General features: G+C 29.3%; 49 protein-coding genes, 4 pseudogenes and 2 riboswitches (1 of these 55 running past the window's edge). Of the genes and pseudogenes, 40 read left to right on the top strand and 13 right to left on the bottom strand.

Going from position 1 to position 57,671, the window contains the following annotated elements; genetic code table 11:
- The 7 genes from CLCHR_RS10075 to CLCHR_RS10050 form a co-directional block, all read left to right on the top strand.
- A protein-coding gene (locus CLCHR_RS10075; RefSeq protein WP_079439584.1) for an AraC family transcriptional regulator crosses the window boundary here: on the top strand, positions 1 to 508 show its 3' end. Its footprint begins 542 nt before the window's first position; the window shows 508 of its 1,050 coding nt (coding positions 543-1,050); the start codon falls outside the window, past its left edge; it ends in the stop codon at positions 506 to 508.
- Positions 509 to 605: 97 nt separating this feature from the next.
- A complete protein-coding gene (locus tag CLCHR_RS10070) occupies positions 606 to 815 on the top strand; it encodes a hypothetical protein (protein WP_079439583.1) in 210 nt (69 codons plus the stop codon).
- A gap of 37 nt (positions 816 to 852) precedes the next feature.
- Positions 853 to 3,156: a glycoside hydrolase family 2 protein gene (locus CLCHR_RS10065; RefSeq protein WP_079439582.1), complete on the top strand. Its 2,304-nt coding sequence runs from the start codon at positions 853 to 855 to the stop codon at positions 3,154 to 3,156.
- A 250-nt stretch (positions 3,157 to 3,406) separates the two neighbouring features.
- Entirely contained in the window at positions 3,407 to 4,669 is a 1,263-nt protein-coding gene (locus tag CLCHR_RS10060) for an NAD(P)-dependent oxidoreductase (protein ID WP_079439581.1), read from the top strand.
- Positions 4,670 to 4,685: 16 nt separating this feature from the next.
- Positions 4,686 to 4,856: an HIT family protein gene (locus CLCHR_RS24755; RefSeq protein WP_169896783.1), complete on the top strand. Its 171-nt coding sequence runs from the start codon at positions 4,686 to 4,688 to the stop codon at positions 4,854 to 4,856.
- Positions 4,857 to 4,875: 19 nt separating this feature from the next.
- Positions 4,876 to 5,328: a NanQ anomerase/TabA/YiaL family protein gene (locus tag CLCHR_RS10055; RefSeq protein ID WP_079439580.1), complete on the top strand. Its 453-nt coding sequence runs from the start codon at positions 4,876 to 4,878 to the stop codon at positions 5,326 to 5,328.
- A gap of 203 nt (positions 5,329 to 5,531) precedes the next feature.
- A complete protein-coding gene (locus tag CLCHR_RS10050) occupies positions 5,532 to 6,254 on the top strand; it encodes a phosphatase (protein ID WP_079439579.1) in 723 nt (240 codons plus the stop codon).
- Positions 6,255 to 6,565: 311 nt separating this feature from the next.
- Here the strand turns inward: CLCHR_RS10050 and CLCHR_RS10045 are convergent, their stop codons facing one another.
- From CLCHR_RS10045 to CLCHR_RS10030, 4 genes are all read right to left on the bottom strand, one after another.
- Entirely contained in the window at positions 6,566 to 7,423 is an 858-nt protein-coding gene (locus CLCHR_RS10045; RefSeq protein ID WP_079439578.1) for an SDR family oxidoreductase, read from the bottom strand.
- Between the two features lie 14 nt (positions 7,424 to 7,437).
- The gene (uxuA, locus tag CLCHR_RS10040) at positions 7,438 to 8,484 is read right to left on the bottom strand and encodes a mannonate dehydratase (protein ID WP_079439577.1); all 1,047 of its coding nucleotides are present in this window, start codon (positions 8,482 to 8,484) and stop codon (positions 7,438 to 7,440) included.
- 4 nt (positions 8,485 to 8,488) lie between these two features.
- Complete coding sequence (uxaC, locus tag CLCHR_RS10035) at positions 8,489 to 9,892, bottom strand: glucuronate isomerase (RefSeq protein ID WP_139376222.1); 1,404 nt, start codon at positions 9,890 to 9,892, stop codon at positions 8,489 to 8,491.
- Between the two features lie 438 nt (positions 9,893 to 10,330).
- On the bottom strand, positions 10,331 to 11,392 hold the full coding sequence (locus CLCHR_RS10030; protein WP_079439576.1) for a galactose ABC transporter substrate-binding protein: 1,062 nt from the start codon (positions 11,390 to 11,392) through the stop codon (positions 10,331 to 10,333).
- Between the two features lie 324 nt (positions 11,393 to 11,716).
- Between CLCHR_RS10030 and CLCHR_RS10025 the strand changes: the two genes are divergently transcribed.
- Positions 11,717 to 12,331: a substrate-binding domain-containing protein gene (locus CLCHR_RS10025; RefSeq protein WP_242966009.1), complete on the top strand. Its 615-nt coding sequence runs from the start codon at positions 11,717 to 11,719 to the stop codon at positions 12,329 to 12,331.
- 484 nt (positions 12,332 to 12,815) lie between these two features.
- Here the strand turns inward: CLCHR_RS10025 and CLCHR_RS10020 are convergent, their stop codons facing one another.
- Positions 12,816 to 13,349: a hypothetical protein gene (locus CLCHR_RS10020; RefSeq protein WP_079439574.1), complete on the bottom strand. Its 534-nt coding sequence runs from the start codon at positions 13,347 to 13,349 to the stop codon at positions 12,816 to 12,818.
- A 353-nt stretch (positions 13,350 to 13,702) separates the two neighbouring features.
- Between CLCHR_RS10020 and CLCHR_RS10015 the strand changes: the two genes are divergently transcribed.
- Complete coding sequence (locus CLCHR_RS10015; RefSeq protein ID WP_079439573.1) at positions 13,703 to 14,377, top strand: nitrite/sulfite reductase domain-containing protein; 675 nt, start codon at positions 13,703 to 13,705, stop codon at positions 14,375 to 14,377.
- A gap of 201 nt (positions 14,378 to 14,578) precedes the next feature.
- Here the strand turns inward: CLCHR_RS10015 and CLCHR_RS10010 are convergent, their stop codons facing one another.
- A complete protein-coding gene (locus tag CLCHR_RS10010) occupies positions 14,579 to 14,995 on the bottom strand; it encodes a DUF3842 family protein (RefSeq protein WP_079439572.1) in 417 nt (138 codons plus the stop codon).
- A 393-nt stretch (positions 14,996 to 15,388) separates the two neighbouring features.
- Here CLCHR_RS10010 and CLCHR_RS10005 point away from each other — a divergent pair, with 393 nt between their 5' ends.
- Together CLCHR_RS10005 and CLCHR_RS10000 are read left to right on the top strand one after the other, a co-directional pair.
- The gene (locus CLCHR_RS10005; protein WP_079439571.1) at positions 15,389 to 16,306 is read left to right on the top strand and encodes a LysR family transcriptional regulator; all 918 of its coding nucleotides are present in this window, start codon (positions 15,389 to 15,391) and stop codon (positions 16,304 to 16,306) included.
- Between the two features lie 383 nt (positions 16,307 to 16,689).
- The gene (locus CLCHR_RS10000; RefSeq protein ID WP_079439570.1) at positions 16,690 to 17,826 is read left to right on the top strand and encodes a 5-methyltetrahydropteroyltriglutamate--homocysteine S-methyltransferase; all 1,137 of its coding nucleotides are present in this window, start codon (positions 16,690 to 16,692) and stop codon (positions 17,824 to 17,826) included.
- Between the two features lie 223 nt (positions 17,827 to 18,049).
- Here the strand turns inward: CLCHR_RS10000 and CLCHR_RS09995 are convergent, their stop codons facing one another.
- The gene (locus CLCHR_RS09995) at positions 18,050 to 19,492 is read right to left on the bottom strand and encodes a serine hydrolase (protein WP_079439569.1); all 1,443 of its coding nucleotides are present in this window, start codon (positions 19,490 to 19,492) and stop codon (positions 18,050 to 18,052) included.
- A 36-nt stretch (positions 19,493 to 19,528) separates the two neighbouring features.
- Complete coding sequence (locus CLCHR_RS09990) at positions 19,529 to 20,077, bottom strand: MarR family winged helix-turn-helix transcriptional regulator (protein ID WP_079439568.1); 549 nt, start codon at positions 20,075 to 20,077, stop codon at positions 19,529 to 19,531.
- A gap of 446 nt (positions 20,078 to 20,523) precedes the next feature.
- Here CLCHR_RS09990 and cbiM point away from each other — a divergent pair, with 446 nt between their 5' ends.
- The 9 genes from cbiM (at position 20,524) to CLCHR_RS09945 (ending at position 31,189) form a co-directional block, all read left to right on the top strand.
- On the top strand, positions 20,524 to 21,513 hold the full coding sequence (gene cbiM, locus CLCHR_RS09985; protein WP_079439567.1) for a cobalt transporter CbiM: 990 nt from the start codon (positions 20,524 to 20,526) through the stop codon (positions 21,511 to 21,513).
- Between the two features lie 89 nt (positions 21,514 to 21,602).
- Positions 21,603 to 22,397, top strand: a complete 795-nt coding sequence (locus tag CLCHR_RS09980; RefSeq protein ID WP_079439566.1) for an energy-coupling factor transporter transmembrane component T family protein — start codon at positions 21,603 to 21,605, stop codon at positions 22,395 to 22,397.
- 4 nt (positions 22,398 to 22,401) lie between these two features.
- The gene (locus tag CLCHR_RS09975) at positions 22,402 to 23,130 is read left to right on the top strand and encodes an energy-coupling factor ABC transporter ATP-binding protein (protein ID WP_079439565.1); all 729 of its coding nucleotides are present in this window, start codon (positions 22,402 to 22,404) and stop codon (positions 23,128 to 23,130) included.
- A gap of 524 nt (positions 23,131 to 23,654) precedes the next feature.
- Positions 23,655 to 24,245, top strand: a complete 591-nt coding sequence (locus CLCHR_RS09970; RefSeq protein ID WP_079439564.1) for a TetR/AcrR family transcriptional regulator — start codon at positions 23,655 to 23,657, stop codon at positions 24,243 to 24,245.
- 64 nt (positions 24,246 to 24,309) lie between these two features.
- The gene (locus tag CLCHR_RS09965; protein ID WP_079439563.1) at positions 24,310 to 27,048 is read left to right on the top strand and encodes a PAS domain-containing hybrid sensor histidine kinase/response regulator; all 2,739 of its coding nucleotides are present in this window, start codon (positions 24,310 to 24,312) and stop codon (positions 27,046 to 27,048) included.
- The gene (locus tag CLCHR_RS09960) at positions 27,029 to 27,421 is read left to right on the top strand and encodes a response regulator (protein ID WP_079439562.1); all 393 of its coding nucleotides are present in this window, start codon (positions 27,029 to 27,031) and stop codon (positions 27,419 to 27,421) included. The genes CLCHR_RS09965 and CLCHR_RS09960 overlap by 20 nt, the downstream gene beginning before the upstream one ends.
- Positions 27,422 to 27,455: 34 nt before the next feature.
- Positions 27,456 to 28,427 carry an HD-GYP domain-containing protein gene (locus CLCHR_RS09955; RefSeq protein ID WP_079439561.1) on the top strand — a complete coding sequence of 324 codons (972 nt, stop codon included), beginning with the start codon at positions 27,456 to 27,458 and terminating at the stop codon, positions 28,425 to 28,427.
- A 139-nt stretch (positions 28,428 to 28,566) separates the two neighbouring features.
- Positions 28,567 to 30,561, top strand: coding sequence for a methyl-accepting chemotaxis protein (locus CLCHR_RS09950; protein WP_079439560.1), 1,995 nt, complete (start codon positions 28,567 to 28,569; stop codon positions 30,559 to 30,561).
- A gap of 169 nt (positions 30,562 to 30,730) precedes the next feature.
- Positions 30,731 to 31,189 (top strand): DUF134 domain-containing protein, encoded by a 459-nt coding sequence (locus CLCHR_RS09945; RefSeq protein WP_079439559.1) that lies wholly within the window; start codon positions 30,731 to 30,733, stop codon positions 31,187 to 31,189.
- Positions 31,190 to 31,291: 102 nt separating this feature from the next.
- Here CLCHR_RS09945 and CLCHR_RS09940 read toward each other — a convergent pair whose 3' ends face one another.
- Positions 31,292 to 32,092, bottom strand: a complete 801-nt coding sequence (locus CLCHR_RS09940) for a TIGR03943 family putative permease subunit (protein WP_079439558.1) — start codon at positions 32,090 to 32,092, stop codon at positions 31,292 to 31,294.
- A gap of 106 nt (positions 32,093 to 32,198) precedes the next feature.
- The gene (locus CLCHR_RS09935; protein WP_079439557.1) at positions 32,199 to 33,815 is read right to left on the bottom strand and encodes a permease; all 1,617 of its coding nucleotides are present in this window, start codon (positions 33,813 to 33,815) and stop codon (positions 32,199 to 32,201) included.
- A 267-nt stretch (positions 33,816 to 34,082) separates the two neighbouring features.
- Between CLCHR_RS09935 and CLCHR_RS09930 the strand changes: the two genes are divergently transcribed.
- Both CLCHR_RS09930 and CLCHR_RS09925 read left to right on the top strand, forming a co-directional pair.
- On the top strand, positions 34,083 to 34,979 hold the full coding sequence (locus CLCHR_RS09930; protein ID WP_079439556.1) for a metal ABC transporter solute-binding protein, Zn/Mn family: 897 nt from the start codon (positions 34,083 to 34,085) through the stop codon (positions 34,977 to 34,979).
- A gap of 159 nt (positions 34,980 to 35,138) precedes the next feature.
- On the top strand, positions 35,139 to 36,014 hold the full coding sequence (locus tag CLCHR_RS09925; protein WP_079439555.1) for a LysR family transcriptional regulator: 876 nt from the start codon (positions 35,139 to 35,141) through the stop codon (positions 36,012 to 36,014).
- 150 nt (positions 36,015 to 36,164) lie between these two features.
- Here the strand turns inward: CLCHR_RS09925 and CLCHR_RS09920 are convergent, their stop codons facing one another.
- Positions 36,165 to 36,521, bottom strand: a complete 357-nt coding sequence (locus CLCHR_RS09920; RefSeq protein WP_079439554.1) for a NifB/NifX family molybdenum-iron cluster-binding protein — start codon at positions 36,519 to 36,521, stop codon at positions 36,165 to 36,167.
- A 314-nt stretch (positions 36,522 to 36,835) separates the two neighbouring features.
- Here CLCHR_RS09920 and CLCHR_RS09915 point away from each other — a divergent pair, with 314 nt between their 5' ends.
- The gene (locus CLCHR_RS09915) at positions 36,836 to 37,690 is read left to right on the top strand and encodes a 4Fe-4S binding protein (protein WP_079439553.1); all 855 of its coding nucleotides are present in this window, start codon (positions 36,836 to 36,838) and stop codon (positions 37,688 to 37,690) included.
- A 91-nt stretch (positions 37,691 to 37,781) separates the two neighbouring features.
- Positions 37,782 to 38,099, top strand: coding sequence for a thioredoxin (gene trxA / locus CLCHR_RS09910; protein ID WP_079439552.1), 318 nt, complete (start codon positions 37,782 to 37,784; stop codon positions 38,097 to 38,099).
- Between the two features lie 135 nt (positions 38,100 to 38,234).
- On the opposite strand, the gene modD is transcribed toward trxA, so the two are convergent.
- Complete coding sequence (modD, locus tag CLCHR_RS09905) at positions 38,235 to 39,086, bottom strand: ModD protein (RefSeq protein WP_079439551.1); 852 nt, start codon at positions 39,084 to 39,086, stop codon at positions 38,235 to 38,237.
- A gap of 294 nt (positions 39,087 to 39,380) precedes the next feature.
- On the opposite strand from modD, the pseudogene CLCHR_RS09900 reads away from it, so the two are divergent.
- The 6 genes and pseudogenes from CLCHR_RS09900 to crcB form a co-directional block, all read left to right on the top strand.
- A pseudogene (locus tag CLCHR_RS09900) lies at positions 39,381 to 39,518 on the top strand (P-loop NTPase); the annotation flags it as partial.
- Between the two features lie 115 nt (positions 39,519 to 39,633).
- Positions 39,634 to 39,777 (top strand): annotated as a pseudogene (locus tag CLCHR_RS09895) (iron-sulfur cluster assembly scaffold protein); the annotation flags it as partial.
- Between the two features lie 610 nt (positions 39,778 to 40,387).
- Positions 40,388 to 42,061 (top strand): ribonuclease J, encoded by a 1,674-nt coding sequence (locus CLCHR_RS09890; RefSeq protein ID WP_079439550.1) that lies wholly within the window; start codon positions 40,388 to 40,390, stop codon positions 42,059 to 42,061.
- A 43-nt stretch (positions 42,062 to 42,104) separates the two neighbouring features.
- The gene (locus tag CLCHR_RS09885; RefSeq protein ID WP_079439549.1) at positions 42,105 to 42,380 is read left to right on the top strand and encodes a metal-sensing transcriptional repressor; all 276 of its coding nucleotides are present in this window, start codon (positions 42,105 to 42,107) and stop codon (positions 42,378 to 42,380) included.
- 165 nt (positions 42,381 to 42,545) lie between these two features.
- Positions 42,546 to 44,408, top strand: a complete 1,863-nt coding sequence (locus CLCHR_RS09880) for a heavy metal translocating P-type ATPase (protein ID WP_079439548.1) — start codon at positions 42,546 to 42,548, stop codon at positions 44,406 to 44,408.
- Positions 44,409 to 44,559: 151 nt separating this feature from the next.
- Positions 44,560 to 44,624, top strand: a riboswitch (Fluoride riboswitch).
- Between the two features lie 237 nt (positions 44,625 to 44,861).
- On the top strand, positions 44,862 to 45,254 hold the full coding sequence (crcB, locus tag CLCHR_RS09875; RefSeq protein ID WP_341456891.1) for a fluoride efflux transporter CrcB: 393 nt from the start codon (positions 44,862 to 44,864) through the stop codon (positions 45,252 to 45,254).
- 936 nt (positions 45,255 to 46,190) lie between these two features.
- Here crcB and CLCHR_RS25575 read toward each other — a convergent pair.
- Positions 46,191 to 47,501, bottom strand: a pseudogene (locus CLCHR_RS25575) (voltage-gated chloride channel family protein); the annotation flags it as partial.
- A gap of 106 nt (positions 47,502 to 47,607) precedes the next feature.
- Positions 47,608 to 47,667, bottom strand: a riboswitch (Fluoride riboswitch).
- Positions 47,668 to 47,904: 237 nt separating this feature from the next.
- On the opposite strand from CLCHR_RS25575, the gene CLCHR_RS09865 reads away from it, so the two are divergent.
- The 10 genes and pseudogenes from CLCHR_RS09865 (at position 47,905) to CLCHR_RS09820 (ending at position 57,499) form a co-directional block, all read left to right on the top strand.
- Positions 47,905 to 49,353, top strand: a complete 1,449-nt coding sequence (locus tag CLCHR_RS09865) for an FAD-dependent oxidoreductase (protein WP_079439545.1) — start codon at positions 47,905 to 47,907, stop codon at positions 49,351 to 49,353.
- A gap of 248 nt (positions 49,354 to 49,601) precedes the next feature.
- Positions 49,602 to 50,048, top strand: a complete 447-nt coding sequence (locus tag CLCHR_RS09860) for a MarR family winged helix-turn-helix transcriptional regulator (protein ID WP_079439544.1) — start codon at positions 49,602 to 49,604, stop codon at positions 50,046 to 50,048.
- A gap of 286 nt (positions 50,049 to 50,334) precedes the next feature.
- Positions 50,335 to 50,733 carry a hypothetical protein gene (locus tag CLCHR_RS09855; RefSeq protein ID WP_079439595.1) on the top strand — a complete coding sequence of 133 codons (399 nt, stop codon included), beginning with the start codon at positions 50,335 to 50,337 and terminating at the stop codon, positions 50,731 to 50,733.
- Between the two features lie 105 nt (positions 50,734 to 50,838).
- Positions 50,839 to 51,252 carry a (2Fe-2S)-binding protein gene (locus CLCHR_RS09850; protein WP_079439543.1) on the top strand — a complete coding sequence of 138 codons (414 nt, stop codon included), beginning with the start codon at positions 50,839 to 50,841 and terminating at the stop codon, positions 51,250 to 51,252.
- A 439-nt stretch (positions 51,253 to 51,691) separates the two neighbouring features.
- Entirely contained in the window at positions 51,692 to 51,871 is a 180-nt protein-coding gene (locus CLCHR_RS09845) for a (2Fe-2S)-binding protein (RefSeq protein WP_079439542.1), read from the top strand.
- Positions 51,872 to 52,206: 335 nt separating this feature from the next.
- Positions 52,207 to 53,268 (top strand): FAD:protein FMN transferase, encoded by a 1,062-nt coding sequence (locus CLCHR_RS09840; RefSeq protein ID WP_079439541.1) that lies wholly within the window; start codon positions 52,207 to 52,209, stop codon positions 53,266 to 53,268.
- A gap of 48 nt (positions 53,269 to 53,316) precedes the next feature.
- Positions 53,317 to 54,783, top strand: a complete 1,467-nt coding sequence (locus CLCHR_RS09835; RefSeq protein ID WP_079439540.1) for an FMN-binding protein — start codon at positions 53,317 to 53,319, stop codon at positions 54,781 to 54,783.
- Positions 54,784 to 55,027: 244 nt separating this feature from the next.
- Positions 55,028 to 55,393, top strand: a pseudogene (locus CLCHR_RS09830) (NAD(P)H-dependent oxidoreductase); the annotation flags it as partial.
- 14 nt (positions 55,394 to 55,407) lie between these two features.
- Positions 55,408 to 56,124 carry a response regulator transcription factor gene (locus tag CLCHR_RS09825; protein WP_079439539.1) on the top strand — a complete coding sequence of 239 codons (717 nt, stop codon included), beginning with the start codon at positions 55,408 to 55,410 and terminating at the stop codon, positions 56,122 to 56,124.
- Positions 56,108 to 57,499, top strand: a complete 1,392-nt coding sequence (locus tag CLCHR_RS09820) for a sensor histidine kinase (RefSeq protein ID WP_079439538.1) — start codon at positions 56,108 to 56,110, stop codon at positions 57,497 to 57,499. The genes CLCHR_RS09825 and CLCHR_RS09820 overlap by 17 nt, the downstream gene beginning before the upstream one ends.
- Positions 57,500 to 57,671: the final 172 nt, after the last annotated feature.

The following is a 57,671-nucleotide window of genomic DNA, read 5'->3' as shown; positions in this document are numbered from 1 at the left end:
AACTTTACATATAATTCTGCAGAATTTGTTAATAGAATATTTTTCAGAAAGCACAAGATCCAAAGCTGCAATAAATGGATATTTGTTAATACTTTTTGTGGAGCTTTCAAGAGCCATAACTAAAAGTAATGAAGAATTTATTAATAAGTCCCATAAAGCAATAAAAGAAGAAGTTTTTAATTATTTGAGGGAAAATTTTACGGATACCAATCTAAAAAGAATGGCTGAACATTTTCATTTTCACCCTAGTTATTTAAGTAATCTTATTAAAAAGGAATTTGGAAAGAATTTAAAAGACTTGCTCATGGAAATTAGAATGTCGGAAGTCTGTAATTTGCTTGAATATACTAATATGACTATAGAGACAATAATAAATAAAATAGGCTATACCAATAACAGTTATTTTTATAAAGTATTTAGGAAGCAATATGGTTGTACTCCTATAGATTATAGAAACAAAATAATTATAAATCATGTTAATAACACAATAACAAAATCTATATTTTAAGAAGAACTTGAGATTTAGATATATTTATATTAATAAAAGACATATTGATATTAATCTTAAACGGTGTGCAAACAATATCTTTATTATAAAATTGAAAATGGCTTACTTTACAGATGATGAACCAACTAATACTCTATTTTGGACAACATTGTTATTATATTTAGCAGCGCCTTTATTTAGTGACTTAGTAAGTGTAATTTCTATGGAATTTTATAGAATAGATCACGGTGCATACAAGGAAATATGTGATAATAAAACTGATGAGTCAGTTGAAAATGGGAAAGAGCTTAAAAGTGAGAACGTATAAAAATTAATAAAATATTATATTAGAATAGGTGAATAGTATGAAAATAATTGATTTAAATGAAAAGTGGAAATTTACAAAAATAAATGATGTAAAAAATTCTAATGAAGAAATTGCGGAGTTTGATGACATAATATTGCCTCATTGCTGGAATGCAGAAGATGGACAGTCTGGAGAAGGCGGTTTTTACAGAGGTCAATGCTGGTATCAAAGAAAAATTAATATTAGCGAGGACGAGATTAAGAAAAACCTATTTTTAGAAATAGGAGCAGCTGGTAATGTTTCAGAAGTATATATAAATGGACAACTAGCAGGAGGCAGCAAATGCGGATTTTCAATGTATAGAGTTGCGTTAAATTCCTTTATAAAGTGTGGAGATAATCTTATAGCTATAATGGTGGATAATAGCAGACATGAAGATGTATATCCATTAATGGCTGACTTTACGTTTTATGGTGGTTTATATCGTGATGTGAAACTTATAATAACTGAAGCAGTACATTTTGACTTGTTGGATGGTAGCAGGGATGGAATATATTTAACACAAAACAGTATTAATGAAAATACCTTTGAATTTAAAGTAAGTGGTAGAGTTGTAAATGAATTGGCTAAATTAGAAAATGTACAAATAAAGTTTAATCTCTGTGATAAGGAACAAAAAATAGTATTAAATAAAACTATTGATATTGAAGTAGAAAAGGATTCTGACTTTGAACTATCAGAACAAATTTCAGATATAATTTGCTGGCAAGGAGTAGAAAATCCTTATCTTTATACCTTAAAAGCTGAACTAATCTGTGATAAAGAAGTTTATGATGTACGAGATATAGAAATAGGATTTAGAAAAATTGAAGTTACACCAGATAAAGGAGTAGTTCTAAATGGTAAGCCTGTAAAATTAAATGGAGTTAGCCGTCATCAAGATTTTGGTGGGGTTGGAAATGCTATAACAAAAGAACATATGGATTTAGATATGTCTCTAATTAAAGAAATAGGAGCTAACAGCATTAGGCTTTCCCATTATCAACATGATGATTATTTTTATACACTTTGCGACCGCGAGGGTATGCTTGTGTGGGCAGAAATTCCGTTTATAAGTGTACCTACAACTACAGATGAAGAAAACAAAAATGCTAAAGAACAGTTAGATAAACTTATTAAACAAGCATATAATCATAGTTCAATATACTGCTGGGGAGTACAAAATGAAATTACAATAGCAGTTGAAAATGAAAAAATTTATGAAAAGGTTAGAGAACTTGAAGCTATAGCTAAGGAATTAGATTCAAGCAGAGTTACTGCTTCAGCTAATATTTATTCAGTTGAAGATGAAAGTCCATTAAATGAGATAACTGATGTACTTGGCTATAATTTATATTATGGTTGGTATTATGGAAAAATGGAGGATTTAGGAGAAAGACTTGAAAAATTCCATGAGGCAAGACCAAATATTCCAGTTTTAGTTTCGGAATATGGAGTAGATACTAATCCTAAGTTCCATTCTTATAATCCAACAGTTAAGGATTATACAGAAGAATATCAAATGTTATTTCATGATAATGCACTTAAGACAATTAATGAAAAACCTTTCGTTTTAGGTGGATATGTTTGGAATATGTTCGATTTTGGAAGTTCTAATAGAAATGAAGGCGGAGAAAAGGGTAAAAATCAAAAAGGTTTTGTTACTATAGATAGAAAGATTAAAAAAGATGCTTTTTATTTATATAAGGCTAATTGGTCAAATGTTCCTTTTGTTCATTTAGCAGGAAAGAGATTTGTTAATAGGCATGAAGCTTTAAATGACATAACTGTAATATCAAATTTAGATACTATAAAACTTTTTGTCAATGAAGAATTTATAGGGGAAATAAATTCAAATGAAGCAATTAAGACATTAAAGGATGTTAAATTAGCTTTAGGAGAAAATATCATAAGAGCTGAAGGTTATGACAAAGCAGAAATTATTTATGAAGATCACATGATAATTAATCATGTTTCTGAAGTGGATAAAAGCTATGTATATGTTAAAGTTGAAGATAAAGGTCTTGTAACGAATTGGTTTGAAAAATTTGATTTAACTAATGTTCAAGAAGTTAACCTTAAAGAAGGATATTACTCAACTTTTGATACAATAAAAGAATTGTATGAAAATGAAGCAGCAAAGGCAATATTTTTAAAGTATTTTAGTCATATGGCAGATAGCCCAAGAATGCAGGAAATGATGGGAGTAACGTCTATAGATAGGATGTCTAAAATCTCACAACTTAATATACCAAAAGAGATTTTGCCTGTTATTAATAGGGAATTAAATGAAATACCTAAAAACAATATTACGATAAATTAAGAAAAATTCAAAGCAAATAGAAGATCATCCTTATTAAGGATGTTTTTCTATTATCTAAATCAAATTTAAATAAGCAGAAATATGAACAATGTTTGAAAGCTATGCAGTAATAATAACATTTTTTTGAATTTATATTATATGGATAATAAAAAGTAAAGTGTATATATTTCTTTAAATGATTAGTGAGAACTATTATAAACAAATTTAATGTTGAAATTGTATATTTATATGTAATCGGGGGAGTTAGATTATGGCAGATATTATTATTGAAGAAGCTAAAAGGTGCTTGAAATGTAAAAAACCATTATGCAAAGTCGGATGTCCTGTTAATACATCTTTTAATGAGGTTGTGAAGTTATTTTTAGAAGGAAGTATTATAAAAGCTGGAGAAATGCTTTTTAATAACAATCCACTTTCAGTAGTGTGCTCGCTAGTATGTCCACATTCAAATCAGTGTGAAGGTAGTTGTGTATTGGGAAAGAAGGGAAACTCGATTAAAGTAAGTATGGTAGAACATTATATATCAGATTACTATTTAAACTTTATTTCTTCAGAGGTGAAAAATAATAATAATAATAATAAAGTTGCAATTGTTGGATCAGGACCTGCAGGAATTACTATTGCTATTATTCTAGCTTCTAAAGGTTATGATATTACTATTTTTGAAGCGCATGATAAAATAGGAGGAGTTTTAAGATATGGAATTCCAGAATTCAGATTACCCAAAACTATTTTAGATAAACTTAGAGACAAATTAATCAGCATGGGAGTTAAAATAAGACCTAATACTTTAATTGGTACAGCTATAAAAGTGGATGATTTATTTAGAGACGGTTATAAAGCTATATTTATTGGCACTGGAGTTTGGAATCCCAAGGGATTAGGAATAAAGGGAGAAACTTTAGGGAATGTTCATTATGCAATTGATTATTTAAAGAGTCCAGAAGTATACGATTTGGGAAAAAGAGTATGTGTAATAGGGGCAGGGAATGTAGCAATGGATGTTGCAAGGACTGCCTTAAGAAGTGGTTCAAAGGAAGTCTATATAATGTATAGAAAAGGCGCCGGCAGTATGCAAGCCGATGAAGTCGAAATTGAGTACGCAAAGCTTGAAGGTGTTAGATTTAATTTTTATCAATCACCATTAGAGGTTGTTGATAATGGTGTGAAATATATTAAGACTGAAGTAGCCGGCATAGACGATGAGGAAAAAGAAGTGATACAGGAAATAGAAGGAACAGAGTCAATTTTTGAATGTCATTCTGTGATTTTAGCAATAGGACAGAAGCCTAGAACAAACATAGTTTCAAGTTCAAAAGGCATAGAAGTGAATCGTGGCGGTTTAGTAATTACTGACGAGTGCGGAAGAACCACGAGGGAAGGTGTGTTTGCTTCTGGCGATGTTGTAACTGGAGCTAAAACAGTTGTAGAGGCAGTTAGAGTATCAAAAATAGTTGCTGATGCTATTGATGAATATATTTGTAAAAGAGATATTAAAAAAATTATAATGTAAGTTTAGAGAAGATATTATGAATTATGAAGCATATTCTGATAAATTGCCTCATCTTCATTTTCATATAGTACCTAAGTATGAAAATGGTCTTAACTGGGGAAGCACATTTGAAATGAATCCTGGAAAAGTATATTTGAATGATGAAGAATACAGTGAAATAATGAATACTATAAAACAAAATTTATAAAATTTAGAGGTGAAATTCTATGGTTATTGATAAGTTAGAAAATGGAAAATGCTATTATGGGCTTGGAGTAAAGATACAAAGAGCTCTTGAATACTTAAGTAATATTAATTTAACAGAATTAGAAGCAGGAAACTATCAAATTGAAAATAACGACGTTTATGCTATGGTTTCGGAATATGAAACTAAATCAATGGAAGGTGTGTTATGGGAAGCGCATAAGAGATACATAGATGTTCAATATATGATTAAGGGTTCAGAAAAAATGGGATATACCAATGTAGATAACATAAAAGTTACTATTGATTATGATTCGAAAAAAGATATTTTATTTGGTACAGCAAATGGAGACTTTGTTACTGTTCAAGAGGGAATGTTTATTATATTTACTCCAGAAGATGGTCATATGCCATCCATAAATGTAGAAAAGTCTAAAAAAGTGAAAAAAGTGGTAGTTAAAGTTCTTGCCGATTAAGATAATGAATAATCTAATAAGAATGCATTAATAAAACGTAAGAGCAACATTTCTATAAAAAAATCAAAATAGTTGAAGATATATTTTAGTAAAAGTTATAAACTATACTACAGAGTATAAAGTTTATAACTTTTACTAAGTTTTAGCCAAACAGAAATTGGAGTTTTTATAATCAGAGTAAACAATGTTAAAGGAGAGGCTTTATGAATTTAGTTTTTGATTTACATACACACACTATAAATAGTGGGCATGCTCATTGTACTACAATGGAAAATGCAAAATATGCTAGTGAAATAGGATTAGAGCTGTTAGGAATAACTGATCATGGACCTAAAATGCCTGGTGGACCTCATGAATGGTATTTTAATACTTTTGATGCTATGCCAAGGGAGTTATATGGCGTTACGATGCTCTATGGGTGTGAAGCAAATATTCTTGATAGTGATGGAAATATTGATTTATCAATAGATAAGCAAGAAAAGCTTGATATTATTATAGCAAGTCTCCATGATCCAGTTGTAGAAACTGGGAAGAGTCGGGAAGTTTATACCACAATGTTTTTAAATACAATGGATAATCCTAACCTACATATTTTAGGTCATATAGGAAATCCAAAGTTCCCTATATATGAAGAAGAAATAGTAAAAAAAGCAAAAGAAAAAAATATACTTATAGAAATAAATAATAAATCATTCTCTGTTAAGAGAAAAGGAAGTGATGTAATTTGCAAAAAGATTGCATTACTTTGCAAAGAATATGGTGTAAAAATTGTAGTAGGCAGTGATGCTCATTCATGTTTTGCAATTGGGGGCTTTAATGAAGCCGAGAAGTTACTCAAAGAGATAAATATGCCTGAAGCCCTTATTATGAATACAAGTAAGGATAAAATATTGAACTTTCTTAGAGAAAGAGGAAAAAACATATAAAATTATCAATTTAATGTTTAAGAATTGGAAGAGAATGCATTTGAAGAGATACACCAATATACACTTAAGTTGGTATATTTAAGTATAATTAATTAGGTATAAAGATCATGAGAAATTAACAAAAGACCCCTTTGGAATATAAAACAAAGGAGTCTTTTTCATGATCTTGTGAATATTAGAGTAAGATTTGTATATGTGAAAGGTAACAGAACTAAAATATTATCTAATGAATTTTTTCATTTACGGAGGTATGACATTTAATATATTAGTAATATTAGTCTGCTACTTTTTACAATCATTTCATTTTTTTATTAAACTCCCGAGTAAGCTGAGAAACCACCATCAATAGGTATAACTATACCATTTACAAAACTTGAAGCTTCTTCATTTACTAAGAATAAAAGTGCACCTATAAGTTCTTCAGCTTCACCAAATCTACTCATTGGAGTAGCATTTAATATTTTATGAGAACGCTCAGTATAGCTTCCATCTGCATTTTTAAGAAGTGCCTCATTTTGTTTTGTTACAAAGAAGCCAGGAGCTATAGCATTAACTCTTATGCCAACTTTTGACATATGAACTGCGAGCCACTTAGTAAAGTTTGATACTGCAGATTTTGCACCTGAGTATGCTGGTATCTTTGTAAGTGGAGTGAAAGCATTCATTGATGAAACATTGATAATGCTGCATCCTTTTTTACCAATCATATCTCTTGAAAACTCTTGTGATGGAAGTAGAGTTCCAAGGAAGTTTAAATCAAATACAAATCTAATACCATCTTCATCAAGATCAAAGAAAGTTACAAGATCTTTATTTTCTTCATATAAATCTTCTTCATATAAATATTCTTTGGTAGTTGTACCTTTTGGATTATTACCACCAGCACCGTTTATTAAAATGTCACAAGGACCAAACTTTTCTAAAATTATTTCATGAGCTTTCTTAAGGCTTGTCTTATCAAGAACATTAGCTTGAACACCTAAAGCAATTTTTCCATTAGCAACAACCTCAGCTGCTTTTCTTTCTGCATTTTCTATACTTCTATCAAGTATAGCTACTTTTGCACCACATTCAGCTAGAGCGTCAACCCAAGAGCTCCCTAGTACTCCAGCACCACCAGTTACTACTACAACTTTATTATTTAAATCTATATTAAAAGGTAATTTCATTTTATTTATCTCCTTTATTTATTAGTTTTTTCTAGAGCTTCCCATATTCCTGTAATGTACATAGCACCTAAAGCACGGTCGTATAAACCATATCCAGGTCTTCCAGTTTCACCCCAAATCATTCTTCCATGATCAGGACGAAGATATCCATCAAAGTTGTTTTTATGAAGTGCTTTCATAATTTCAACGATATCTAAAGAGCCGCAAGGTGAGTAGTGAGCACTTTCTTCAAAGCTTCCATCTTCAAGAAGTTTAACATTTCTAACATGCATGAAATGTATACGTCCTTGGGCAGAATACTTATCTACCATTTTTACGATGTCATTAAAGCTAGCTGACCCAAGAGAACCTGTACAGAAAGTAAGACCATTGTATTTACTGTCTACTAATTTTAAGAATCTGTCTAAATTCTTTTCGTTTGTAATTATTCTTGAAAGTCCAAAAATATTATATGGTGGATCATCAGGATGAATTGCCATCTTAATATCATTTTGCTCCGCAACTGGAATAATTTGTTTTAAGAAGTATTCAAGGTTACTCCATAAAACTTCTTCATCTACTTTTGAGTATTGCTCAAATAAATCCGCAAGTTGGTTTTTTGTATAGCTTGAATCCCAACCTGGAAGTGATAACTCACCAGTAAGAGGATCCATTTTTTCTAATTGGTCTTTGTAATAAACAAGAGCAGTTGAACCATCCTCTAAAACTTTATCAAGCTGAGTTCTAGTCCAATCAAATACAGGCATGAAGTTATAACAAATTACTTTAACCCCAGCTTTTGCAAGGCGTTTTATGTTTTCTTTATAATTTTCAATGTATTTATCTCTTGTAGGTAACCCAAGTTTAATGTCTTCGTGTACAGGAACACTTTCAATAACATCAAAGTTTAATCCTACACTTTCAACTTCAGCTTTTAATTTAAGTATGCTCTCATTACTCCAAACTTCTCCGACAGGAACGTCGTAAATTGCAGTTACGATACTGTCCATACTTGGAATTTGTCTAATGTATTGAAGCTTAACTGCATCGTCAGCTCCATACCATCTAAATGATAATTTCATATTATTAATCCTCCAACTCTAAATAATTTTTAATATTTTTATAGCAGATGCCTTCAGTGATTTCTTTAAGAAGTTCATAGTCGTTTTCAAATTCTCCATTGTCAACGAGTGTACCTATAAAGTTACATAATATTCTTCTAAAATACTCATGTCTTGCGTAAGATAAAAAGCTTCTTGAGTCTGTAAGCATACCAATAAAGTAAGCTAACATTCCTTGGCTTGCTATAGATTTTAAATGTTCATAAATACCTTCTTTATGGTCAATAAACCACCAGGCAGCACCAAATTGAACTTTTCCCTTAATTCCATCCTCTCCAAAGCAGTGGGGTAGTGAAGAAAGAACAATATTATCTTTTGGATTTAAAGTATAAATTGCTGTTTTGGGAAGTCTAGAATTTTCATTGATCTCATTAAGAAGTTTTGATAAGGAAGTTGCTACATTAAAATCATTCATAATATCAAAACCTGAATCTGGTCCAAGTTTTTTAAACATTGTTTCATTGTTATTTCGCATGGCTCCTATATGAAGCTGCATAACCCATCCTTTTTCATGATACTCTTTAGCGAGAATTTTAAGAGTATAGCACTTAAATTTTTCGGCATCTTCAGGAGATACCTTATCCAAATATAATCTTCTTTTAAATATCTCTGACACTTCTTCTTCTGTAGTAGAGAAATAAGATAAACTCTCAAGAGAGTGATCAGAAAGTTTGCAACCTGCTTCATGAAAATAATTTATACGCTCTTTTAATGCTTCAATTAATGTTGTATAAGAACTAGTAACTTTAATTGAAGAAATATTTGATAAGATATTTAAATAATCTATAAATCCTTCATTTAAAATATTAAGAGCTTTATCTGGTCTGAAAGTTGGAAGTACCCTAAATCCTAAATCTTTCTTTTCTGCGAGTTTCTTATGATATTCTAAATTATCAGAAGGATCATCAGTTGTACAAATTAGTTTTACATTAGAGTTTTTTATGAACTTTATTGGAGATAAATCCTCCAACTGTATTTTTTTATTGCAATGATCATATATTTTTTCAGCATTACTTTCTTTTAAAATTTCATTAACACCAAAAAAGTTTTTTAATTCTAGGTTAGTCCAGTGGTATAGTGGACTTCCTATTAACCTCTCACAGGTTCTTGCCCACATCCTAAATTTATCAAAGTTGTCTGATGCATCGCCAGTAATATACTTTTCAGGTATACCAGCATATCTCATGGCTCTCCATTTATAATGGTCAAATTCAAGAAAAATCTCAGAAATATTACTAAATACTTTATCCTCATATATTTCTTTAGAGGATAGATGACAATGAAAGTCGTAAATAGGGGCATTTTTTGCAATATCATTATAAAGAATTCTTGATGTTTCTCCATTTAGCATAAAATCTTTTCCAAACAAAATATCACCTCGTTTTAATATGTTGAAAACATAATATTTATGGTTAGTTGTACTTTAAGATAAGCACAACTAAATTAATTAGTTTATAATGGCTTACTTAAAGCGTTATTGAGTTAAACTTTTTTGTGAAACCATTTTCAACTTTGTAAGTATATTTTATATTCATAACGAAAATATAACATTAACGATTTTGATATATTGTATAAAATTATTGCTTTGAAATAAATTTCTGTTATTTAGAAAAGTAATGTTTAAAAGTAAATTTAAAGCCAGAAGATTGAATTAGGAAAACATGATGACTTTAAAGAATTAAATAGAAGAGAGGAATATGACATAGTTATCAGTAATAATTCTAAGTCCATCCTAAATAGCCGTTAAGATAATGACATTAGGGGATGGAGATCGGTAGGCAAAATAATTGTCTACCTCTTAATTGATTTATTTTTTTATATATTCCTGATAGAGTTGCGGAGTTATAATTTCTCCCTCAAGAAGTTTAAAGTTTGTATTTTCTATAGGACTTAATTTATTAATTAAGTTCATTCCTATAGTATAAAGTGCATTAGCTAAGAAGTTTACATCTTGAATAACAGTGCCTGTCATAAGCCCTTTATTAATTAAATCTTTTGCTTCAGGAAGTCCATCAATTCCAACAACTGCTATATTTTTTGTTTTATCACCTTTGTTATATCCATATTTTTGCAATGCCTCAATAGCTCCTATAGCCATAGCATCATTGTTTGAAATTATTGCTTCAATTCTAGTACCATATCTAAGAAATAAGTTTTCAATAGAAGTTTTAGCAATATCTTGAGACCAATCGGCATTTACCAGAGCAAGCTGCTCTGTTTTTATTCCTGAGTTATTAATCGTGGTAATAACATTGTTAGTTCTTTCGATTGCTACGGGATTATTAGATTTACCTTGTAATAGAACATATTGCATAATATTATCATTATTTTTATCCAAAATACTTCGGTTGGTATTCCATAAGTTTATAAGTATTTCGCCTTGAATACTGCTGATTTCACCTGTATTTTCTGAGAAAAAGGCAACCTTGTTGTAATCCTTATATACGCTTGATACTATCTGAGGAGATATTCCTATTAGAATTAGTGGAATATTTTTTTGTTTAATTCCAATAATTATGTCTTTTACTAAGTCCTCACTTGGATTAGCTGGAATAATTATAAATAAGTCAATATTATGATTAACGAGAGAACTTAGCGTTTCAGTTTGTAGAGCTGAATTATTTTTTCCATCATAGAAAGTAAATGTCATTTTATCTTTATTTTTCAGTTGAATATCTTCTAAATTTTCCTTAAGTTGTATCTCAAATGGATCATCAAAACTACGCAATAATATTGCGATATTAGCTATTTTTCTATAATCATTATTTAAAATAGAAGTAGCATATACATTGTTTATAAAATTTGTTGTTAATATGGTAGTAACTATTGTAAACAAAAGAAATGAGATTAATTTCTTAAATGTCTTCATTTTTATTCCTCCAGGTACCCTGTTTTAAATAGTGTTAGTGTTTGATTTTTATATAAAACTTATTCAATATTTTATTAGATTACAAACATGATAACTATTTTATGAAGTAAGATATTAAAGTCATGAAGTAGAAGAAGGATATGCATATGAACAATTAATCATTTAAAGATATCAATAATAAATATTTCATTAATTTTACAAGAAGAAAGTTATATTAGAGTAGGACTTTTATGTAAATATGTTTTTGTTTAATATGATTGGAGATTTACTTTAAGGTTAAATATAAGAGTTAATTATGAAGAGGGTGATACTACCTATGATGACTTGGTCAAAGTTTTTAGCCATTTAGGATGTGAGTATGAAAAGTTTGGCTATGAAATGATTAGATATTTATGGAAGAATAAAAGTATTATAGATAAAAATGGTGATGGTATTTTACAATATGTTCTTGTGAGTGGTCCAATGAGAGACTTAATATCAAATCAAAGAACACAAGGCGCTATTTCAGCAATTGAGAACTCTGGAATAAAAACAGAAAAATTTATATCATTAAACACTGATTGGAGTAAAGAAGTAGCTAAAAGTGATATTGAAAATATATACCTAACATATGGTAGAAAAGTTGAGGCGATAATTGCTAATTCTGATGACTTGGCAATAGGTGATGCTGAAGCACTTCAAAAATATGGATATAATACAGGCGAAAACTCGAACTTTATACCGGTTTTTGGAATTGGTGGGATTCCTGAAGCTAAAGAATTAATTGATAAGGGAATTATGTCTGGTACAGTTATTTTAGACTTGAAAGAGTTAGCTAATGACTTTTATGCTGTTGGAATGAACCTAGTTAATAATGTAAGTCCTATAGAAAACACAAGTTTAAAAATTGATAATAGAGGTATAATTACAATTTTACAAAATCCAAAGAAATATATATAAGGTTGTATAGTATTCTGAATTTATGAACAATGTCTGGAAAAACAATAATGAATAGAGTGAAATAATATGAAAGGTGTTTTTTATTGGGGGCTGACACTACACAGTCCCCAATTTAGATACACAATTTTCCCTAGATGTGTTTGGGATTTTAGCCAAATTATTTTTTCACAAATTTCGTTTACTCAACAACTTATAATAAAAAAATAAGTAATGATAGCTAAATTAAAAAAGATTTTTATTGAAATTATATATAAACTCAATTAATAAATTATATAGAATACTAACAGGTATTCTTAGATAAGTAATCTCAATACCTATCCAAAGATAGTGTGGGAATATAATAAAAACATCAACGTTTCATACATTCCAAACATTGATGTTTTCACTACTTGGTGCCCCATAGAAGAATCGAACTACTGAAAGAAATTATTACTCAAACTCATATAATCTTTGATCAGAATCCTAAATTTATATTTAGAATTAATTATGAAACCACAGTATATGTTTGAGTATAAGCTATCTGTTCATCACCTAATGTAAGGTAGTAATATATTGGTATCATATAAGTTGAATAAAATAGGGTTGAGGCTTCTGACACATTGTTTTCTAGTCCCCTTATTAATAATTGTTGATGTTTTAAGCTCACAATATAGCAATTAGCTATAATTACAATTTGTTCTGCAAAGAATACATCAGAAATTGAATTTGCATATTTATCGGCATGATTTACTAAATTGGTTCGAATAGTTCGAAGTTGATTAATATCACGCTGTAAAGTTGAATCTAAGGTTCTTAGCTCTTCAGGTGGAGTGTTTGCTTTTAAATTAAGCACGACTAAATTTGCTCGTATGACTTTGATTTGTTCTAAACTATTTAAAATATCTTCTTTATTCTGTAAATCTGATATCCTTGGACCATAAGGTATAGATTTAGATGGTACTTGTGCATATGCTAAATTACTCATTGATATTGTTATAAGTATTATGAGTATTACTAAACGAATTAATTTCTTATGCATGATATTCCTCCTATTATTCTACTAAATTTGTAAATGTAACAAAGTTTGCTTATTAATTTATTCTTAGTTATTTTTAATATTTTATTCCCAATATAAATTGGTCAAATTTCAAATTTTGATAACTAATAGGTAATATCCCTTGTAAAATCAGATACCTCAAATAAGTGGTTAATAATATGTGCAATTTTATATGCTGAAAGCTTTTAATTAATAAAAGTTTTTGTAAATTTAGAATATTTTGAAAATAATGCTTTGACTAGAGTTTAGAATGTGAATATGATACAATAACTAATAGATATTATTAAATAACATAAATAATCTATATTAAATATTATAATTAGGAGAGATACGCGATGAAAACTGATTTACTAGAAAAAGGTGCAATATTACAAAGGGATAAAGAAACATATGCAATTGCACCACATTTAACTGCTGGAATTGTAACTCCAGATATTTTAAGAAATCTTGCAGATGTAGCTGAAAAATATAATGCAGCTGCTATTAAAGTTACAGGAGCTCAAAGAATTGCATTAGTTGGATTAAAAGAAGAAGATTTAGATGATGCTTGGCAGGATCTAGGTATGGATCCAGGTGCCGCAGTAGGTTTATGTGTAAGAAGCATAAAAGTGTGTCCAGGAACCACTTTTTGTAAAAGAGGCCTTCAAGATTCAGTAGCGGTTGGATCAAAATTAGATAGCATATATCATGGAATGGAATTACCTAATAAATTAAAAATGGGTGTGAGTGGGTGCCCTCATAGTTGTGCAGATAGTGCATTTAAGGATATAGGATTAATAGGAAGTGGAAAAGGATGGATGTTCTATGTTGGCGGAAAAGGTGGAGCTAGACCAAGAATAGCTGATAGAATAGCACTTAGTATATCAGAAGAAAAGGTATATGATTTAATAGAAAAAGTTATTGAAATATATAGAGAAAATGCTTCTAGCAAAGAAAGATTAGGGGATTATATAGATAGAGTAGGATTAGATGAGTTCAAAGAACAAATAGATCTTAATAGTTACCTATAAATAAACATACTATAGCTTAGACTTATGCATATAACCAACCGAAAGAGAAGGTACTCTGTTTCTCAATGCAACACTACAAAAAAGAGTACCTTCTCTTTCAGCTTATTTTCATAGTCCTATGGAATAAACATGTATTCAATTTCAGTGAGTATACACATAAGTTCGATTATCATTGCACAACCCTATATATTCATAATGAAATCACAATATATTTTGCTTTATATCAAATATAATCTCTTCGATTATATCTTTAATTTGAAGATTTCTTGTTCCAGGAATATAGATACCATGTTTTTGTAATGGAAGTATATATTTAGTACAGTTCATATTAAATATTACATTAGAAATCATAGGAGTAATCTCCCCATTTATACCTCCACTGCAAATTATTCCGATTGGTCCTATTATGCTATCTATTTTTGTTGATTTGCAAAATGAACTAATTGCTCTTTCTCCACTTATACCAACATCTGCACCTGCCTGTACCATTTTTGAGGTAGCAAAGGAGTTTGTACCAAGTGCAACAATATAAACATGATTGTCTATTTCTCTACGAATCCTTTTTATGATGTTTTGACCAAGACCTGCACCCTGTGCGTCTATTACAGCAATTTTCATATTAATGATCATTCCTTTCGCTATGATTAAGGCACAGAATTTAATGAAAGTAATCAATCTATAGATAAAGTGTTGCTAAACTATAAACAATATTTTTTGTCTTCTTGTGCATGATATTATTCTATACCCTTAGGCTAACTCAAAGTCAAGTGTTTTTTATAGATGCGAAAATAAAAATTGTAAAACTAATGCTAAAATTAAATAAAAATTGCAGCAGTAATTTTGTGGTTTTATTTTTTATTAAAATTTGAAGGGGAATTAAAATGCACATTGCAGATAACTATTTAAGTCCAGCTTCCTGTGCGGCAATGCTTCCAGTTTGGAAAAGGCTATTATTATATACAAGTATGGCAGAGGATGTTTAACATTAATTTAGATTGAAGGTGAAAATTTATGACATTACAGCAATTAAAATATGCAGTTGAAATATCTAGATGTGGATCTATTACAAAAGCAGCAGGACAGCTATTTATTAGTCAGCCAAGTCTTTCTAATGCAATTATGGAACTGGAAAATGAAATTGGAATTACTATTTTTAATAGAACCAATAGAGGCATCAAAGTTTCTACTCATGGTGCTGAATTTTTAGGTTATGCAAAGCAAGTAATCGAACAAGCTGAATTACTTGAAAGTCGCTATTCTAATAAAAAACAGTTAAAACAAAGCTTTTCTGTTTCTACGCAGCATTATGCTTTTGCAGTTAGTGCTTTTGTAAATCTTATAAAAGAATATAATTTGGATGAATATGAATTTTCTTTACGTGAAACTAAGACTTATGAAATTATAGAAGATGTGAAAAATCTTCGAAGTGAAATAGGGATTCTTTATTTAAATGAATTTAATTTTAAAGTTCTTAATAAGTTTTTAAGAGAGAATAATTTGATTTTTAATGAGTTATTTAAGGCAAATCCTCATATTTTCATTAGTTCTGAAAATCCGCTTGCAAATAAAAAATACGTTACATTAAGAGATTTAGAGCCATACCCATATCTTTCTTTTGAACAAGGTGAATTTAATTCTTTTTATTTTTCAGAAGAAATTCAAAGTACTCTTACTCATAAAAAAAGCATCATAGTAAGCGATAGAGCAACATTATTTAATTTGCTTATAGGATTAAATGGCTATACTATTTCAACTGGAGTTATCAGTAATGATTTAAATGGAAATAATATAATTTCTGTTCCGTTGCAACTGGAAGAGGAAATTACTATTGGATACATTATTCATGAAAATATATCTTTAAGTAAAATAGCTATAGATTATGTTGAATTATTAAAAGAAATGTTAATAGAAGAATTCAATCAGGTATAGCTTAAAACTATGTTTAGCCATATAATTTAGGAATTATTTTATACATAAAGAAATGTATTATACTTGTATTACTAAGACGCATTCAAAAAAATACAAGTCTTCTTGCCTGGTGAAAAATATCCACACATTAGAAAAAAGTGCGAAGCACAATAAAGAACATCCACACATTAGAAAAAAGTGCGAAGCACAATAAAGAACATCCACACATTAGAAAAAAGTGCGAAGCACAATAAGGAACATTTCACCTTAGAAAAGAGCAGCTATGCACTTATAAAAAGGAGTAGCTATGCTACAATGCGGAACTTTTCTGCATCTCGAAACTTATATTGGTAAATTGGTACTTGTTATTTTTGGATAAATTGAAAATAAAAGGAGAGATAAGCATGATGCAATTTGAAAATGCAAAGAAAAGAGAAGTAACACCATTTAGGTATGATATTGTTGGAAGTTTTTTAAGACCAAAAGTTCTAAAAGAAGAAAGAGCAAAATTTGCAAAAGGAATAATTTCTAGAGAGGAATTAAAAAACATTGAAGATATTGAAATTACAAAACTAATTGAAAAGCAAAAAACAGTTGGATTAAAAGTAATAACAGATGGAGAATTCCGTCGTTCTTGGTGGCATCTTGATTTTATGTGGGGATTAACTGGTGTTGAAAAAGTGGAAATAGATAATGGATATAAATTTAATGGCTTAGAAACAAGACCAGAAACTGCAAGACTGTCAGGTAAAATCACTGGTGAAAATCACCCTTTTGTTGAACATTTCAAATTTATTAACCAATTTGCACAGGAGGGAATTGTAGCAAGACAAACAATTCCTGCGCCAGCTCAATTTTTAGCAGAATTACAACGTGCAGAAAATAAAGAAGATACTAATAAATTTTATAATAACATTGATGATTTAATAAATGACATTGCAAAAGCTTACCAAACAGTAATAAAAGAGTTATATGATGCTGGCTGCAGAAGCTTACAACTTGATGATTGTACATGGGGAATGTTCTGTGATAAAAAATACTGGGAAGCTAGGCAAGATGCTGGGGTTAATTTAAAAGAAATTGCTGAACTTTATGTGAAAGTTAATAATCTTTCAATTTTAAATCACCCAGATGATATGATTGTTACAACTCATGTCTGCAGAGGAAATTATCATTCAACCTTTGCAGCTTCTGGTGGATATGAGCCAATTGCAGAAATTCTATTTGGAAGAGAAAATGTGGAGGGATTTTATCTTGAATTTGATACAGATAGGGCAGGTGATTTTTCACCACTTCGTTTCTTAGGGGATGGAAAACAGGTTGTCTTAGGGCTTGTCTCTTCAAAAATCGGAGAATTAGAAGATAAGGCTACTATAATTAGTAGAATTAAAGAAGCTACTCAATATGTTGATATTAATAATATATGCATTAGTCCACAATGTGGATTTGCTTCTACCGAAGAAGGAAATATTATTACAGAGGATGAACAGTGGAATAAAATTATTTTCATTAAAGAAATTGCAGATGAAATCTGGAAATAAAATTTTAAAACTAAATCTTTGGGATTGAAGAGAAGTAGGAACAAAAGGATGATGAGGGGAGCTGACCAATATAATTAGTCAGCTCTTTTTTCAAATCATAAAAAGAGAGGAAGTGATAATAGTTAATCCATTCCCTTGTTATTTAAATACAGAGTATAGTTAAAGTATTTAACATAAAAAGATTATACTGTTCATAGTGATTTTTATCAATTGAATTTAAATGTTACTGTTTTATAAACAAAATGTCTTTTACAGTTTGTTCAAAAGGTATTGAAACACTTTTAATATTTCCATTACTATCATAATTAAATGTGAGAGTAATCAAGTAATATTTCATCATTGTCATGGTAAAAACGTCATAGCATTTATGAGTAAGTGTATATTCTATATTACTATGAGTTAATTTCAAGCTATTATCTTTTATTTCGATTTTTACAGATCCGTACCCTGGATTTTCATATATACCTGTATATTCTTCAAGGGAATGGGAAGGAGTAAGGTTTTCTTCTTTAGAGTTTCTTGTAGATTTATTATCAGCTTCCATTGCTTTAAATATTTTTTCTGCTTCATTTTTAAGTTTTTTGTTAAAAGCAGTATAGTCATAGCCTAAAAGCTTGTCGTATATATAGTAAGCTATAGGCATTGCACAGGCAGGATTATTTAAATTAGTAAGAATAACTATACCTATATTCTCATCTGGAAGAAAGCTTGTATAGGAACAAAATCCATCTATATTTCCACCATGATTAACATGTTTTCGTCCTCTATAGGATTCAATAAACCAGCCTAAACCATAAGATGAAAATTGTAATTCATCAAGCTTCAAAGGGAATAGCTCACAAGGGATTTGAGGTGAATGTAACTCACTTATAGTTTTTTCTGATATAATCTGTTTTCCATTTACATTACCTTTATTTAAATGAAGGCTAAGCCATTTTAGCATATCAGACAAATTTGAATTTATTGATCCAGCAGGACCAATAGAATCCATTTTTCTAAAGTTTATTTGCTGAATTTCTTCTCCTTTTTCTGCATATGGCTCACTGTAATCGGCAGATTTTTTTGAAACATCTACTGAGAAATTTGTGCTGCTCATACCAAGAGGTTCAAGAATTTTTGCTTTCACAAATTCTTCCCAGGTCATTCCTGTAACTAGTTCAATACTGTAGCCTGCTGTGGCATACATTAAATTATTATATTGCCATGTTTCTCTGAAATCTTTACTAAATTCCAAGTATTTAATTCTATCTACCAGTTCTTTTCTGCTTAAAGAAAAGTTGTTATACCATAATAAATCATGTCTAGGTAATCCAGAACGATGACAAAGCATGTCCCTTAATGTAAGATGTTCTTCAGCATATTTATTATGCATTTTAAAATTAGGCATGTATTTTTTTATTGGAGTATCCAAATCCAGCTTGCCTTCATCCACCAATATACCTATTGATAGGGAAGTGAAAGCTTTACTGGAAGAGCCTATAGCAAATAAACTGTCTTTTGTTACCTTTAAATTTTGATTAACATCACGCACACCTAATTCACCAGAGTATATTATTTCACCATTTTTAATAATACCTACGGCCATTCCAGGAATTTTCCATTCCTTCATCTGTTCATATAAAAGGTCATTAAGACCTTCAAGGTTATTAGATATAGTATTATTCATAATATTGCACCACCTTTATTTACTAAAATAATTTTTTTATTTTTCTTCATTTCTTATTCGTTCAAATTTCTTTAATGCTCTCTCTTGTATTTCCTGAGTATCTTCACCCATATCAAAATCAGCTTCTTCTTCAAACCCATCCTGCTCTTCGCCATCAAATTTATATAATTTCTTTAATAACGTCCATAAGATTTCCATTTCTTCAATAGAAAAGCCTTTAGAAAGCATCCCAAAGAACTCCATTGATTTTTCGGCACCTATCATCATGGCATCTGTTCCAGCTTTAGTAATCTGTACATTAACTGCACGTTTATCATATTGGCTTGGTATAGTAATGACATATCCTTTGTTTTGCAGAATAGTGATCAATTGCTTTACACTCTGTTTTGTTGTACCTAGCTTTTTAGCAATATTGTTTATAGTTGTTTCATTTTCCGGTAAATGAATAATAGCTACCATTGCCATAAGCTGTCTGCTGGTTAAAGGGTCACAATATTCATCACCTTTAATTTGAATTTTGTTAGTAAGAGAGAATAGAGTTGCATATATTTGCTGTATTAAAAAAAGCGCTTTGTGATTATCCATAAAATATCTCCTCCTCGGTTAGACAATATACTGTCTAAAATTACGATAGCATATTATTCCAATATAGTCAATATACTGTCTAAATCTTTTTGTTAATCCGTTAGAATTATTATCATATAAAGTTATTGCTGGTAGTGCTTAATAAGTAACTTCAAGACAGATTATCAAGAGTATAAGAAGAATACTAAAAGGATTATTCCATTTATTTGGTGAAAAATGTAGTTGAATGATATAAAAGCAAAAACAAGAATTGAAAAATAATTTAATATTTACAACTTTGGAATTTCATAGTATTATAAGTTTGTATGCTACGAGGGCATGCGATTTTTATAATATATAAATAAATATATTAATTTTGATTATTAATAACCACGAAGGTTGATTGCTTAATTTGTAATCAGTTTTTGTGGTTTTATTTTTTATTAATATTTGAAGGAGGAATTAAAATGCATATTCCAGATAACTATCTAAGTCCAGCTACCTGTGCAGCTATGGGTGCGGTGATGGTTCCAGTTTGGACGAGAGCTGTAAAAAAAGTTAAAAAAGAGGTGACTAAAAAGAAAATGCCACTTATGGGGATAGGTGCATCACTATCATTTCTAACAATGATGTTCAATGTTCCATTACCAGGAGGAACAACTGGACATGCCGTAGGAGGAACGTTACTGGCTATTCTTTTAGGACCTGAAGCAGCATGTATTTCTGTAACCATAGCACTTTTACTCCAAGCATTATTATTTGGAGATGGCGGTATTTTAGCATTTGGAGCCAATTGTTTCAATATGGCATTTGTTATTCCATTTGCAGGATATTATATTTACAAATTTTTAAGAGAGATATTAAAAAGTGATAAAGGAGAATATATTTCAATTTTTATTGCTTCATATATTGGATTAAATATTGGAGCTTTATGTGCAGCGATAGAATTTGGTATACAACCATTGCTTTTTGTAGATTCAGCAGGTATGCCATTATACTGTCCGTATCCTTTGTCAATTTCTGTACCTGCAATGCTTATTCCACATCTTGCAGTTGCAGGAGTGATAGAGGGAATTATAACTGTTGGAGTAGTAAGTTTTATAAAAAAGGTTTCCCCTGGAGTTATTTATGAAGGATCTGTGTCAAAGGTAAAACCTATATATGCTCTAATAATAGGTTTAATATGTTTATCCCCTATAGGGCTATTGGCTGAAGGAACAGCTTGGGGAGAATGGGGAACTGATGAAATAGGTTCTGTAGTAACAGGCGGTAATGCGTTAGGATTTATACCTAAAGGTATGGAAAGTGGATTTAATTTTAGTGCATTAATGCCGGACTATTCTGTTTCAGGCCTTCCAGAAAGCTTTGGATATATTTTATCGGCAGTTGCAGGAGTTGCAATATTGTTATTAGTATTTAGAATAATTGCAAGTATGAAAAAGGCAACAAAAGCATAAATGGTTAAGGCACATGAAAATAGGAAGGCAAATAGACTTGTTATTTTTTTGAATGTGCCTAATATACGTTATAAGAGAGGAAGTTATTAATGCCAGAATGGCTTTTGAAAAAAGATAATTATACACCACTAAAAGACAAGAATGCTTTTATAGATAAGAGCATTCTGTCTATATTTAATGTACTTGCTAGGTTTAGGATGCAAACAAAACTAAGGACATCTAAATTTGGAATTAACCCCTTAACTAAATTAATATCAACACTTATACTAATTATTTTTGTTTCTTTAAGCAGAAATTTTTACTTTATTTTAATTACAAATGTACTTATACTTGTGCTAATGAATCTTTTAAGTACAAAAGAAATAAAATATGTTGTCAAAGCAAGTCTGGCTGCAACAATTTTTACATTTATTATTTTATTACCATCTATTTTCTTAGGATATGGTAATAATTCGTTAATGATTACATTAAAAGTACTGGTTTCAGTTGCTTCTGTTAGTATATTAACCTGTACTACTCAATGGAATGAATTAATAATTGCTTTAAAAATATTTAAAATACCAGATATATTCATTTTGGTACTCGATATTACCATGAAATATATAGTGATTTTAGGCGAGTTTTCTTTGAATATGGTTTATGCGCTTAAATTAAGGTCCGTAGGTAGAAACAATAATAAAAGCACTGCACTTTCTGGTGTTGTAGGAACTATGTTTATAAAGTCTAAAGAAATGGCAGAAGAGATGTATGGAGCAATGGAATCCAGAGGATTTACAGGAACATATAAAGTATATATGAAATTTAATTTTAAGTTAGTTGATTATATTTGCATTATACTTAACTTAAATTTTATATGTGCATATTTTTATTTTGATAGGTTGTGATTAAATGATTGATATAGAGAATGCTTCTTATTCATATGATGCTGAAGTTACTGCACTAAGAAATATAGATTTACATATTGATGAAGGAGAAGCTATCGCTTTAATAGGCGTAAATGGAAGTGGAAAGTCTACATTAATGAAATTGATTAATGGATTAATAGTAGCTGATAGTGGAAGTTATTTCTTTGAAGGTGAAGAAATTAATAATAAAAAAATGCAAAATGAGGAGTTCTCGAAGGCTTTTCATAAAAAAATAGGTTTTGTTTTTCAAAATTCAGATGTACAGCTATTTTGTTCAAATGTATATGATGAAATTGCATTTGGACCAAGGCAGATGGGAATGGATGAAGAAGAAGTTAAAAAAAGAGTAGAAGATACTTTAAAATTATTAAAAATTGAAGAATTAAGAAATAGACAGCCATATCATTTAAGTGGTGGAGAAAAGAAAAAGGTATCTATAGCTTCTGTAGTGGTTTTAAATCCAGATGTTTATATATTTGATGAACCAATGAATGGACTTGATCCTAAAACTAAGAGATTCCTAAGGGAATTTATGATAGCAATAAATAATGCAGGAAAAACTATTCTATGCTCTACCCATGACTTTGAATATGTAAAAGGAGTATTTAAAAGAGCTGTTGTTTTTTCAAGCAATCATACGATTGTAAGAGATGGTGTTTATGATGAGATAATGAACGATAGTAAATTTCTATATGATAATAATATTATATAATGTTAAAGCTATACTAAAAGCAACAAAAAGCAACAAAATATATTCGCATGCCATTTTTTTATTTCTAAAGAGAGTAGTGGAATTAACCACTACTCTTTATTTTTGTGCGCCTAGCATGGGCGTTGAGTCTGCTGAATAATGGTACTGATCGTATTTTATTATAAAAATGTATTGTTAATAAGATAAAAGTTAGTCAAAGTATCATCAAGATACAATTAAAAAGATTACAAATAAATAAATAAATAAATAAATAAATAAATAAATAAATAAATAAATATAAGCTTAAATAAAACAAAAGTTGACAATTAATGCAAAAATACTTGACAAATACTGACAAGATAATATAATAAATACGACGAGTATTTACTCGGAATATTGAAAAATTAAAGCATTTTATTTGTATATATGTTGTAATTAGTTTCGACATTCTATTTCTAAACATTTACCTAGTTTATAAACTTCCTAAATGTTATTTATTATTACAACATATATAATGCTTTAATGAGATTTGTTGAAGGTGATTTATGGGAAAAACACTGTTACATCGAAAAGATAGTATAGTTATAACAAGTATAGAAATTATCAGTGAACTTGGTGTACAAGGATTAACAAGTAAAGAAATTGCTAAGCGCGAAAAAATATCAGAAGGAACCTTGTTCAGCCATTTTAAAAATATGAACGAAATTATTTCGGATGTTTTAAAATATCATTCAGAACTTGATGCAAGTATTGTTGAAACTGTGGAAGCTAAAAATTTATCTCCAACAGAAGCTATAACACTATTTGCATCTATTTATGCTGAAAACTATGAAAACTATCCAGAAAGTAGCTGCCTTATAGATATTTCAGGAATGTTATTACAGTATGAAGAATTAACTAAACAGGCAGAGGAAACTATAAATAATAGAATAGCGTATTTTAAATCACTTATTGAAAAGGCCCAAAAGTGTGGGGAGATAAATTCTTTGATAGATAGTCAAATTTTAATAGATATAGTGGTTGGCTCATTCTTAATGATTGTACATAGATGGAGAAAAAGTAAATATACCTTTAAATTTAAACAACAGATAATTATAACTCTCAAAGTTTTTTTGGATTCATTTAAAGGGTGTTGATAATAAACGCAGTTTATGACTATTTTACGTGATAAATTTACAGGAAAGGAGGATAGATATAGTAATGAAGATAAAACGTGAACATGAAGATTGTTTAAAAAAAGAACGTATGGCTACGATTTTAGAGTGTGTAGGTGACGGGGTAGTTTCTACTGATGTTAATGGAGTTATTGAATTTATAAATAATGCTGGTGAACTTATTACAGGATGGAAATCAGAGGAAGCAATAGGTAAACATTTTGATGAAATCATCAATTTAATTGATATCGCGACTAATGAACCAATGGAAAGTGTTAGAGAATTAACATTACGGTCTGGTGATGCAGTAGGTCTAAAAAAACGTTCAGTTATTATGTCTAAGGACGGAAAAAAAATATACTTATCCGCTAGCTGTTCTCCAATAAAGGATGGGAATGGTATTATTTCAGGCGTTGTAATGGTGTTTCGTGACATTACTAAAATCATCAAAATGGAAGAAGAATTAAGAAACGAGAGAGATAATTTAAGAAAAAAACAAGAAGACTTAGAAAAGTATCAACTGCTTTCTAAATTTACACTAGATATTATTTTATTTATAGATCTTAGTAGTAGAAGAATTATCGATGCAAATCAGGCAGCAATAAAAGTATACGGTTATACTAGGGAAGAACTTTTATCATTAAGCATATATGATATACGTAAATATGCTGATAGAACCAACGAACCAATGCAGGGAATTCAAAATAATCTATCCTTTGAAGCAGTGCATTATAGAAAAGATAAAACTTTCTTTCCAGTAGAAGTAAATTGTCAAATAATAAAAACGGGAAATAAATGTGTTTTGATAAGTATTATAAGAGATGTTTCTGAAAGGAAACAAGTAATTGAGTCATTATATAAGAGTGAAGTGAAGTTTAAGAAACTTTTTATGAATTTTAAAAGCGGATTAGGTTACGGCAAAATCTTATTAGATGAAAATGGAGTTCCTGTTGATTTTGAATATATTGAGGTAAATGAAGCTTTCGCGGAAATGGGTGGTTACGAAAGAAAAAAGATTATTGGAAAAAGATTTTCGGAAGTTTTCAATGGATCTGCAGATACGGCTCAATTGATACTTAATACTGTGGCGAAGGTGGCCTTAGAAGGAGTATATATACCAGAGGGTGATTACTACTCACATGATGACAGTAAATGGTATTCTAGGTTGATATACAGTCCAGAAAAATATTATTTTATTATTATATTAACTGACTTAACTGAAAGAAAAAAGGCAGAATATGAATTGCAAAAAGCTAAAGAAGATGCAGAATTGGCTAATAAAGCAAAAAGTGAATTTTTAGCGAATATGAGTCATGAGATTCGAACTCCGCTTAATGGAATTACAGGAATGATAGATTTGACACTTTCTACTAATATTGATGATGAACAAAGAGGATATCTTAATACAGCACAGAAATGTACTAAAAATCTTATTAAAACCATTAATGATGTACTAGATTTCTCAAAAATAGAAGTGGGTAAATTGATAATAGAGAACATTCATTTTAATATCATAGAGCTTGTAGGAGAAATAATCAAACTTCATTCACCTTTCGCGGCTCAAAAGGGTCTGGAATTAAATGTGAAACATTCTTGTACAATAGAGAAATACGTAATGGGTGATCCTAATAGACTTCAGCAAGTTTTGAATAATTTGATTCATAATGCTATTAAGTTTACTGAAAATGGAGAAGTATGTTTGCAGCTCACAAAACTCTCAAGTGATAAAGATAATATAGAAGTGCAATTTGCTGTTATAGATACAGGTATTGGTATTTCTGAAGATGGGAATGAGAAATTATTTAAGAGCTTTACTCAGGTAGATGGGTCGTTTTCGAGAAAATATGGAGGTACTGGCTTAGGTCTTGCTATCTCTAAACAGTTGGTTGAGATGATGGATGGGCGCATATGGTTTGAAAGTCAAGAAGGAAAAGGATGTACATTTTATTTTGTAATTAAGTTTAAAATTTCAAAACAACAGGAAGAAATTTCAGTAGCAAAGATTAACGTGGAGAAACCACCAATTCCATTACATATTTTGATAGTTGAAGATGATGAAGTCAATAGAGAAGTAACGTCATTAATGCTTAAAAAAAGGGGATATTTAGTGGACAGCACAGATAATGGAGAGTCTGCTTTAAAACTTTTAGAATCTAATAAATATGACATCATTTTTATGGATATCCAGATGTCAGAAATGGATGGAATGTCCGTAACTAAGGAAATACGAAAAAGGGAGAGTTTAATAGGTGAACGTACCTTAATAATTGCTATGACTGCTTATGCACTTCAAGGTGATAGAGATAGATTCATTTCAATGGGAATGGATGAATATATTTCGAAGCCTTTTCAAATGGAGGAGTTATTTAATGTTATTGATAAAATTACTTGTGAAGATCATATTGAGGCAATTCCGTATAAAAATTTTACAGTGAGTCATAATGGGGATTTTATAGTGGCGCCGCTTTTAAATATTGAGGCAAAAGACGAAGACTTGCGTAGTATGGAGAAATTGAACCTTTCTATAAGTACAATAAACAATTTATTGAATATAGGTGATCTGCATTTAATTGAGAAGGAAGCTCATGAAATCAAAATTCTATCAAACAAGGTTGGAGCAGAATCATTAAAAATTATAGCTTTTAAAATAGAACTTGCAGCAAGAAAGTATGAATTGGAAAAGATTAGAAAATTAGTAACAAAAATAAATGATGAATATCATAGATTTTATAAACTTATGATTAAAAGTACAGGAGATATAAATAATGAAGATTTTAATAGTTGAAGATGACGAAGTGAGTAGATTATTTCTACAAAAAAGTTTATCACAATACGGGGAATGCGACATAACAATAGATGGGATGGAGGCTTTGGATGCATATTTGATAGGTTTGCAGGAAGGTATGCCTTATGATTTAATTTGCCTGGATATAATGATTCCCAAGGTGAATGGAGTTAAGGTCTTAAAATCTATTAGAGAGCTTGAAAGAAAAAAAAGAATGAAAAAAAATCAATATGTAAAGGTGATTGTAATAACGGCATTAGCTGAGACACAATTTGTAAATGAATCACTAACTGAAGGTTATGATGTATATATCGAAAAACCTATAAATAGTAAGGTATTGGACCAAGCACTAAATAAGCTTGGGTTAATTTAAATAGAATATTTTAAAGCAGTATTGAGGTGTGAGAGTGGATGAAATAAAAATAAATTTAATAGATAGTATGCTTGGGAATGTATTATCTAGGGACGTAATAAGTCGGAAAGGTTTAAAAATAGCAGAGAAAGATACTATTATTAATAACTTCGTAAAATATGAATTGATAAAAGTGGATATACAAAGTATTTGGATATATGATGTATCTGAGTTTGAACAAAGCTATGTAGAAGAGGGCGATTACAATAAAATAAAGGTCTGCTATGAAGAATGCATAATTTCATTGAAAGAAATATTTCAAGATTTAGCTCAAGAAAAAACTTTAAAAATCAGTATACTAAATCATGTTGCAAAATTGGTGTATGAAAATAATAACAACATAGATTGCATAATTAAATATATCCGCGAGATAAGAAAATATGAATATTATGAGATTTATCACAGTCTAAATGTAAGTTTCTATGCGATGTTTATTGGAAAATGGTCAGGTATGCATAGTTCTGAAATATTAGACTTAATAATAGCTGGACTTTTGCATGATATAGGCAAATTAAGGATTCCTGGACACATATTAAATAAAAAAGGAAAGTTAACTGCTGAAGAATTTAAGATAATTAAAAGACATACAACATTGGGTTATAGTATGTTAAAAAATGAGATTAATCTTAACTATGATATCAAAAAAAGCATTTTAATGCACCATGAAAGATTAGATGGATCAGGTTATCCTAATGGAGTAACAGGGGACTACATAGGAGAATACGCAAAAATAATATCCATCGCAGATATATATGATGCAATGACTACAAATAGAGTTTACAAAAACAAGATTGATCCTTTTGAAGCTTTCCAGATATTTTTGGAAACTGGTATGAATATGCTGGAGTCATCAAAGGTTAATGTTTTTATATTAAATTTGTCCTCTCATCTTCTAGGTGTGAAATTAAAATTAATCGATGGGGAAAAATTCACCAAGGATTTGATGGTTTATATGACAAGACGATAAAATCAACTATTACTAATAAGCCATTGTTTGAGGATTACTTAATAGAAAATAGTTATATATTTAATGTTCAATAATTAAAACTATTGACGGAAATTTGAGAATCGGGAATTTTAATGAAAATAATCTAGGGGGAATAATAATGAAAAGTATAAAAACGAAAATGATGATTAGTTTAGGGATGCTAATATTGATAATGTGTATAGGTTTTGGTCTGGATTCATATATTACATCAAAGAAAGCTCTTGTATCTAATGTTAACAGTACTCTTCCTCAAATAGCTATTCAAACAGCCAGTAGTGTAGAGCAAAAATTTATGGGAGATTTAATGACATTAGAATCACTTGCATCTAGAGAGGACATAGCCGATCCCAATAATCCATACGAAAATAAGATTAAGATACTTAAGAGTGAAGCTAAAAGATTAGGTTATATAAAAATGGGAATAGCTGACCTTAAGGGAGATGTGCTATATTCAGATGAGAAAACTAGTAATGTTAACGATAGGGAATATTTTCAAAAAGCAAAATCTGGTTCAAAAAATATATCAGATCCAATAATAAGTAAAACTGATGGTTCTGTTGTTATTGCTTACGCTATACCTGTAAAATTTAATGATTCTATAGTAGGAGTTCTGGTTTCTACTGTAAGCAGTGATGCATTAAGTAAGTTCACTAATAATGTTAAGTTTGGAGAAACAGGGAATGCCTTTATGGTAAATAAAAGTGGAGTTGTTGTGGCTCATACTAATGTGGATCTTGTAAAAAAAATGTACAACCCAATTGAAGAAGCAAAAAAGGATAGTAAATTAAATGGTTTAGCAGGTGTAATTACTACAATGACACAAGGTAACGCTGGAACTGGATATTATTACTATAATGGAGTAAATAAGTATGTTGGATATGCTCCTGTTAATAATACGAATTGGTCAATAGCAGTTGTTATAAACGAAAATGAAATCTTATCCCAATTAACAGCCATGCGAATGTCAATAGCTGCAACTTCTTTTATATTTTTAGTTATTGGCATTATATTCATTTACTTAATTTCTAATAAAATTGCAGATGCTATAAAACGTACTTCAAAGCACTTAGATAGATTAGCAAAAGGAGATTTAAGTTTTGAAGTAAGCTCTAAATATATTAATTCAAAAGATGAAATTGGACAAATGGCTAAATCAATTATAGAAATGAAAACATCTCTTAGTGGAATGATACTTAGCATAAGAGAAAGTTCTGATAAAATCCATGATCAGGCACAAAATCTTTCTTCAGTATCACAAGAAATGTCATCTTCTTCTGAAAATATTGCTTTAGCGATAAATAATGTAGCTTTAGGTAATAGCTCTCAAGCAGAAGAATTAATAAGTTCTACTCAATTGTTAGATAGCTTTAGTGAAGGTTTAACTAATATGGTTGGAGAGATAAATGTAATAGATAGAAATTCTCAGGATATTAACTTAAAGGCTAAAGAGAATAGCGACAATATGGAAAATATGAAAAGCTCTATAAAAAATATAGATATCTCGTTCAATAGCTTTAGTGAAAAAATATTACAATTAACTCAAAGCATTAAACAAATAAATGATATTACTAATATAATTAATAGTATTGCTGATCAAACAAATCTTCTTGCACTAAATGCAGCTATAGAAGCAGCAAGAGCTGGTGAGTCTGGAAGAGGATTTTCTGTAGTTGCTGATGAAATAAGAAAATTAGCAGAAGAGAGTAAGAATTCATCGGAAAACATAAATAAGCTTATCCAAGAGATTGAAAAAGAAGCTATTTTAATTTCTAATGATACAAATAACATGATTGATGAATTAGATGATCAAGTTAAAATTATAAATTATTCGGCAGAATCATTTGAGAATATAATTGACTCAATTAATAATATTATTCCTAAAATAGAATACATAAATTCAACGGCAATAGATTTGAACTCTTCGAAAAATAATATTGTAGATAAATTAACGTGTATCTCTGCTATATCAGAAGAAAATTCAGCATCTTCCGAAGAGATATCAGCATCTTCTGAAGAGTTAAATGCATCTTCTGAGGAGGTAGCATCATCTTCAGAAGTTCTAAGTAAAATGACTGAAGAAATGTCAGAACAGGTAAATAGATTTATAATATAGTATTAAACATTATGAGGTTAAAAAATACCTTTTATCGTAAAAATAAGGTGTTGTTATTATATAGATTTGAAGCTTTTTATCAAATTGAGTATAATTAAATATATAAACATTTAAAACAGATTTAGTATTATATCAATTTGAATATATAGTAATCCAGGGAGGATATACGATGGCAAGACCAACAAAATTCAGGAGAGTTGAGTTTTTTCCGGAAGATGATTATTTTGTACCATGGGGAAAACCAAAATGTCAATTTGAGGAGATGACTTTAAAAGTAGAAGAGCTTGAAGCAATGAGACTTAAAGATATAGAAGACTTAAACCAAGAAGAATGTGCAGAAAAAATGCAGGTATCAAGACAGACTTTTCAAAATATAATAGATAGCGCGAGAAAAAAAGTAGCTACAGCTTTGACAGAAGGCAAGGCAATAAGAATAAGCGGTGGTCATTATACTACAACTCACTGTAAATTTAAATGTGCAGAATGTGGAACAATTTATGAAATAAATTATGATGTAGACAGAGCAGTCTGCCCAAGCTGTGGTTCAGATAAAGTTATGTGTAATAAAAAAGCAGGATTTTGTAAAAATTGGTGCAGGGGTAATAATACAAATCTTAATATTGAATAGATTAAAATAATTAGTTTCAGAAATTGCTGTTTTATAAGAAAATATGACAATTCTAAATAATATATTAGAATTGTCATATTTTGTTCAAAAAGAACTTTTATATTAAAATGGATATACATATGAAGTATCAGGATTAGAATCTTTTTCTATATGCTCGAGGACTATAATTGGCTCTACATCACCTTCAATAGAAGTTTTTTGGATTTTTCCTTTTACTTTAATCCAAGTATTGTTATCGTAAGTTTGTAGATTATTATTATCACATACAATTCCAGCAATCTGCATATCTGCTGCACAGCATACCATCATAAATCTTCCTATTATAAACTCATTTTCATTTAAAGCTTTATCTCTATATACAAAACCAGATATTTCTATTTCCTTTCCCATATATTTGTTTGGATTTGAAAGAATTTCATCAAGAGAAAATACAAAATTATTTAAAGTTACTTCTATAATACCATTCTTTATATCTAGTTCTTTCTTATCAATTTTACCTTGATCATCACTTTCAGATTTTCCGCTATAGATGTCAAAGGAACTAGAGCTATTAGCATTAAGAGTAGAATTTGCACTACTATTTAAGCTAGAATTTGAATTTATGTCACTAGCGTTAGCAGAAGAATTTGTATTGATAGTCTGCATAAAAAATATCATAATTAATGGAATTATAAAAACAATATAATTTTTGAATTTTAATTTTTTTTTCTTAGTATTAAAAATGCCTCCAAGTAAGAACAATGCAATCATGAACATTGAGATCATTCCGAAGACTGCAAAAGGAATAATTCTTGGATGGACATATAGAACTATTTCATTGGTTAAAATAATTCTAAGATAAAATATTGATAAGGATAATAATATAGATGTTTTAATTATTATATCTAAATTTAATTTCTTCATACTTCTCATCTCCAAAGCTTAAGTATATAAAATTATAGGCAACAGTCTTGGTTTATTATTTTATATAGCTAAGATAAAATATATTTCAATATTTGACGCATTATTATTAGGATAGTTTAAGGTTAACAAGAACACCAAAAGATATTACAAGAATAAAAAATATTAACTTTATAACAAATTTCTTATTAAAGTTGCCAAAGAGCATAATTGTATTTTTTATATCAAGCATGGGACCTACTACTAGAAATCCCATAACAGAATTTATTGAAAATAGTTTCAAAAATCCTTTTGCTACAAATGCATCTGAAGTTGAGCAAACTGAAAGTAAAAAAGATAATAATATCATAGTTATAAGGGAACTTCTGTTATCGTTCGGAAGATACATATTATTATTCATAGAGATTGCAGTTTGAAAGATACTAGATAGAAATGTACCAATAATCATAAATATACCGGTATTAAAAAATTCATCTCCAGTATGAATAAATACTGCTTTAAGCCTTTTAAATGCATCACTTGAAGAATCATAATCACTGCTGCAAAAACCACAATTACAATTTATTTCATCATCATTGATTATTAATATATCATCTTCTTTTTTCATACTAAACTGCATGATTAGTCCTACCAAAATTGAAATCACTATTCCAGCGGATATTCTACAAATTACTACGGATTTCATACCTTGAAAAGCATAGATAGTAGATAGAATTCCTATAGGATTTACTATTGGAGCTGCAAGCATAAAAGTAATAGCAGCGGCTATAGGCACTTTCTTTTTTATAAGGCCTTTAACGATTGGGATTGTCCCACAATCACAAATTGGAAATAATATACCTGAAAAAGCAGCAATTATACACGATAAAAAAATATTTTTAGGAAATATTTTAATAAACGTATCTGGAGAAATGTAAATCTGTATTACTGCTGATATAAAACTTCCAACCAAAATGAAGGGAAGACCTTGAATTAATATACTTATAAATATTGTATAAAAATTTTTGAATTTACTTATATAATCATTATATATATTATAATCAGACATCATTAATGTCATGAAGAATGTAAATAAAAATATAAAAACAGTTGTAGAGATTAAAAATTTAAAAGTAAGGAAATTATTCTTATTATTAAGTTGTACATATTCTTCCTGATGAATTTCTTTAATGTTTAAGGTAGAGACGTGTTCTATAAGCTTTGCAGTTTCATTTATTTTTTTTATTTCATTTTGAATATTTGAAAATTCTTCTTTATTTAAATAATTTAGATTGTTTAATATTATCGTTTCACTATTTAAAATATGAGGAGTAACTATACTTTTCATATTTTTTAAATATATAAAAAATTTTTTTGCATCAATTATTGCTATTATATCATCAACCCTACATATTTTTTTAAGAAATTTATCCTTGAATATATTGATAATAGAAGAAGAATCCTTCATTCCATTTGTTTCTATCAATATTCTATTTGGAGAATATTGATCTATTATTGTACTAATAAAAAATGTATTAATTTCTTCTGTTATTTTAGGGTTAATTACAATAATCTTATTATTATCTTGAGAGTTTTGAGAGGATATATCTATTTCAGATAATCCAAATTCATCTTGAAGAATTATAATTGTTTCATTTTGAAATTCACCACTTTTTAATATGGAATTTATAAAGTTAGTCTTTCCAGCTTCAATAAATCCTAATACTATATCGATATTTATTTTCATAATTTACCTCAACTATATATTATTTAATAAACTTATTATTTAAATTATTCAATTTGTAAAGAATATATTATGTTTTTATATTTTATAGGAATTTGTAGATGCAATAGATTTGCATTTACATTTTATATAGATTATATTCCTATAAGTATAAAATTACAATAGTGCCATTTTATATAGTTTTTTATAAGTATTGACATATTTATTATTGGATAGTAATATTATTAAATGAAAATGCAAATGCAAATCATATGCAAAAGGGGTGCAAATATGAAAAAGAAAATTATTTCAGGAGTGCTAGCTATAGTAACTAGTATGGCACTAATTGGATGTGGAACTAATACAAAAACTACATCACAAAATACAAAGGATGACAAATTAAAAATCATGGTTTCCATATATCCGCTAAAAGAATTTGCTGAAAAGATCGCAGGAGATAAAGCAGAAGTAACTTGTTTAGTACCGGATAATGTAGAACCTCATGATTATGAGCCTAAAACTAGAGATTTCGAGGAACTAACTAAAGGAAAGGCGTTTATTTATAATGGGTTAGGAATGGAGAGCTGGGTAGATAAAGTTAACGATACTCTTAAAGGAAAAGATATAATCATAGTAAACTCAAGTGAGGGAGTACAAGTTAGAGAAGAAGAAGGAGCAGTTGATCCACATAGCTGGTTAAGCTTAAAAAATGCAGAAATACAATCTAAAAACATAAAAGATACTTTGATAAAACTAGATGAAAAGAATAAGGATTATTATGAAGCCAATTATGATAATTTTAAAAAGGAATTAGATGATTTATATAATGAATATAAGCCTAAATTTGATACATTAAATAAGAAGAATTTTATAACAGGTCATGCTGCCTTTGGATACTTATGTAGAGATTTTGGTTTAACGCAAAAGTCAGTTGAAAATTTATTTGCTGAAGGGGAACCGACTCCAAAGCAATTAGAAGATTTAGTTTATTTTTGTAAAGAAAATAATATAAAAACTGTTTTTTCAGAAGAATTAGCAAGTCCAAAGGTTTCTGAAACTTTAGCAAGGGAAGTCGGAGCAGAAGTAGTACCAATATTGACATTAGAATCTAAAGAAGATGATAAGGATTATATTGAAGCCATGAGATATAATCTAGATGAAATATATAAATGTTTAGAAAAAGAATAGAATATGGAAATGAATCTTAGAACAATATACAGAAAGTATTACTACTATTTTCAGAATTTCTAGTTCGAAAATATACTAGCAAATTAAATTCATAAGTAAAAATTATTCATTTCTATATATTAATAAAAATGTGTTATGATATATTGCAGAGGTGAAAAAATGTTGGATTTTAGAATAGATACTTTTTTAACTGTATGCGAATATATGAATTTTACGAAAGCAGCAGAAATACTCTGCATTACACAGCCAGCAGTATCACAACATATAAAATATTTAGAAAAAGCTTATGAAAGTAAATTATTTGAATATGAAGGAAAAAAAATAAAGCTTACAAAATCAGGAGAAATTTTGTATCAAACAGCTATTACAATGAAGCATGATGAAAAATTCTTAAAAGAAAAGATTGATGAAGAAAAATTAGGAGTAAAGAATCTTAAATTTGGTGCGACCCTTACAATAGGGGAATTTATATTACCATTAAAACTTCATAACTATTTGAATAAGAATAATAACATGAATATTAATATGATTGTAGGGAACACTAAGGAACTTTTGAAGAAATTGGAACATGGTGAAATTGATTTTGCATTAGTAGAAGGATATTTTATAAAAAGCGAGTATGATTATGTTATATACTCTAAGGAAAGATATATTTGTGTAGCAGGTAAAGACTATAAATTTAAAGAGCAGCCTAAAGTACTTGAAGATCTACTTAGAGAAACTTTGATTGTAAGAGAAAAAGGTTCAGGAACAAGAGATATTTTTGAAAGAAATTTAGAAGAACAAAACTTGACAATAAAAGATTTTAATAAAGTAATTGAAATAGGAAATATTAATACAATAAAATCTTTAGTTAAAAATAACAATGGAATCACAGCTATATACGAAGCGGCAGTAAAAGAAGAACTAGAAGATGGCAGTTTACAAAAAGTTGAAATTCAAGATTTGCAAAAAAAGCATTGCTTTTATTTTATATGGAGAAAGAATAGTGCTTTTGAAAATTTGTATAGAGAAATATTCAAGGATTTTCAATAACTAGTGCAGAATATTATTTTGAAGTCTGAATTATAATTAATCTGTAAAGTAATTTTGAAAAAGTAAAAATTTACAAAATAAGATTAGCTATAAAAAAGTTGTTCATAGTGATTTATTAAATCACTATGAACAACTTTTTAATTAAATTTATTAATTATGGCATTCATGTTCATGGCAGACATCGCCGGAATCTACAAGTGAACCTTCAATCCAGTTTAATGCTACAGTTTTGACATCTCCAGAGCAGCCACGTAAAACTTTTATACCAGCATTATTTAACACTCTTACAGCTCCTTCACCCATATTTCCTGCAAGAAGAACTTCAACTCCAATATCAGAAAGAGTAGTTGCAATATTTGATTTGCAGCCACAGCCAGCTGGTGATTCAACAGTTTCAGAATTTGTTATTTCTTTAGATTGTGTATCAACTGTAAAAACTGTGTAATATTCACAGTGTCCAAAGTGACCATCGATATTATTATTACGTGATGGTAATGCTATTTTCATAATATAAACCTCCAACAAAATATTAAATAAAGGAACATATATAATAAACATTATTGGCATATGCCCTTTATCTATTATAATAAACTCATAAATGGCATATGTCAATAATATTAATTAAGAAAGATTATAATACAATCTCTTATATGGGTTTTAGTATAGGCACAAACATCAAATGCCACACTGAATCATTAGATATATTTATGGTTATATTATAAATTCTTATTTTACTTGCAAATAATCCAATATTATACTTTAAGGTATTAAAGTTAATTAATTTGAATAAATTACATATTTGAAGGAGATGCATATTTTTTATGGTTAATGCTAAAAGACAAAAAGAAATGAAAGCTCTAGGATTTTTATTGCAAAATGATAAAGAACATTATTCAGTAAGGTTCTTAAGCAAAGCAGGAAATTATACAGTGGAAGAATTAAATATGATTAATAAGATTGCAGGAAAATATGGACGAGGCTATGTTGGTCTTACTACAAGACTTCAAATGGAAGTTCCTTGGATCAAAGATGAAGATGCAGAAAAAGTAATGGAAGAAGCTAAAGATTTGGGGTTACGTCATGGTGGGACAGGTCAAAAAATAAGACCATTAGTTGCATGCAAAGGAACTGTGTGTCTTCATGGAAATATTGATACACAAGGGATATGTAGAGAATTGGAAGTTAAATATTTTGGAACTGATACTCCACATAAATGCAAAATTGGAGTTGTTGGCTGTGCAAATAATTGTGCAAAAGCTAATATAAATGATATAGGAGTTATGGGAAGAACAATACCAGAATTTAAGCTAGATAATTGTGTTGGATGTGGCCTTTGTGTACAAGGTTGCAGGCAAAAAGCCTTAGAAATAGTAGATAAGAAGATAGTTTATAATAAAGAGCTCTGTGTAAGCTGCGGTGAATGTGTGAGAGTATGCAAAACTAATGCTGCTATTGTTAAAGAAAACGGTGCTGAAATATTTGTAGGTGGAAGATTTGGAAGGGGAATGAGAATTGGAGATTCACTTGGAAAAATATTTGAGGAAGAAAAGATAGTACCTGTAATTGATAAAATAATGAAGTACTACAGAGAAGTTGGCCAAAAAGGAGAAAGAATTTCTACAGTTATGGATAGAATCGGTAAGGAAACATTTATAGACAATGTATTAAGTGATTAAGTCACAGAAAAAGAATAAAAACAAAAATATAATTAAAGTATAAGCAAACTAGGAATTATTAAATGTTTAAATTAAATAGGAGGAATTAAGCATGGCTAAAATAATAAATAGTAATGAATTTGTTCAAAATGTTGAAAATACAAAAGGTGTAGTTGTTGTTGATTTCTTTGCAACTTGGTGTGGACCTTGTAAGATGTTAGCTCCTATATTTGAAGGTGTTAGTAATGAAATGGGAGATAAAGTTAATTTTTTCAAACTAGATGTTGATGAAGATGGCAGAATAGCACAAAAATATGGAATAGCAGCGGTTCCAACTATGATTATTTTTAAAGATGGAATTCCAGTAGAAAATTTGGCTGGTTTTATGCCAAAAAATAATATAATAAATAAGGTAAATGCTCATTTATAAAATTGTATAATTAAGTAGTAAATGGCATTTTAATTAGTTTAATAATAATAATAAGAGAGGAAGGTAAAATGGCTAACCTCTCTTTTAAAATTTAAATAAGTATCGTGTTTATTAAAATTAAATTTTGGTTTTACTTTATTGCATTTTATCATTTTTAATTTTGCAGCCAATATCAATAGGTTTCGCATGATATACTGAAGTTGTAACAATGGCACTGACGCCTGTCTTAGCATATTCTTCAATGTTGTTTTCATTTATGCCACCAGAATCTAAAATAATAATAGAAGGATTAATATTTTTAAGAATATCTACATATGCTTTTAAATCATTAGGTGGGACTTTATCAAATTGAATACCATCAATGCCATTTTTACAAAGTTTAATAGCTTCATCTATACTTTCCACTTCCACTATTACTTTTTTTTCGCAGGCTTTAGATTTTATGGAATTTAAATTTTTAATAAGCTCATCAATGCCGCCTAAAAAGCATAAATGTTGTTTAAATATTAATATGGTTTCTGATAATCCTAGTCTATGGGGAAATCCACCACCTGCAATTATAGCTTTAATCGCTAATTCCTTACTTCCGGGAACCACTTTTCTTGTAGTAATAATATGTAGATTAGAATTTATTTTAGATACTTTATCTACTAATTTTTTCATTTTAGTAGCAATTCCTGAACTGTAATCAAGAATGTTTTGTGATACTTTCCATGCCATATGCAAATCTTCAGCATTACCTTTTCCTTCGAGGAAAACTTCACCTTTTTTTATTAAAGCGCCTGAAGGCTTAGTTTTAACCAGTTCTATATTTAACTTGTTAAATATTTTTGAAACTTCCTCAGTGCCACAAAGTACGGCATCTTCTCTTGTGAAAAATTGTATAGTGCCTATTTGATGACCAATTCCTAAAATTAGAGTAGTTAAATCTATGTAGGGTATATCTTCTTTAATAAATTTGTCTATAAGTTCATCTGAAATATACATTGTACAACCCCTTTTCAATATTTTGATTTATAGTATAAAAAATGTGTTAAATATATGAGTTTATATTTAATGATATTTTAGCTGTAATATATATGTTCAATTATCTTCAAAAGTAATTGCTTATTATTTATATTTTTCATAAAATATCTCCTAGTATTACTTCAAATAACTCATAATATATGGTAATTAAATTTGCCATAATTAATAGTAATCCCTTTAAAAAAGTAAGTCAATATTTTTTATTAGCATTTGACAATAACAAAAAATGGATGTGCAAAAGATAAAGCTAGCTGCATGATTGAAAACAATCCTTTGAACAATGTAAAGAAAATTATTGGTGTTATGAGTGGTAAAGGAGGAGTTGGTAAATCTTCAATTTCTGTGACCATTGCGAAACATTTAAAAGGGCTTGGATACAGCGTTGGGATTTTATGATGCCCATATAGATGAAAGTTTAGAATTATTATTTAATCCTATAGTTAAAAAAATTATTGATGAATTAGAGTAGCATAAAGATGAAGATAAATTAAATAAATTTAATGTAAAAGTAGAAGAAGCATTGAAAATTACTGAAGAAGATATTGTAGATGCATTAGAAGGATTACCAGAAAATAAAAAACATTGTTCTAATCTTGGTGTACAAGCACTTAGAAATGCTATTCAAGATTATTATGATAAGGAGAAAAAATAAATGAGTTTAAAAATAACAACTCTTTTTGGAAATAAATTTGACTACAATAATACGGGAAATATATTAAAAATCGATTAAGCTAAATTTATCTATTTATTATTATTAAAAAGTCTGTAATAAAAATTAGTTATTATTAATTTTATTACAGACTGATGTTTTATATCGAAATTTTGGGTCAAACTTCTCATAGTTAATATAAAAACAGGAAAATAATAATAATATTATTAGGTTGAAATTGACTACATAAGAGTTTTCGTGATAATATTTAGTTAAGAGTTATTTGATTAAATTAGTTACATATATTAAAAGCAATAAAAAAAGATGAATGAATATAATCGATTTATGGTCACATTTATAAATTTATATTTATTCAAGTTTTTTTATAATGAACATAATATTTATAAAGAAAAACAAGGTGCAGATATACTAAGTTTATTTTAAATCTTTCTAAAATTGATAATAAATATTATTATGAGGTTAAGACAAAATGACTTTAAGAAAGTGTATTATTGCTCTTCGGAATATAAAAAAATAAAAATTTAATTATAGAAAAAATTTAGTGGTAGCTAAGTTCTATTTTTGTGTTCTTAGTTACAGATTAGGAGTAAAAATGGTAAATAAGAAAAAAGTTAATAAGATAAAAGTTATACCTTTAGGAGGGCTAGGAGAAATAGGGAAGAATTTAACTGTATTTGAATATGAAGACGAAATAGTAGTTATAGATTGTGGAATGTCATTTCCAGATGGAGAGCTTCCAGGAATCGACCTAGTACTTCCTGATATAACGTATTTACTAAGAAATAAAGATAAGATAAAGGGATTTTTTATAACTCATGGGCATGAAGATCATATAGGAGGATTACCTTATGTGTTAAAACAAATCAATGTTCCTATTTATGCTACAAAGTTAACTTTAGGGTTAATTGAAAGTAAATTACAAGAACATAATATTCTTAGTGATTGCACATTAAACATGGTTAAACCAGGTGATATAATAGAAAAAGGCAATTTCAAGATTGAATTTATTAGAACAAATCATAGTATAGCAGATAGTGTATCAATTGCTTTACATACACCTATAGGAGCAATTGTTCATACTGGTGATTTTAAAATTGATTTTACTCCAATTGATGGAGAAATTATAGACTTACAAAGATATGCACAGATCGGAAAAAAAGGAGTACTGCTTTTAATGGCTGATAGTACTAATGCTACTCGTGCAGGCTATACAATGTCGGAAAAGACTGTTGGTGAAACTTTAGATAATCTATTTATTAAGGCAGATGGAAGAGTAATAGTAGCTACTTTTGCATCAAGTATCCATAGAGTGCAGCAGATTGCAAATGCGTCTATAAAAAATGGTAGAAAGATTGCTTTCAGTGGAAGAAGCATGGAAAAAATATCTGAAGTTGCTAGAGTCTTGGGATATTTATTTATACCACAAGAAATGATAATAGATTTAAATGATATTAAAAAATACCCTAACAATAAAATTACGATAATTACCACTGGAAGCCAAGGTGAGCCAATGGCAGCGCTTACAAGAATAGCCTCAGGAAATCATAGGAGTATTCAACTTGAAAAGGATGATATGGTAATTATATCATCAACTCCAATACCTGGTAATAAAAAGGCTGTCTCTAATGTTATAGATGATTTAACACAAAAAGGTGCCAAGGTGATATACGAAGCAATAGAAGACATACATGTATCAGGCCATGCTTGTGAGCAAGAGCTTAGATTGATTCATGCACTCTTAAAACCTAAATTTTTTGTACCAGTACATGGTGAGTATAGGCATTTATTAAGTCATTCTAAAATTGCAGAAAATATGGGTATGGATAAATCAAATACGTTTATATTAGAAATAGGAGATGTATTAGAATTATCTAGAAATAAAGCAGAAATAACTAACAAGGTGCCAGCAGGTAGAGTTCTTATAGATGGCTTAGGTATTGGAGATGTAGGTAATATTGTACTTAGAGATAGAAAAAATTTATCAAAGGACGGTATTATAACAGTAGTTATAGTTATAAATAAAGAAAGTAGAAGTATAATATCTGGTCCAGATATTATTACGCGCGGATTTGTATATGTTAGAGATTCAGAAGAAATAATTAAGGATATTAGAGAAATAGCCTATAAAAGTGTAAAGGGATGCCTTGATAATAATGTAACTGAGTGGTCAGAAATAAAAAATACTATTAGAAGAGAAATAAACACTTTTATATATACAAAAATAAAAAGAAAACCTATGGTTTTGCCAGTGATTACTGAAATATAAATTATGAAAACAATAATATTTAATTTTATTAGGAGGATTTGATATGCGTCAATGTATGGATATACCCAAAGTTCAAACTAGGATTAAAAAAATAGAAGGCCAGCTTAGAGCCATTTCAGAAATGGTGGATAAGGATGTACCGTGTGAAGATATTTTAATACAAATTAATGCGGCTAAAAGTGCTTTACATAAAGTTGGTCAAGTAGTATTGGAGGGGCATCTTCAACATTGTGTTCGTGAAGGGATAGAGCACGGTGATGCTGATAAGACAATTGCTGATTTTGCTAAAGCAGTAGAGCATTTTTCTAGGATGTCATAACAATATTTAAATTATAATGATTTTTTATGGGAAGCAGTCAAAAATTTGACTGCTTTTTGTTATAAATATTTTTAAACAATTATGAGAATCATTCTTGACAAAAAAATCTTTTATCATTATCATATACGTATACCCCTAGGGGTATATGAAAGGAGAGGATATGAAATGTCTAAAATAAGTGAATTCATAAAGGATGAAGAAAAACGAACTATGATAATGCTTATAATATCAGCATTATCGCTAATAATTAGTTTTTTTAATTTAATAGATTTACCTTTTGATGCTGCTTATATAGCAATAGTATTATGTGGTTTGCCAATTATTAAAGAAGCAATAATTGGACTTGTTACAGAATTTGATATTAAAGCAGATGTGCTAGTTTCTATGGCTTTAATTGCTTCTGTAATCATAGGTGAAATATTTGCAGCAGGAGAAGTTGCATTTATTATGACTTTAGGTGCATTGCTTGAAGAACATACTGTTGCAAAAGCAAAATCTGGAATTGAAAAATTGGTTAATCTAACACCAACAATAGCAAGAGTAATTGTAGATGGAAAAGAAAAAATGATTAAAGCTAAGGATGTTCTAGTAGATGATATTATTAAAGTTTTGCCAGGAGAGACAGTACCTGTTGATGGTATTTTGATTGAAGGGGAGACATCAATAGATCAATCTGTTATGACAGGGGAATCAATGCCTGTAGATAAGAATGTTGGAGATGAAGTATTTAGTGGTACTGTAAATCAATTTGGTGCCTTCAGTATGAAAGCGAGTAAAGTTGGTGAAGATAGTTCACTTCAAAGAATGATCCGTCTTGTAAAATCAGCAGATGCGGGAAAAGCAAAGATTGTAGGAATGGCAGATAGATGGGCTACATGGATTGTTGTAATTGCTTTAATATCAGCAGGTGGAACATGGTTCGTTACGGGTGAAATTCTTCGTTCTGTTACAATATTAGTTGTATTTTGTCCTTGCGCATTAGTTTTAGCAACACCGACAGCAATAATGGCAGGTATAGGAAATGCGACAAAGCACGGTATTTTAATTAGAGAAGGGGATGCCCTTGAAAGGTTATCAAAAGTTAAGAAGATTACTTTTGATAAAACAGGAACTTTAACTTATGGAAAACCAAAAGTAACTAAAGTATGTACTTTTGACAAAAGCGTATCAGAAGAAGAATTATTAAATTTAATGGCCAGTGTTGAGAGCTCTTCAGAGCATCCACTTGGAAAAGCAATTATAGAATATTATAAAACAGTATCAAAGGAAGGATTTAAGAAAGTTACAGACTTTAAGATGATAATTGGTAAAGGGGTTTCTGGAAAAATAGATAATAATAAAATAATAGCAGGAAACAAGAAGCTACTAGAAGAATATCAATTAAACTTAAGCAATGTTCAAGAAAATTTAGCTTCCGATTTTATAGAAAAAGGATGTACAGTTGTGTATATTGCACAGGATGATCATGTAAAAGGTTTTGTTGTTTTAGAAGATGTATTAAGAGAAGATGCCCAAAATACAATTCAAAAAATTAATAAATTAAATATAGAGTCTGCTCTGATTACAGGTGATAATAAAAAAACAGCAGAAAATATAGGAACTTTATCTGGTATTGAAAAGGTATATTCAGAATGCCTGCCTGAAGATAAATTAGCTATAATTGAAGAATTTCAAAAAAATGGACAACTCGTTTCAATGGTTGGTGATGGAGTAAATGATGCACCAGCATTAAAGAAGGCTTTTGTTGGAATTGCCATGGGTGGTATAGGAAGTGATATTGCTGTAGATGCGGCAGATATAGCCCTTGTAAGTGATGATATAAAATGTATTCCACACTTATTAGAGCTTTCAAAGAGAACTATGAAAACAATAAATATTAATCTTGCATTGTCAATGGCCTTAAATTTTATTGCAATTATATTAGCTATGACAGGTATTCTTAATCCAATTGTAGGAGCATTGGTACATAATGTAGGTTCAGTTGTAGTTATTGTACATTCAGCATTATTATTAAAATGGAGGAGTTAGATAAATGAAATGCTTAATAAAATTATAAAAAGATTTAAATTATAAGAGAGAAGAATAATTAAGAAAATTAAAAATTGAATTATTAAAGCTTGAAAATCATCAAATTATAACTTACAATTAAATAAACAGATGATATTTTTAGAATATGAGGAATTTTATAGGTGATGAAGTTCGCCTTTAAACATCTCTTTAGAGATTGATGACTTCTACTACAATTAATGTAGTAGGAGTCTTTTTATTTTTAAGAACTTCTTGAATCTATGCATATATTCACAAAGTCATAGGCATAAATTTTGGTTATTGAAATAGAAAATGGACTTATTAAAACATAACTTAGTATAGTAAGAAGACTTAATCTAATATATTGGTTGTTAAATGGAGTTGTAACTTAAGAATGGAGGAGGAAGGATGAATAGTAATTAATAATCCTGATAATAAAATATTTTTTAATAAATGGAGGAGATTAAATTGCAAAGAGTTATTTATGTGGGTATTGGAGGATGTATAGGAGCAATAACTAGATATTTAATTACTAAACAGTCAGCCAATTTATTTAATTATAGCATTCCACTAGGGACGCTGATAGTAAATGTTGTTGGTGGTTTTTTAATAGGTATGATAAATGAACTAAGTATGTCTACAGATTTAATATCACCAGATTTGAAGCTTTTTTTAACCACTGGAATCATGGGAGGTCTTACAACTTTTTCAACATTTAGTTATGAAACAATCAGCTTGCTAAGTGATGGAAGATATTTAGCAGGCATGTCAAATGTTTTATTAAATGTTTTCTTAAGCCTGGGAGGAGTTGTTCTGGCTACATATTTATGTAAAGTTATTGTGTAATAGCTATTATATTAATTGCAAATTTTCAACGATTAATTGCTAAAAAGCGTGATTCAGATATTTTGTTTTGTTTGGAAAATTATTCAAGCAAATTCTAATATTCTTAAGAATTTTAGTATATTAGAATTTGCTTTTCAAATTACAATCTTAAATGAAGTTTATTATTTTCTTTCATGTGCCTTAACTAAGATTTTCAATATTTAAATCATCAATTATTTTTTCAACATTATAAGTTATATCAACACTATTATTAAAATTAGTATTAACTAAAGTTATTTTATCATTATATCCAAAATGTTCTTCAATGCACAATTTTATTTTATGTTCGCCTTCATATAAATCTATATGCTGCACTTGATCTTTACTTGGAGGAGAAGACCATGTACCACCATCAGGATTATATGAATTGTGGTTTAGCCTAACTTTACCACCATTAACTGAAATGTTATAAATAATTTCGCCTTTAGGATTTGGAAGTTCAATGATAGACTTTAAAAGCCTAAATTGATTTTTAAGGTTTACTTCTTTAGATTCACTATCATAATCGTCATATTCATCATCATAGTAAACATTATTCTTATAATCATGTTTACTATGATGTTTTTGAAGTGAATATTGTACTTCAACGCTGTTAAATAAATTAGTGTTCATTAAAAATAGTTCATCCTTTTGGCCATAAGATTCAGATACATTAATAGCATGAATTTCTTCAGTATTATCTTTTAGTTTAATATATTTTAACTGTCCTTTAATAGGATTTGCTGACCAGGTACCACCGTCAGGATTATATGAACGATGAACTAATCGTACACCTTTTCTGTTACATTTGATTTTATACATATTTAGGCCTTCTATACTAGGCAGCTCTATACTTGAAACTCCAAATTTAAATTGACTAATAAGAATATGATTATCTTTAGATTTTTTTTCATCTACTTTCTTTTTTCTATAATAAGCAAGAGTCGATTCTTGAGGGACTTTAATTAATCTGCTTTTGCTTATACCAATCTTTTGCGAAGTATAAATACCAGAATGACCAGAGAATAAATAACTTATAGCACAAGTCATAAACATAAATTCCATACCTGCTGAGCCAAACATTTCAAGGCCTAAAACAAAAGAAGCTATAGGTGCATTTGTAGCTCCTGCAAATACTCCAATAAGGCCTAAGGCTGCTAAAAGTGAAGGTGAAATATTAAGAATACTTGATAAAGTATTTCCAAAGGTTGAACCAATTACAAAAAGGGGAGTAACCTCACCGCCTTGAAAGCCTGTACCTAAGGTAAATGAAGTAAATATAATTTTTAGCAAAAATGCAAAAGGGTTAACATGCCCAGTAAAGGAATCATTGATTAATGGAATACTTAAACCAAGATAATCTCTTGTTCCTATTATATATGTAAAGGCAATTATTATAAGTCCGCCCATAAAGCTTTTAATAGAAGCATTTTCAAAACCAGAAGAAAAAACTTCTTTTAATTTATGAGTTAATTCACTGAACAGCTTACTTATTAATCCAAATAAAATTGCAGCAATTACAACTTTTAATACTGAAGAATATGTAATGTCAGGAATTTGCAAAACGCTATAATGAGTATGATGAATTCCCCATACTTCAGTCATAATATTTCCTACAAAAGCCGAAATAAAGCAAGGAATTAACCCCGCATAATTCATAGTTCCAAGAGCAGCCACTTCAAGTCCAAATATAGTACCAGCAAGAGGCGTACCAAATACAGAACCAAATCCGCTGCTTATACCACACATTAAAATAATTTTAGTATCTGTTTTATCTAGTTTTAATAACTTACCAATACTTTCTGCTATACTTGAACCAATTTGTACTCCAGTACCTTCTCTTCCAGCAGAACCACCAAATAAGTGAGTAATGAAAGTTCCAAAAAAGACTAAAGGTGCCATACGCAAAGGGATATGATCTTTGCTTGTATTAATTTTATCTATAATTAGATTGTTACCTTTAGAAGAGTTTTTCCCATATTTAGAGTATAAGAAACTTACAAGTGCACCTCCTATTGGTAAAAGGAATAATAGCCAAGGATTATCATTCCTTAATGTTGTAGCAATATCTAAACTTTTTAAAAAGAAAGCAGCAGCAGAACCTACTAAGGATCCTACTATTGTACTAATTATAATCCATTTAAAAAATGACAGCCCAAGGATTGTACTCATATTCAAGTTCTTAATAAATAGTGTTGTTCTTAAAATTTTTGAATTTCTTTTATGCATTATTATTCTCCTTATCTTATTGTTTTTAGTAATATAATTTAGCATAATAATTATTGTGTATATTTGGAAAAATAAAAATGACTCCTACAAAAAAGCGGATTACCGCTATTTTGTAGGAGTCATTAGCATTACGCAGTTAAAGGCGAACTCCATCACCTAAAATATATTAGTAATATTATCATAATTAATTTATTTGAACAATTAATGCAAATGCTAAGAACTCAAAAGAGATTGACCTAGTTTTATTACTAAACGATATCATTAAATATTACAACAATAATTATAAAAAATTAGATGTTTCTAATATGATTTATATGAATATTTTAAAAATTAATTGTAGGAACTAATAGAAATCTGTGTATAGTATTTAAAAAAATGGAATACTAAGCACGAGGTGATTTATATGGAAAGTGTATGGAGTTCTGAAGTTAATTTTAGAAAAAGAGAAACTCTAAATAAAAATATTGAATGTGATGTTCTTGTAATAGGGGCTGGAATGGCAGGGCTACTTACAGCATATATGCTAAGTAAAAGAGGGAGAGAAGTTGTTGTAATTGATGCGAGAAGTACAGCAGGTGGAGTTACTAAAAATACAACTGCTAAAATAACATCTCAGCATGATTTAATTTATGATAGTATCATTAAGGAATTTGGTGAAGAAGGAGCAATACAATATGCGAGAGCTAATGAGCTTGCAATAAGGAGATACAAGGAAATAATTGATTCAGAAAAAATTGATTGTGACTTTGAGTATAAAGATGCGTATTTGTATACGTTAGATAATATCGAAAGTCTAGAAGATGAATATAATGCGGCTCAGAGATCAGGAATTGATGCAGAGCTCGTAGATGAAGTAAGTATTATTCCTGTAGGGGCTAAAAAGGCGTTAAAATTCAAGAATCAGGCACAGTTTAATCCACTTAAGTTTTTGAGTCCAATCTCAGAAAAATTAACTATTTATGAGAATACTGTAGCTCTTGATATTACTGAAGACAACACTGTAGTTACAAAAAATGATATGAAAATTAAAGCTAATAAAATAGTGGTAGCAGCTCATTACCCATTTTTAAATACTCCAGGATATTATTTTATGAGAATGCATCAAGAAAGAGCGTATGTTTTGGCATTAGAAAATGCAGAAGATGTAAATGGAATGTATAAATGTATTGATAAAACAGGATATTCTTTTAGGAATTATAAAAATTTATTAATATTTGGTGGTGCTGTTCGAAGAACTGGGGAAAATGAAGAAGGGGGAGCATACGAAGAGTTAAGAAAAGCAGCCAAAGAATTGTATCCAAACTCAACAGAAAAATATCATTGGTCAACTCAAGATTGTATGACATTGGACAATATACCTTATATAGGTCACTACTCATCTAAAACTCCTAATATTTATGTTGAAACAGGATTTAAAAAATGGGGAATGACAACTTCAATGGTTGCGGCAATGATAATAAGCGATATGATTCTTGAAAATGAAAATGACTTTTCAGAAATATTTTCACCAGGAAGATTTGATATGTCATCTTCAATGAAAAATGCTGCTAATGATCTGATAATAACTGCAAAGAACTTCATTGCTCAAAGGATAGATATTCCAGAGGAGACTCTTGAGAGTATTCAAAATGGTCATGGGGGCATTGTAGAATACAAAGGTCAAAAGACTGGAGTATATAAGGATAATGATGGTAAAGTGTTCACGGTATCAACAAAGTGTGCCCACTTAGGCTGCGAGCTTAAATGGAATGCTGATGATTTAACTTGGGATTGTCCTTGTCACGGTTCAAGATATAATTACGAGGGAATCTGGATTGAAAGTCCGACTAATAAGTGTCTTCATGAAGTCTAATCTTGTGTATTAAAGTCTATATTGTTACATACCCCCAATATTTTTACTAGATAGCCGTATTGTATAAAACCAGTACGGTTTTTATTCTTTGGAATATTATAATCAAGTTAAGTTTGTAGATGATTTTTATAAGTAGTAGAAACACATAATCTTCAAAGCAGATTTTTTGGGTTCTACCAATTATTTCATAAAGTTATATTGATATAATCCCCTTGACATTATTACTAATTAGTAATAATATTATACCCATGGATAAGAAGAAAGTTACTTATGGAGAATTAAATGATTTAAATTTAAAAGCTATTATAGCATTAAGCCGATGCATACAAAGTGTTAATAAAAGAGAAATTAAAATTATCAAAGAAGGAGGATTAACTTTTTCACAATTTGGAGTACTTGAAGTACTGTATCATAAAGGAGACTTAAGAGTCAGTGAAATATTAGAGAAAACTCTTTCAACTGGTGGTAATATGACTGTTGTTATAGATAACCTAGCTAAGGATGATTTAATCGAAAGACGACCTGATCCTAAGGATAGACGTGCGAGTCTGATAAGCATTTCTGAAAAAGGAAGAAAGCTTATGAGTGAACTTTTTCCTAAGCACGTAGATAATTTAAGTGAAATTTTTAGTGCTTTAAGTGTTGAAGAGAAGAAGAATCTAATAAATATGTTAAAGAAATTATCAGGTGTATAAAGTGAAACTTAGCTTCAGAGGGAGTTTTATCTCCCACTGAAGGTTAGTTGAACTTATCTAGGGTCGTGCCACTGTTATCTCCCGCTTCAATAGAAGATGGGAGTGTTACAGTGGCTAGACATCAGATAAAGTTACACCTTAATTTTTAAATAAATAGTACTAATTAGTAATTAACTAGTTAGTAGTTAACTAATTAGTAATGATTAATTAATTTTATTTAGAGAATATGATTTGAGATTGGAAAGGAAGAGTTTAAGTGGACTATTTAAGTAATTTGGAGAATGATATGAAAGAAATATGCGATGACTGTTGCCAGAAAGGTTCAGATAATTGTAATTATAGAAAGTGCAATATTGGATTTGCAAAGTATGTTGTAGAAAATATAAAAGATAAAGCTATAAAAGCTATAGAGGATGGACAAAATCTAATTCCAAAGGACGATTTAAAATACTATGAGGATAAAATAATTGCCAGAGGAATCGCAAATATCTGTAAGTTATGTAAAGACTGCAATGAAAATCATAGTGAAAATTGTGTTGTAGCACTAACAAGAAGATCTTTAGAATATACTCAATTAAAAGATAAGATAGAGTATCCAGGAAATGTACTTATGTACCTAATGAATGTCTCGAAACAAAATCCAGAGCTAGCAGAGTCAATCAAATTAGAATACTTAAGCATATAAGGAACATTAATAAAAATAAAAACTTTAAAAAATAGTTAATAGAGGTGACTATATTATAAAACACCTTTCATATAAATAAAAAAATAATGAGGAGAGTTACGTAAGATGATTAAATCAATATTATCAAAATTATTTGGAATAAAGGAAGAAGTTAAAACTGAGGACAATAAAATTGTTTGTGGATGTTTTAAAATAACAGAACAAGATTTAAAGAATGCAGTTAAAAATGGTGCAAAATCATTTGAAGAAGTGCAAACTATCACTAAAGTTGGTACTGGCTGTGGCCGCTGTGTAGAAGGTAATAAAGCACTAATTAATAAATTAATATTAACAAATAAAATAGAAGAAAATGCAGTAGTATGTGGTTGCTTTAAAGTTACAGTACAAGATATAAATAATGCAATTAAAAATGGAGCTAAATCATTTGAAGAAGTGCAAGCTATTACAAAAGTAGGAACTGGTTGTGGACATTGCGTAGAAAGCAATAAAGAATTAGTTAAACAATTATTAGCAAGATAGTATAAAGATAAACAGAACTTAACTTAAACTTATACAATAACTCACCGAAATGAGTAGCATACTTTTGTTCCAGTTTCTAAGGAATTTTTATGGGTGACTCTAAGAATAAAAGTTGTACCCAAAATGCTAGCCTCAAAGGCAAAACGCTCACAGAGAAAGTTCTGCTGACCAAATATAAAATTTGGAGCATCACTTTTTGAACTAGCATATTTGGAACAACTTTTATTCTAAGAATCACATCCATAAAAATTCCTTATGAAACATTCCACAAAAGTATGCTACTCATTTCTAGTTGGGTTATATTTAAAAGCATATGCTAAGGTTATGATTTGTTTATATATAATCTGAAAAGCATACATAATAAAGATGTAAGTGCTAAAAATAATAATTGTTAGAAGATTTCATATATAAACTAAAAATAGTTAAAGGAGACGAGATAATGGATAATGATAAAGTAATATGCGGATGCAAAAATGTTAAAGTACAAGACATAAAGAATGCCATTGCTAATGGGGCAAAATCATTTGAAGAAGTTCAAGAAAAAACTGAAGTAGGAACTGGATGTGGACATTGCGTAGAAAACAATAGGGCATTAGTTGATGAATTATTAGGAAAATAGCACCAGAAATAAATACTATACCAACTATGATACCACTTACATAAAGATGTTAATGCATCTTTATGTGGTGGTTCTTTTGGTTTATGGTAATAAGTCTTAATGTATATGTGATTTATGCTTAAAATATATACCACATCTGAAAGAGCTCCTTCTCTTTCGGTAAGTTATCACATAAATTTAAGATCTATTTTGTTTTAAAGTTTTCTATCCCCATAAAATTCACACAAATAAATGTTAGAATACGTTCAGAAGTTGTAGGTGTAGGTGGAAGGAAAACTCAAAGAATTAGGTGGTTTTAAAAATTTAAAATCTTATATTATGGGGGTTATTAAAAATTGATTAGATTAATTCAGCAAAATTTATTCTTAGGAATTGTTATTGGAGTTCTTATAATAGTTATTTCAACTTATGTAGTTAATAAAAATAAGAAAGAAAGTGAAGGAACCATTGTAAGAGAATTTTATGGGCTTGGTACAATAATACGATTGAGAGTAGATGGAAGAAATGGAGAAAGAGCCATTCAAGAAGCTATGGATAGACTTAATGTAATAGAAAATAAGATGTCTGTATATAAAGAATTTAGCGAGGTCTCCATGATAAATAAAAATGCTGGAGTATCAAGCCAAGGGGTAAGCACAGATACTTACTTTGTAATAAAAAAAACAGTGGAATACAGCAGATTATCAGAAGGAACTTTTGATCCAACTATAAGGCCTATAGTAAGTCTATGGCGTATAGGAAGTGATAATCCTAGAATACCAAGTAAAAGTGAAATTACCAATAATCTTAAACTCGTTAATTATGAAGATATAATTCTTGATGAAAGGAATCATTCAATAGGATTAAAGCATGAAAACCAAGCAATTGATGTTGGTGGAATAGCTAAAGGGTATGCCGCAGATGAAGTAAGGAAAGTTTTTGAAAATTGCAAGATTAAAAGCGCTTTAATCGATCTTGGAGGAAATATTTATGCCTTGGGCACAAAGCCTGATAACACCTTATGGAACGTAGGTATTCAAAATCCTTCTGATACTCGTGGAGAACATATTGGAGTTATTAGCGTGGAAAATAAATCTGTAGTTACATCAGGAAATTATGAAAGGTATTTTACGAAGGAAGGAAAAATATATCACCACATAATTGATCCTAAAACAGGATATCCTTCTGAAAGTGAAATTATAAGTTCAACAATAATTTCAGATCACTCCATTGATGGGGATGGACTATCTACAGGGGGTTATATAATGGGGCTTGAAAAGAGCATTAAATTAATAGAATCCTTGAAAGGAATTGATGCTATTTTTATTACTAAAAGTAAAGAAGTATATGTGACTTCAGGGATAAAAAATAATTTTAAGATAACCAATACACAATTTACTTACAAGGATAGCCTATAAGAAAAAAACAAAATTTATTAACGTGAATAGTAGAATGGGAGAGAGACGATGAAAAAAACAATATCAAAGTTACAAGGATTGAGATTAATTTCTCAAATTATGTTTTTAATTTTAATGCCAGAATTAGTTGCAGTGATTTTTAATCAATTAAAAAAGCTATACTCAATGATTCTTAAAGGAAATTTTGATGTAATATCAGTATGGCCTCAATTATTAGCAATGGTTACAATTTTTATTATAACCATAGTACTTGGGAGATTCTTTTGTGGATGGCTTTGTACTTTCGGAGCTATTAATGATTTTATTTACATGATATCAAAAAAAGTATTTAAAACAAAATTCAAAGTTAATGAAAAAGTAGATTCTATATTAAAATATTTTAAATATGTTATTTTAATATTTATAATAGTAGTTATTTGGACAAGCGGTAGTACAGTGTTTGATAGTTATAGTCCTTGGGATGCATTTGCACAGCTTGATAATATTTCGGGTGCTATAGCAGGTTATACAGGAGGATTTATAATACTTGCAATAATAGCAATTGGAGCAGTTTTTATAGAAAGATTTTTCTGTAGATACCTTTGTCCACTTGGAGCTGTCTTTTCAATCTTATCAAAGGCTAGAATTTTAAAAATAAAGAAACTTAGAGACAAATGTGGATCTTGTAGAATATGTACAAATAATTGTTCAATGGGAATAAAGCTTTATGAAATGGATAAGGTGATCAGTGGAGAATGTATAAATTGCTTTAAGTGCATAGATGTTTGTCCTAGAAAAAATACTAAAGTAAATATTTTAGGTGAAGATGTAAGTCCATTACTTCCTAGTACAATAGCTATTGCTGCTTTTACTGGAGTAAATGCTTTAGGTGGCGTTATGAAGGATACAATGCCTAATCATTCATCAAATACTACTGTTGCTAGTAGCTCAGATATTAACAAATCAGAGCAAAAGAAATATAAAGATGGAACATATACAGGAGTAGGGAAAGGTAAGAATCCAGATTTAAAAGTTGCAGTGACTATAAAAGACAACAAAATCACAAATGTAGACATAGTATCTAACAATGAAACAAAGGGAAAAGAAGCCTTAAATACAGTACCTAAGGAAATTATAGATACACAATCTACAAGCGTTGATGTGGTATCAGGATCTACAATGACAAGTAAAGGAATCATGGAAGCAGTAAATAATGCTTTAAGTCAAGCAGAAATCAATGTTTCATCAACAGCTAATAACCAAGGAAAATATAATGATGGAACTTATGATGGAATCGGACAAGGTAAAAATCCAGATTTAAAAGTTGCAGTTACAGTAAAAGATGACAAAATCACAAATGTAGAGATTGTATCTAATAATGAAACAAAAGGAAAAGAAGCTTTAGCAGTAATTCCTAAAGAAATTATAGAAAAACAATCTACAGAGGTGGATGCAGTATCGGGTGCCACAATGACAAGTAAGGGAATTATGATGGCTGTAAATGATGCACTAAATCAAGCTGTAAGAAATAATTAATTCTCCTAATACAGACATAATTAAATTTCTTTGTAAATATCCATTTAATTAGATGCTTCATAGGCATCTAGTAAGAATAGAATATATTTATTTTTTCAAGGGAAAATAGAATGTATTTATATTTAAGGAGGAATTAATTATGAATCATTTGGTTGTATTTGCTAATCCAAACCCAGAAAGTTTTTGCAGAGGAATAGTGGATAGTATAGAAAAAGCATCAAAATAAAAAGGGGATAATGTTACTGTTAGAAATCTTTATGAAATAGGATTTGATCCTATTCTTAAACCAGCTGACTTTGAGGCTTTGCATAGTGGAAACATACCTGAAGATATAAAAACAGAACAAGACCATGTTAAATGGGCTGATGTCATTACATTTGTAAATCCTGTTTGGTGGGTAGGCCTTCCAGCAGTGTTAAAAGGGTATGTTGACAGAGTTTTTTCCTATGGATTTGCTTGTGAAAGTGTTGACGGAGCTCCAAGAGGTCCATTAAATGGGAAAAAAGCATTATTGTTTTGCACCACAGGCAGCCCTAATGAATATTATGCTCAAAATGGAATGCATAATTCAAGATATATTGATCGAATAAGTTATAATTATTTAAGTTAGGTAGGGGGTAAAATATGCTGGAAGAGAAAAAGGTTCTTATAGTAGATGATGAAAATAAGATAGTTGAAGTTATAAAATCATATCTAGAGAAGGAAGGTGCAATTGTATTTGAAGCATATGATGGTAATCAAGCATTAGAGATGTTTGAAAGGATTAATCCAGATTTAATAGTTCTAGATCTAATGCTGCCAGATATGACAGGTGAAGAAATCTGCAGCATAGTTAGAAAAAAATCTAGGGTACCAATTATAATGCTTACAGCAAAAATTGATGAAAAGAGTATAATTTTAGGATTACATATGGGCGCTGATGATTACATAACTAAACCTTTTAGTCCAAGAGAGCTTATAGCAAGAATATATGCTATATTTAGAAGACTTAATGAAGAAGTTGTACCTTTATCTAATGAAATTTCGTTTAATGATAATGATTTGGTAATAGATATGTTAAAGAAAGAAATACGGAAAAATGGAGAGAATATAGCGCTTACCTCAAGGCAATATAAAATATTGATGACCTTACTTAAGTATCCTAACAAGACTTTTACAAGGGAAGAGCTAATAAGCACGGCACTTGGAGATGATTATGATGGATATGATCGTAATGTAGATACTCACGTTAAAAATATAAGACAGAAGATTGAAACCAATCCTAAGGATCCACAGTATATAATTACTGTCCATGGAACAGGCTATAGGTTTGGAGGAGAATTTAATGAAGAAAAATCTTAGAAACAGACTTTCACTTTCATACATATTTATAACTATGATTTGCGTAGCACTCATTAGTATTCTTTCACACTTCTTTCTTGTAAATCAATTCAAAAATTATGTTATTCAAGAACGTGAAAGAGACAATAAAATTATTGTTGCAGCTATAAGTCGTGAGTATAGCGATAGTAAAACTTTTAATGTTGAGGCAATTCAAAGTATTGGTGCTGGTGCAATTGAAAATGGGTTATTTATCACTGTAAAAGATGCATCAAATAAAGTAATATGGGATGCTGAAACTTACAATAATATTAAATGTGAAGAAGTTAAAAATCGTTTGATTAGTACAATGGAAAAGATTTTTCCAACCTGGGAAAGTGAATATTCTAAAGATGAATATCCAATAATAAATAATTCTAATAAAGTAGGAACGATAAGTATAGGTCATTATGGCCCTTTTTATTATGATGAAAATGACATAATGTATTCAAAAACTCTAAATAAAATACTTATAGGTGTTGGAGCAGCTTCTTTATTATGTGCATTAATACTGGGATTGATAATGGCTGAAGGATTAAGCAGACCAATTTTGAAGGTTATAAATATAGCAGAGATGATTTCAAAAGGGGATTATAGTCAAAAGATTGAGAAGAAATCAAATGTTGAGGAGATAGACAAACTAACTGCCACTATCAATAGTCTTGGGTATTCTCTTAATGAACAAGAAAAATTAAGGCAAAGACTAACAAAAGATGTTTCCCATGAACTTAGAACTCCACTTTCTACTCTTCAAAGTCATATGGAAGCACTAATAGATGGAATATGGGAGCCAACCCCAGAGAGGCTTGTAAGCTGCCATGAAGAGATACTAAGACTTAAACGTCTTGTAGGAGATTTGGAAAAGTTAGCACAGTATGAAAGTGAGAATCTCGTTTTAAATAAGACAAAGTTTAATATTGGTGAGGTTGTTAAAAATATAGTTCTAAACTTCGAAAAAGAATTTTTAAATAAAGGTGTATCTTTAATTTTTCATGAGAAAGATATTGTTGCATATTTAGATAAAGATAAAATAAGCCAAGTTGTAGTTAATCTAATATCTAATGCCTTAAAATATACTCAAAAAGATGGTAAAGTTGATGTTAATATATATGAAGATAATAATTATATTGAAATAAGCATTAAGGATACAGGGATAGGAATATCACAGGATGATTTACCTTATGTGTTTGAGAGATTTTATAGAGCAGATGAGTCGAGAAATAAATTAACAGGTGGAGCAGGGATAGGACTTACGATTTCTAAGTCCATCGTTGAAGCACATGGTGGAAATGTAACAGTAGATAGCATAATTGGTAAAGGAACTAATTTTATAGTAGAAATACCGAAAAAGGTTTAATATATCCATAAAGTGCATTAACTAGTTTATAAATTCACATTCTAATATGACATATGGAAATTGTGATTCATATGAAATTGATGATAATCTGTATTTTGCTTTATCCCAGATTACTACTTCATCTATTTTTTTACCAATTTTAATTTTGCATATTATATCACATATATTATAT

The organism is Clostridium chromiireducens (genome assembly GCF_002029255.1).
GTDB classification, from domain to species: domain Bacteria; phylum Bacillota; class Clostridia; order Clostridiales; family Clostridiaceae; genus Clostridium; species Clostridium chromiireducens.
Note: the sequence above shows the minus strand (reverse complement) of the source record. Positions and strands in the feature narration are given on the sequence as shown.

Bases quoted from the DNA above. Each gene is read 5' to 3' on its own strand.
- CLCHR_RS10070 (WP_079439583.1), top strand. From the start codon at position 606: ATGGCTTACTTTACAGATGATGAACCAACTAATACTCTATTTTGGACA.
- CLCHR_RS10065 (WP_079439582.1), top strand. From the start codon at position 853: ATGAAAATAATTGATTTAAATGAAAAGTGGAAATTTACAAAAATAAAT.
- CLCHR_RS10060 (WP_079439581.1), top strand. From the start codon at position 3,407: ATGGCAGATATTATTATTGAAGAAGCTAAAAGGTGCTTGAAATGTAAA.
- CLCHR_RS24755 (WP_169896783.1), top strand. From the start codon at position 4,686: ATGAATTATGAAGCATATTCTGATAAATTGCCTCATCTTCATTTTCAT.
- CLCHR_RS10055 (WP_079439580.1), top strand. From the start codon at position 4,876: ATGGTTATTGATAAGTTAGAAAATGGAAAATGCTATTATGGGCTTGGA.
- CLCHR_RS10050 (WP_079439579.1), top strand. From the start codon at position 5,532: ATGAATTTAGTTTTTGATTTACATACACACACTATAAATAGTGGGCAT.
- CLCHR_RS10045 (WP_079439578.1), bottom strand. From the start codon at position 7,423: ATGAAATTACCTTTTAATATAGATTTAAATAATAAAGTTGTAGTAGTA.
- uxuA (WP_079439577.1), bottom strand. From the start codon at position 8,484: ATGAAATTATCATTTAGATGGTATGGAGCTGACGATGCAGTTAAGCTT.
- CLCHR_RS10030 (WP_079439576.1), bottom strand. From the start codon at position 11,392: ATGAAGACATTTAAGAAATTAATCTCATTTCTTTTGTTTACAATAGTT.
- CLCHR_RS10020 (WP_079439574.1), bottom strand. From the start codon at position 13,349: ATGCATAAGAAATTAATTCGTTTAGTAATACTCATAATACTTATAACA.
- CLCHR_RS10015 (WP_079439573.1), top strand. From the start codon at position 13,703: ATGAAAACTGATTTACTAGAAAAAGGTGCAATATTACAAAGGGATAAA.
- CLCHR_RS10010 (WP_079439572.1), bottom strand. From the start codon at position 14,995: ATGAAAATTGCTGTAATAGACGCACAGGGTGCAGGTCTTGGTCAAAAC.
- CLCHR_RS10005 (WP_079439571.1), top strand. From the start codon at position 15,389: ATGACATTACAGCAATTAAAATATGCAGTTGAAATATCTAGATGTGGA.
- CLCHR_RS10000 (WP_079439570.1), top strand. From the start codon at position 16,690: ATGATGCAATTTGAAAATGCAAAGAAAAGAGAAGTAACACCATTTAGG.
- CLCHR_RS09995 (WP_079439569.1), bottom strand. From the start codon at position 19,492: ATGAATAATACTATATCTAATAACCTTGAAGGTCTTAATGACCTTTTA.
- CLCHR_RS09990 (WP_079439568.1), bottom strand. From the start codon at position 20,077: ATGGATAATCACAAAGCGCTTTTTTTAATACAGCAAATATATGCAACT.
- cbiM (WP_079439567.1), top strand. From the start codon at position 20,524: ATGCATATTCCAGATAACTATCTAAGTCCAGCTACCTGTGCAGCTATG.
- CLCHR_RS09980 (WP_079439566.1), top strand. From the start codon at position 21,603: ATGCCAGAATGGCTTTTGAAAAAAGATAATTATACACCACTAAAAGAC.
- CLCHR_RS09975 (WP_079439565.1), top strand. From the start codon at position 22,402: ATGATTGATATAGAGAATGCTTCTTATTCATATGATGCTGAAGTTACT.
- CLCHR_RS09970 (WP_079439564.1), top strand. From the start codon at position 23,655: ATGGGAAAAACACTGTTACATCGAAAAGATAGTATAGTTATAACAAGT.
- CLCHR_RS09965 (WP_079439563.1), top strand. From the start codon at position 24,310: ATGAAGATAAAACGTGAACATGAAGATTGTTTAAAAAAAGAACGTATG.
- CLCHR_RS09960 (WP_079439562.1), top strand. From the start codon at position 27,029: ATGAAGATTTTAATAGTTGAAGATGACGAAGTGAGTAGATTATTTCTA.
- CLCHR_RS09950 (WP_079439560.1), top strand. From the start codon at position 28,567: ATGAAAAGTATAAAAACGAAAATGATGATTAGTTTAGGGATGCTAATA.
- CLCHR_RS09945 (WP_079439559.1), top strand. From the start codon at position 30,731: ATGGCAAGACCAACAAAATTCAGGAGAGTTGAGTTTTTTCCGGAAGAT.
- CLCHR_RS09940 (WP_079439558.1), bottom strand. From the start codon at position 32,092: ATGAAGAAATTAAATTTAGATATAATAATTAAAACATCTATATTATTA.
- CLCHR_RS09935 (WP_079439557.1), bottom strand. From the start codon at position 33,815: ATGAAAATAAATATCGATATAGTATTAGGATTTATTGAAGCTGGAAAG.
- CLCHR_RS09930 (WP_079439556.1), top strand. From the start codon at position 34,083: ATGAAAAAGAAAATTATTTCAGGAGTGCTAGCTATAGTAACTAGTATG.
- CLCHR_RS09925 (WP_079439555.1), top strand. From the start codon at position 35,139: ATGTTGGATTTTAGAATAGATACTTTTTTAACTGTATGCGAATATATG.
- CLCHR_RS09920 (WP_079439554.1), bottom strand. From the start codon at position 36,521: ATGAAAATAGCATTACCATCACGTAATAATAATATCGATGGTCACTTT.
- CLCHR_RS09915 (WP_079439553.1), top strand. From the start codon at position 36,836: ATGGTTAATGCTAAAAGACAAAAAGAAATGAAAGCTCTAGGATTTTTA.
- trxA (WP_079439552.1), top strand. From the start codon at position 37,782: ATGGCTAAAATAATAAATAGTAATGAATTTGTTCAAAATGTTGAAAAT.
- modD (WP_079439551.1), bottom strand. From the start codon at position 39,086: ATGTATATTTCAGATGAACTTATAGACAAATTTATTAAAGAAGATATA.
- CLCHR_RS09890 (WP_079439550.1), top strand. From the start codon at position 40,388: ATGGTAAATAAGAAAAAAGTTAATAAGATAAAAGTTATACCTTTAGGA.
- CLCHR_RS09885 (WP_079439549.1), top strand. From the start codon at position 42,105: ATGCGTCAATGTATGGATATACCCAAAGTTCAAACTAGGATTAAAAAA.
- CLCHR_RS09880 (WP_079439548.1), top strand. From the start codon at position 42,546: ATGTCTAAAATAAGTGAATTCATAAAGGATGAAGAAAAACGAACTATG.
- crcB (WP_341456891.1), top strand. From the start codon at position 44,862: ATGGAGGAGATTAAATTGCAAAGAGTTATTTATGTGGGTATTGGAGGA.
- CLCHR_RS09865 (WP_079439545.1), top strand. From the start codon at position 47,905: ATGGAAAGTGTATGGAGTTCTGAAGTTAATTTTAGAAAAAGAGAAACT.
- CLCHR_RS09860 (WP_079439544.1), top strand. From the start codon at position 49,602: ATGGATAAGAAGAAAGTTACTTATGGAGAATTAAATGATTTAAATTTA.
- CLCHR_RS09855 (WP_079439595.1), top strand. From the start codon at position 50,335: ATGAAAGAAATATGCGATGACTGTTGCCAGAAAGGTTCAGATAATTGT.
- CLCHR_RS09850 (WP_079439543.1), top strand. From the start codon at position 50,839: ATGATTAAATCAATATTATCAAAATTATTTGGAATAAAGGAAGAAGTT.
- CLCHR_RS09845 (WP_079439542.1), top strand. From the start codon at position 51,692: ATGGATAATGATAAAGTAATATGCGGATGCAAAAATGTTAAAGTACAA.
- CLCHR_RS09835 (WP_079439540.1), top strand. From the start codon at position 53,317: ATGAAAAAAACAATATCAAAGTTACAAGGATTGAGATTAATTTCTCAA.
- CLCHR_RS09825 (WP_079439539.1), top strand. From the start codon at position 55,408: ATGCTGGAAGAGAAAAAGGTTCTTATAGTAGATGATGAAAATAAGATA.
- CLCHR_RS09820 (WP_079439538.1), top strand. From the start codon at position 56,108: ATGAAGAAAAATCTTAGAAACAGACTTTCACTTTCATACATATTTATA.